43 protein-coding genes, 2 tRNA genes and 1 other RNA gene (1 of these 46 running past the window's edge) are annotated in these 57,671 nt (G+C 47.7%); 18 read left to right on the top strand and 28 right to left on the bottom strand.

Annotated elements, in window-relative coordinates:
- From L4D79_RS18810 to L4D79_RS18790, 5 genes are all read right to left on the bottom strand, one after another.
- On the bottom strand, positions 1-3,453 hold the 5' portion of the coding sequence (locus L4D79_RS18810) for a sarcosine oxidase subunit alpha family protein (RefSeq protein WP_428653126.1). 189 nt of this gene lie to the left of the window's left edge; 3,453 of the gene's 3,642 nt are visible here — the first part of the coding sequence; it begins with the start codon at positions 3,451-3,453; the stop codon falls past the left edge of the window.
- On the bottom strand, positions 3,450-3,746 hold the full coding sequence (locus L4D79_RS18805; protein WP_428653125.1) for a sarcosine oxidase subunit delta: 297 nt from the start codon (positions 3,744-3,746) through the stop codon (positions 3,450-3,452). Before L4D79_RS18805 ends, L4D79_RS18810 begins: the two co-directional genes overlap by 4 nt.
- Before the next feature lie 12 nt (positions 3,747-3,758).
- Complete coding sequence (locus L4D79_RS18800; RefSeq protein ID WP_428653124.1) at positions 3,759-5,021, bottom strand: sarcosine oxidase subunit beta family protein; 1,263 nt, start codon at positions 5,019-5,021, stop codon at positions 3,759-3,761.
- 509 nt (positions 5,022-5,530) lie between these two features.
- A complete protein-coding gene (locus tag L4D79_RS18795) occupies positions 5,531-5,806 on the bottom strand; it encodes a hypothetical protein (protein WP_428653123.1) in 276 nt (91 codons plus the stop codon).
- Positions 5,807-6,243: 437 nt separating this feature from the next.
- Positions 6,244-8,034 (bottom strand): patatin-like phospholipase family protein, encoded by a 1,791-nt coding sequence (locus tag L4D79_RS18790; protein WP_428653122.1) that lies wholly within the window; start codon positions 8,032-8,034, stop codon positions 6,244-6,246.
- 508 nt (positions 8,035-8,542) lie between these two features.
- On the opposite strand from L4D79_RS18790, the gene L4D79_RS18785 reads away from it, so the two are divergent.
- Complete coding sequence (locus L4D79_RS18785) at positions 8,543-8,737, top strand: hypothetical protein (RefSeq protein WP_428653120.1); 195 nt, start codon at positions 8,543-8,545, stop codon at positions 8,735-8,737.
- Positions 8,738-9,187: 450 nt separating this feature from the next.
- On the opposite strand, the gene L4D79_RS18780 is transcribed toward L4D79_RS18785, so the two are convergent.
- The gene (locus L4D79_RS18780) at positions 9,188-10,114 is read right to left on the bottom strand and encodes a hypothetical protein (protein WP_428653119.1); all 927 of its coding nucleotides are present in this window, start codon (positions 10,112-10,114) and stop codon (positions 9,188-9,190) included.
- 1,023 nt (positions 10,115-11,137) lie between these two features.
- Between L4D79_RS18780 and L4D79_RS18775 the strand changes: the two genes are divergently transcribed.
- A complete protein-coding gene (locus L4D79_RS18775; RefSeq protein WP_428653118.1) occupies positions 11,138-12,583 on the top strand; it encodes an OmpA family protein in 1,446 nt (481 codons plus the stop codon).
- A gap of 199 nt (positions 12,584-12,782) precedes the next feature.
- Here the strand turns inward: L4D79_RS18775 and L4D79_RS18770 are convergent, their stop codons facing one another.
- The 4 genes from L4D79_RS18770 to L4D79_RS18755 all read right to left on the bottom strand — a co-directional run bounded on the left by L4D79_RS18770 (position 12,783) and on the right by L4D79_RS18755 (position 16,817).
- On the bottom strand, positions 12,783-13,583 hold the full coding sequence (locus tag L4D79_RS18770; RefSeq protein ID WP_428653117.1) for a hypothetical protein: 801 nt from the start codon (positions 13,581-13,583) through the stop codon (positions 12,783-12,785).
- A gap of 167 nt (positions 13,584-13,750) precedes the next feature.
- Entirely contained in the window at positions 13,751-14,782 is a 1,032-nt protein-coding gene (locus L4D79_RS18765; protein WP_428653116.1) for a hypothetical protein, read from the bottom strand.
- Between the two features lie 1,056 nt (positions 14,783-15,838).
- An RNA gene (ffs, locus tag L4D79_RS18760) (signal recognition particle sRNA small type) lies at positions 15,839-15,935 on the bottom strand.
- A gap of 147 nt (positions 15,936-16,082) precedes the next feature.
- Positions 16,083-16,817: a VP0952 family biofilm-associated protein gene (locus L4D79_RS18755; protein WP_428653115.1), complete on the bottom strand. Its 735-nt coding sequence runs from the start codon at positions 16,815-16,817 to the stop codon at positions 16,083-16,085.
- A 76-nt stretch (positions 16,818-16,893) separates the two neighbouring features.
- Between L4D79_RS18755 and L4D79_RS18750 the strand changes: the two genes are divergently transcribed.
- A complete protein-coding gene (locus L4D79_RS18750; RefSeq protein WP_428653114.1) occupies positions 16,894-17,199 on the top strand; it encodes an MGMT family protein in 306 nt (101 codons plus the stop codon).
- A gap of 33 nt (positions 17,200-17,232) precedes the next feature.
- On the opposite strand, the gene L4D79_RS18745 is transcribed toward L4D79_RS18750, so the two are convergent.
- Positions 17,233-17,652 (bottom strand): YbaY family lipoprotein, encoded by a 420-nt coding sequence (locus tag L4D79_RS18745; protein WP_428653113.1) that lies wholly within the window; start codon positions 17,650-17,652, stop codon positions 17,233-17,235.
- A 141-nt stretch (positions 17,653-17,793) separates the two neighbouring features.
- Between L4D79_RS18745 and tesB the strand changes: the two genes are divergently transcribed.
- Positions 17,794-18,660 (top strand): acyl-CoA thioesterase II, encoded by an 867-nt coding sequence (gene tesB / locus L4D79_RS18740; RefSeq protein ID WP_428653112.1) that lies wholly within the window; start codon positions 17,794-17,796, stop codon positions 18,658-18,660.
- Positions 18,661-18,701: 41 nt separating this feature from the next.
- On the opposite strand, the gene L4D79_RS18735 is transcribed toward tesB, so the two are convergent.
- From L4D79_RS18735 to L4D79_RS18725, 3 genes are all read right to left on the bottom strand, one after another.
- Positions 18,702-20,522, bottom strand: coding sequence for an ABC transporter transmembrane domain-containing protein (locus tag L4D79_RS18735; RefSeq protein WP_428653111.1), 1,821 nt, complete (start codon positions 20,520-20,522; stop codon positions 18,702-18,704).
- Positions 20,522-22,261 carry an ABC transporter transmembrane domain-containing protein gene (locus tag L4D79_RS18730; protein ID WP_428653109.1) on the bottom strand — a complete coding sequence of 580 codons (1,740 nt, stop codon included), beginning with the start codon at positions 22,259-22,261 and terminating at the stop codon, positions 20,522-20,524. Before L4D79_RS18730 ends, L4D79_RS18735 begins: the two co-directional genes overlap by 1 nt.
- A gap of 182 nt (positions 22,262-22,443) precedes the next feature.
- Positions 22,444-22,905 (bottom strand): Lrp/AsnC family transcriptional regulator, encoded by a 462-nt coding sequence (locus L4D79_RS18725; RefSeq protein WP_428653107.1) that lies wholly within the window; start codon positions 22,903-22,905, stop codon positions 22,444-22,446.
- A gap of 144 nt (positions 22,906-23,049) precedes the next feature.
- Here L4D79_RS18725 and L4D79_RS18720 point away from each other — a divergent pair, with 144 nt between their 5' ends.
- The 5 genes from L4D79_RS18720 (at position 23,050) to L4D79_RS18700 (ending at position 28,959) form a co-directional block, all read left to right on the top strand.
- A complete protein-coding gene (locus tag L4D79_RS18720) occupies positions 23,050-24,117 on the top strand; it encodes a PLP-dependent cysteine synthase family protein (RefSeq protein ID WP_428653106.1) in 1,068 nt (355 codons plus the stop codon).
- A 197-nt stretch (positions 24,118-24,314) separates the two neighbouring features.
- Entirely contained in the window at positions 24,315-25,013 is a 699-nt protein-coding gene (queC, locus tag L4D79_RS18715; protein ID WP_428653105.1) for a 7-cyano-7-deazaguanine synthase QueC, read from the top strand.
- Positions 25,014-25,298: 285 nt separating this feature from the next.
- Positions 25,299-26,477: an acyltransferase family protein gene (locus L4D79_RS18710; RefSeq protein WP_428653104.1), complete on the top strand. Its 1,179-nt coding sequence runs from the start codon at positions 25,299-25,301 to the stop codon at positions 26,475-26,477.
- 155 nt (positions 26,478-26,632) lie between these two features.
- Entirely contained in the window at positions 26,633-27,928 is a 1,296-nt protein-coding gene (locus L4D79_RS18705) for a BamA/TamA family outer membrane protein (protein WP_428653103.1), read from the top strand.
- 14 nt (positions 27,929-27,942) lie between these two features.
- Positions 27,943-28,959, top strand: a complete 1,017-nt coding sequence (locus L4D79_RS18700) for a hypothetical protein (RefSeq protein ID WP_428653102.1) — start codon at positions 27,943-27,945, stop codon at positions 28,957-28,959.
- A gap of 66 nt (positions 28,960-29,025) precedes the next feature.
- Here L4D79_RS18700 and prmB read toward each other — a convergent pair whose 3' ends face one another.
- Positions 29,026-29,958 (bottom strand): 50S ribosomal protein L3 N(5)-glutamine methyltransferase, encoded by a 933-nt coding sequence (prmB, locus tag L4D79_RS18695; RefSeq protein WP_428653101.1) that lies wholly within the window; start codon positions 29,956-29,958, stop codon positions 29,026-29,028.
- A gap of 53 nt (positions 29,959-30,011) precedes the next feature.
- Here prmB and smrB point away from each other — a divergent pair, with 53 nt between their 5' ends.
- The gene (smrB, locus tag L4D79_RS18690) at positions 30,012-30,542 is read left to right on the top strand and encodes an endonuclease SmrB (protein WP_428653100.1); all 531 of its coding nucleotides are present in this window, start codon (positions 30,012-30,014) and stop codon (positions 30,540-30,542) included.
- A 97-nt stretch (positions 30,543-30,639) separates the two neighbouring features.
- Here the strand turns inward: smrB and L4D79_RS18685 are convergent, their stop codons facing one another.
- Both L4D79_RS18685 and sixA read right to left on the bottom strand, forming a co-directional pair.
- Positions 30,640-31,002, bottom strand: a complete 363-nt coding sequence (locus L4D79_RS18685) for a hypothetical protein (protein WP_428653099.1) — start codon at positions 31,000-31,002, stop codon at positions 30,640-30,642.
- A gap of 115 nt (positions 31,003-31,117) precedes the next feature.
- Complete coding sequence (gene sixA / locus L4D79_RS18680; protein ID WP_428653098.1) at positions 31,118-31,591, bottom strand: phosphohistidine phosphatase SixA; 474 nt, start codon at positions 31,589-31,591, stop codon at positions 31,118-31,120.
- Positions 31,592-31,917: 326 nt separating this feature from the next.
- On the opposite strand from sixA, the gene L4D79_RS18675 reads away from it, so the two are divergent.
- A complete protein-coding gene (locus L4D79_RS18675) occupies positions 31,918-34,683 on the top strand; it encodes an insulinase family protein (RefSeq protein ID WP_428653097.1) in 2,766 nt (921 codons plus the stop codon).
- A 666-nt stretch (positions 34,684-35,349) separates the two neighbouring features.
- Here the strand turns inward: L4D79_RS18675 and fadJ are convergent.
- Entirely contained in the window at positions 35,350-37,464 is a 2,115-nt protein-coding gene (fadJ, locus tag L4D79_RS18670) for a fatty acid oxidation complex subunit alpha FadJ (RefSeq protein WP_428653096.1), read from the bottom strand.
- Entirely contained in the window at positions 37,464-38,774 is a 1,311-nt protein-coding gene (gene fadI, locus L4D79_RS18665) for an acetyl-CoA C-acyltransferase FadI (protein WP_428653095.1), read from the bottom strand. The genes fadJ and fadI overlap by 1 nt, the downstream gene beginning before the upstream one ends.
- Positions 38,775-39,392: 618 nt before the next feature.
- Between fadI and L4D79_RS18660 the strand changes: the two genes are divergently transcribed.
- From L4D79_RS18660 to L4D79_RS18640, 5 genes are all read left to right on the top strand, one after another.
- Entirely contained in the window at positions 39,393-39,959 is a 567-nt protein-coding gene (locus tag L4D79_RS18660) for a sigma-70 family RNA polymerase sigma factor (RefSeq protein ID WP_428653094.1), read from the top strand.
- Positions 39,952-40,665, top strand: a complete 714-nt coding sequence (locus tag L4D79_RS18655) for a DUF3379 domain-containing protein (RefSeq protein ID WP_428653093.1) — start codon at positions 39,952-39,954, stop codon at positions 40,663-40,665. The genes L4D79_RS18660 and L4D79_RS18655 overlap by 8 nt, the downstream gene beginning before the upstream one ends.
- A gap of 306 nt (positions 40,666-40,971) precedes the next feature.
- On the top strand, positions 40,972-42,228 hold the full coding sequence (locus L4D79_RS18650; protein WP_428653092.1) for an outer membrane protein transport protein: 1,257 nt from the start codon (positions 40,972-40,974) through the stop codon (positions 42,226-42,228).
- 359 nt (positions 42,229-42,587) lie between these two features.
- A complete protein-coding gene (locus L4D79_RS18645; protein WP_428653091.1) occupies positions 42,588-43,868 on the top strand; it encodes an outer membrane protein transport protein in 1,281 nt (426 codons plus the stop codon).
- 262 nt (positions 43,869-44,130) lie between these two features.
- Positions 44,131-44,778, top strand: a complete 648-nt coding sequence (locus tag L4D79_RS18640) for a trimeric intracellular cation channel family protein (RefSeq protein WP_428653090.1) — start codon at positions 44,131-44,133, stop codon at positions 44,776-44,778.
- Between the two features lie 98 nt (positions 44,779-44,876).
- Here L4D79_RS18640 and aroC read toward each other — a convergent pair whose 3' ends face one another.
- The 9 genes from aroC to L4D79_RS18595 form a co-directional block, all read right to left on the bottom strand.
- A complete protein-coding gene (gene aroC / locus L4D79_RS18635) occupies positions 44,877-45,962 on the bottom strand; it encodes a chorismate synthase (RefSeq protein ID WP_428653089.1) in 1,086 nt (361 codons plus the stop codon).
- Positions 45,963-46,152: 190 nt separating this feature from the next.
- Entirely contained in the window at positions 46,153-47,331 is a 1,179-nt protein-coding gene (gene rluF / locus L4D79_RS18630; protein WP_428653088.1) for a 23S rRNA pseudouridine(2604) synthase RluF, read from the bottom strand.
- Between the two features lie 197 nt (positions 47,332-47,528).
- Entirely contained in the window at positions 47,529-48,860 is a 1,332-nt protein-coding gene (locus L4D79_RS18625) for a transglycosylase SLT domain-containing protein (protein WP_428653087.1), read from the bottom strand.
- A 76-nt stretch (positions 48,861-48,936) separates the two neighbouring features.
- Complete coding sequence (locus L4D79_RS18620; protein WP_428653086.1) at positions 48,937-49,527, bottom strand: hypothetical protein; 591 nt, start codon at positions 49,525-49,527, stop codon at positions 48,937-48,939.
- A gap of 12 nt (positions 49,528-49,539) precedes the next feature.
- Positions 49,540-50,586 (bottom strand): hypothetical protein, encoded by a 1,047-nt coding sequence (locus tag L4D79_RS18615; RefSeq protein WP_428653085.1) that lies wholly within the window; start codon positions 50,584-50,586, stop codon positions 49,540-49,542.
- 33 nt (positions 50,587-50,619) lie between these two features.
- Positions 50,620-51,600 (bottom strand): hypothetical protein, encoded by a 981-nt coding sequence (locus L4D79_RS18610; RefSeq protein WP_428653084.1) that lies wholly within the window; start codon positions 51,598-51,600, stop codon positions 50,620-50,622.
- A 14-nt stretch (positions 51,601-51,614) separates the two neighbouring features.
- Complete coding sequence (locus tag L4D79_RS18605) at positions 51,615-52,364, bottom strand: ETEC_3214 domain-containing protein (protein WP_428653083.1); 750 nt, start codon at positions 52,362-52,364, stop codon at positions 51,615-51,617.
- 457 nt (positions 52,365-52,821) lie between these two features.
- Complete coding sequence (locus tag L4D79_RS18600; RefSeq protein ID WP_428653082.1) at positions 52,822-55,959, bottom strand: multidrug efflux RND transporter permease subunit; 3,138 nt, start codon at positions 55,957-55,959, stop codon at positions 52,822-52,824.
- On the bottom strand, positions 55,959-57,062 hold the full coding sequence (locus L4D79_RS18595; RefSeq protein ID WP_428653081.1) for an efflux RND transporter periplasmic adaptor subunit: 1,104 nt from the start codon (positions 57,060-57,062) through the stop codon (positions 55,959-55,961). Before L4D79_RS18595 ends, L4D79_RS18600 begins: the two co-directional genes overlap by 1 nt.
- Before the next feature lie 236 nt (positions 57,063-57,298).
- Here L4D79_RS18595 and L4D79_RS18590 point away from each other — a divergent pair.
- Together L4D79_RS18590 and L4D79_RS18585 are read left to right on the top strand one after the other, a co-directional pair.
- Positions 57,299-57,383, top strand: a tRNA-Tyr gene (locus L4D79_RS18590).
- Positions 57,384-57,470: 87 nt separating this feature from the next.
- Positions 57,471-57,555, top strand: a tRNA-Tyr gene (locus tag L4D79_RS18585).
- Positions 57,556-57,671: the final 116 nt, after the last annotated feature.

Below are 57,671 nucleotides of genomic sequence, written 5' to 3'. Positions count from 1 at the left end.
CGTTGATTTTCTCAGCACCGCTTCTGCCTGCAGACCTGACAGTACAAGGACACACTGACCGCCGCTGACATCAACCACAGAAAAATGACCTTGCAGCTGCCGGTGCAACATCGCTTCGAGTTGCCGCTTGGGTGATGACAGAACCAACCACTCATCGGGGGCCAACCACCAAACCTGCACACCTTCCATTTGAGCTGACGAGCACGCTTTTCGGGGCAACGGCAGCCCAAGTACTGCCTCTACATCATCAAAGAACCTGTTATCCCCTCCGCCCCGAATAAGATACAGGGCCTGCTCTTTTCGCTCCTCAAGCATGACCTGCGGTGTATCTGATTTACTCGGCCTTTCAAGGGAATACCTCTGTACATGATGCAAGGGAGATTCATAGCGCAGCGCTTCTGATGGGGTATAGGAAAATTTAGCCGGCGGCATGACAACAGACTGGCGCTCGCCTTCGGGATCATAAAACGTCGCATCGCAGATCTCAGCGGCGAGTACCCGCCCGTTGCCCAAGGGAAAGTAGATTTTCTCGCCCATCCGGCTCAGACCGCCCTTGATCAGCCCCAGTGCGATGCTGTGACCTAGCGTCGCACTGTAATAGCTAGAGCTAACATGCCCGATCATCGTCATAGGAACAGGCTCATCGGGATCATTGACCGCCTGCGCCCCTTCGGGGATCACCGTGTCTGGCTCAGTGCACTTCAACCCCACCAGTTGCTTGCGATCAACACGCAGGGTATCTTTGCGCTGCCACGACCGGCGGCCGATAAAACTAAATGCCTTTTTCCTGCCAGTGATCCATGCCATGTTCATATCCTGTGGCGTCACCGAGCCGTCAGTGTCCTGCCCGGCAATGATAAACCCCTTCTCGGCCCGGAGAATATGCATCGTCTCGGTACCATAGGGGGTAATGTCAAACTCCTCTCCCGCCGCTATAAGCTGCTGCCACAGGTACAGGCCATAATTGGCATTGACGTTGATTTCATACGATAGCTCGCCGGTAAAGCTGATCCGAAATATGCGTGCAGCAATACCGGCAATCCGGTGCGGCTGCCAGCTCATGAATGGGAAAGCGGCATCAGAGAGATCAGCCTCCGGCAACATTTTCTGCAGCAGGGAGCGGCTATTAGGGCCCCCGATCGTCATGGTGGCCCAGTGATCGGTCACGCTGCTCATGTAAATTTCCAGCTCCGGCCACTCCGTCTGGTGCCACAGTTCCAGCCAGCGTAACACCGCTGCAGCCCCACCGGTCGTTGTGGTCATCAGGAAGTGGTTGTCATCAAGGCAAGAAGTCACCCCGTCATCAAATATCATCCCGTCTTCCTTGCACATCACGCCGTAGCGGCAGCGCCCCGGCGCCAGCTGGCTCCAGCCATTGGTATAGATCCGATTGAGGAAATCGCGGGCACCCGGCCCCTGAATATCTATCTTGCCCAGCGTCGAGGCATCAATGATCCCAACGCTGTTGCGGGTTGCCATGCACTCCCGATCCAGCGCCTGCTGCTGAGTTTCGTTGCCACGCGGGTAATACCAAGGCCGTTTCCACTGCCCGACATTTTCAAACTTAGCCCCCTGCTGGAGATGCCATAGGTGCATCGCGGTAAAGCGGGCCGGATCAAATAAATGCCCCGCCTCCCGGCCAGCCAGTGCACCGAAGGTCACCGGGGTGTACATCGGACGAAAAATGGTCGTGCCGGTTTCGGGAATAGTCTGCCCGAGGGCATTGGCGGCGATAGCCATCCCATTGATATTGCCGGTCTTGCCCTGATCGGTGCCAAACCCCAGTGCGGTATAGCGTTTCACATGTTCGATCGACTCAAACCCTTCCCGGATTGCCAGCTCGATACCTGCAGCCGTTACATCATTCTGGAAATCGACAAACTGCTTGGGGGCACGACTGGTCGGGAGGTGATGGGGAATATGGTAAAGCGCCATCGGTGCAGACTCTGCCGGATCATTGGCCTGCGGTAATGGTGCTGGCCGCAGTGAAACCTGCAAACGATCGGCAACCGCCTGAGCCGCTTTGCCCCCATCTTGCAGCACAGCAGACAGGGCATAGATCCCCTGAATGCCTCCCGCGTAGAGCAAATCGGGATTATTCGGTACAAAGCCGGCGATATCATCACGCCATCGCGGTCGGCTACCGGTATGGCAGGAGAGGTGCAAGGCCGGGCTCCATCCTCCAGAACTCGCTACCGTATCGCACTCCAACACGCAGGTATCATGCTGGCCCACCTGACCGCCGTTGTACTTGAGCTGGGCTACCTCAACCGCCTTGACCCGTTTTTTCCCGCGAACATTAATCACAGCATGGCCCGGAATAATGTCTATCCCAGCCGCTTTGGCCAGCTTAGCCCGCTCACCAGTAACGTGTTGACGAGTATCGACAATAGCGACCACTTCTCGCCCCGCCTCATGCCAGTCAAGTGCCGCCTGGTAACCATGGTCATTGGCCGTCATCACCACAAGCCGACTCCCGGGGATCACGCCATAACGACAGATATAAGTAGATACAGCGGACGCCAACATACAGCCGGGAACGTCGTTATTGCCAAACACCAACGGGCGCTCTATCGCCCCGGTCGCCAGAACGATCTCTCTGGCCCGTACCCGGTGCAGCCGCTGGCGAGCACCCGGTTGGTTTTCGCCAAGATGATCGCTACGGCGCTCAACAATCCCGAGAAAATTCTGGTCGTAATAGCCAAATGCACTACTGCGTGGCAACAAGATAAAATCAGGATCGGCGACAAGCAAGGCCAACGTATCAGCCAGCCACTGGTTAGCCGGTTGGCCATCAATCCACTGCTGACTACCGAGTAGACAGCCGCCGAACTCCTGTTGTTCGTCCGCCACCATTACCCGCAAACCGCTGCCAACAAGCTGCCTTGCCGTCACCAGCCCAGCAGGGCCCGCGCCAATAATCAGCACATCGCAATGATGGTGCATTTTGTCATAGCTATCCGGATCGCGAGCCTGTGGTGCTTCGCCAAGCCCTGCCGCCTTGCGGATGTACTTTTCGTAGGTCATCCACATCGATTCGGGATACATAAAGGTTTTGTAGTAAAAGCCGACCGGCATCAGGCCACTGCCGACTTTGCCCAGGGCGGATTTCAGATCCCACCCGCCCAATCCTCCAGGGGACAGGCCATCCACACTGCTGGCCACCAAACCGTCATATAGCTCGACTTGGGTTGCTCGCAGATTGGGGATCGTCGTTGCCGGCGTACTGCCGACCTGAAAAATGGCATTGGGCTCCTCGGCCCCGGCGGCAAGGGTGCCGCGCGGGCGACCATATTTGAAACTGCTGCCGACAATATCAACACCGTTGGAAATCAGGGCAGAAGCCAAGGTATCCCCCCGATAACCGGCGTAAGTTGTGCCGTTAAAAACGAAGCTCAGCGGCTGGCGGCGATCAACCCGACCGCCGAAAGATAAGCGATTGGGCTGGCTCATTCGCACTCTCCTTCCTTATTGCCGGGAACGGGATCACTGAGCTTGTATACCCGCTCAATGTCATAGCTCACTGTATGGCGGACCACGTTGAAGAATTTGCGGCAACCAGTGGCATGAAACCACATTTCCTTATGACTGCCTTTGATGTTATTGCGGTGAAACAAGTACCGCCCCCACGCTTCATCACTGATCTTGTCCGGCTCCGGCGGCCGCTCGATATGGGCCTCTCCCGCATAGGTAAATTCTTCTTCCCCACGCAGTTCCTCACAATATGGGCAGTAAATATTCAGCATCGTGTTCCCTCCCTAATGCGCCACGCCTGCCGCGCCGTGTTCATCAATCAAATGGCCGCTGACGAAGCGGTCGAGGGAAAAAGGCCTGGCCAGGGCATGCGGCCTATTGTTGGCGATAGTGTCTGCAAACACATGGCCGGAGCCCGGCGTCGCCTTGAAACCACCGGTCCCCCAGCCGCAGTTAAAATACAGCCCTTCAATCGGGGCCGTGCCAATGATTGGACAGGCATCGGGACAAATATCCACAATCCCGCCCCAATGGCGGTTGAGCCGGACCCGACTGAGAAAGGGGAACATTTCGATGATAGCGGCAACAGTGTGCTCAATAACCGGGAAAGAGCCGCGTTGCCCGTAGCCAAGGTAGCTGTCTATACCGGCCCCGATCACCATATCGCCTTTATCTGACTGGCTGATATAACCGTGTACGTGGTTAGACATCACAACGGTATCCAAGCAGGGCTTGAGCGGCTCTGACACCATGGCCTGAAGCGGGTGCGACTCTATCGGCAGGGTCATACCTACCATCTTGGCCAGCTCACCGGAATTTCCCGCCGCAACGCAGCCAACTTTACCCGCCCCGATAAAGCCGCCCTTTGTCTCAACGCCCTGTACCCTGCCAGCCTGGACCCGGATCCCTGTCACTTCATTTTGCTGGATAAGATCAACCCCCAGCCTGTCTGCGGCTCGGGCAAACCCCCATGCCACGGCGTCATGGCGCGCGGTTCCTGCCCGAGGTTGCCAGCTCGCCCCCAGTACGGGATAACGAGCATTTGGCGAGCAATCCAGCAGCGGTACTAAGGCTTGTACCGCCTCACTATCGAGCACTTCACCGTCGATACCATTGAGGCGGTTGGCATTGACCCGCCGCTCGATATCCCGCATATCCTGCAGGGTGTGCCCTAGGTTCAACACTCCGCGCTGGCTGAACATCAGGTTGTAGTTCAGATCCTGAGAGAGCCCCTCCCACAACTTCAGTGAATGTTCGTAAAGCTGGGCCGCTTCATCCCAGAGGTAGTTTGAGCGGACTATGGTGGTATTACGCGCAGTATTCCCTCCGCCCAGGTATCCCTTCTCCACGACGGCCACATTGGTAATGCCATGGTTCTTGGCCAGATAATACGCCGTCGCCAGACCATGCCCACCACCGCCGATGATCACGACATCGTAGCTTGGCTTGGGAACGGGGTTTCGCCACACCCGCTGCCAATGCTCATGAAAACTCAGCGCATGCTTGAATAGGCCGAAGCCAGAATAGTGATTGGTCTTTTCGCTCATTGCTGATGCCTTTTCAGGTAGATACAAGCCGTGTACCAGCGTGCAGACACGCTTCCCTCAGATGAAGCCTAATGCTCAACCTGTAAAAAATTTGCCCGGTTGCGGCGAAAAGCAGCGGATTTGCGACACTCGATGAAAACGAGTCTAGTCAAGAAATTACAGGAGAGTGTATATAAGCGTTTGCATCACATTATTGTGATTATTTGAAAGGGGGTAATTTGGATAGAGTAAAACATGAAAAGGCTTCAAAATTAGACGAGCAACAGAATTTGACGTTGTTCGTTTACGACACACTTTCAATTGCCTTACTGCATATTCCTAGGTGAAACGACCACATTTAACGAGTACTATCTGAAACAAGGTTTTGGACAAAAGCGTGTCAGTGGCTTTGATAATTTAGCTTATGGTGAATTATCAGAGGTATGGTAAAAAATCTAATTGAGTAGTCAATTTTTATAATCCACTACAAGTGCAGAACTACGTATTTAAGGGCACGATGTGCCCTTTTCTTATTTGAATGTTGATACAATCACGGCTAATACCATTGCTAATGTTGATGCCAAAGGTGTTAAACATGTAATAACATCTGCAGACCTACTGAGCATTGCCCAGCCTATGGGTTGATCCCCAACAAAAACAGGCTTACGAGTGGTATTCCTACCTTGGTTGAAGATGTTTCCCTTCACTTCATAGCTTCTTGTTCTAATCGTTTTCTTAGAATTTCCGTTCTTTAAGTTACGTGTAGTTTCCGTTTCTACATCAGTTTGGATCAAGATAATCTTCATCGGTGACTATTTTTATTTTTATATTTTTTGCTAGTTTTTATCCTAAGCAAAAGAAGGGTAGGGTTTTTACGGGAGTCTTTGAAGGGGGAAGATGCAGATTTACTGAATTTTTTGTGGGGAAAATTACGTATTTAGTTGTTGCCCCATAAGGGCTTGGTTTTGTCCTTATGCTTAGCTTTCATAAAGATTACTCCAGTAGCTTAATTGATCATTATGGAGGGTGTACAGACATAAAGGCTAATGCGGTAGCCGCCGCAACATAGTCAGTATGACGTTATCCCGATCCTATAGCCACGTTACTGGTATTTAGAAAAGTAAGTCAAACTTTGTATTGGTAGCTGTGTAGCTAAGAAGGAATGGGAAAAAGGCGTGTTACATCATCCGTCAACACACCGATGGACAAAAGTACTTTGGGAGCAAGAGCAATACAGATAGCTCTATTGCATAGCTATATGCTGATTGACTTTTTTGTTGTCTAAGAATCTCTTAAGTTGGTTTCCGTAGAACCTACCTAAGCTAAAGTATGCATAATATTGGGTTGGGCTAAAGTTTACATCAACGGTTGAAACATGAGGGAAAGTCTTTTCATCTCGCTCTTTTTCGAGAATCTCGATTGTCGCTTTCGGATACTGTTTTTCTTCATTTGCTATAAGCATGTATTTGTCCAAAGCTCTTAGTTTGACGTACAGTAGCTCTGACACCTTATTCCCATCATCTGTTCTTACTTCAGCATTGATAACTGGTGCTAGTTCCCAGTCTTTTACTTCTTTGCTTGGGTTGTCATTATCATAGGCAATGTTGAGGCAAGAGGTTTTGGCATCAGACAAGCAATGATTAAGTTCATCAATAGGAATGTAATTTCCATTATCTATATAATAAAATATAATTGATTTCCCTTCATTTTTTAGTTGTTTTGCGAGGCGTTTTAACCCACCAACCTGACCATTTGGATCTGCTTCTGCGTCTGAAATAATAATTCTATCAACTCCTCTCTTTATCAGAGAGTATGCTCCGAGATTATCCGAGTGCCCTCCGTCAGATAAATATGCAGGGTGGTTGAAATCATTAGGATTTATAGAATAATCACCTAACTCAAGCCCCCATACTCCCATCAAGCTCATACCTAGAGTCCCTAAACCAGAAGTATAAGGTGTAAGATCAACAGCTGCTCCAGATAAAGCAACGTAATCTGACAAGCTTCTAAGACAACTATCGTCCTCGCTCATGTAGCTACATTTCATATTCACAGCCTCTTCAGTTGAAATGTAGCCTGTAAGTCCAGAGCCTAAGGAAAAAGGAGTAATTTCATAGATAGCATCTATAAAAGGCTCATTAATATATGGGTCTGAGTACAAACGACTCATTCTAAACCTATTTGTTGGGGCGGTTGTAGTATTGATAATCCAAATTGGTGGTTTTTTTTCGTTTGTTGAAGAATATAATCTTTCTGTTAAAGATGTTATCGATAGAAATTCTGCTCTATATTTGTGTTCATTGGCACGGTGCAATGAATCATCGTTTCCTACAAACTCTCCGGACATTAATCCCTTGATGTTGCTTTCATTTGGATATAATCCATAAGTCCTTTCAATACCATCTTTATAGTAATTCCTTGCTGAGTAGACATTGTTATCTAACCCAAAAAATTCCAATGTATTACTTATTGGAGGCTCGTAAATTGAACGGAGTGTTATTGGAACAAAGTGCCCCCAATGAGTTTTATTATCGTCCCCTAACATCATTGAGTGTTTTTTTAGAATTAGAGAGTTGTTTTGTAAGTGCCTTTGGAACCTGTAACTATTATCAGCTGACACACACTCTGCATCCCCATCCTCAAGTAAGTCACTATTTGAAAAGCATAACCTGAACAAATCTTTCTCAGTATCACCACCAGAATCTTTTAGATAGTAAAGCTTAGAGTAGTACCAGTAGGCTGCATAAGAGCCACCTGAAACTGTTGATATGTAGTCAATTTGATCTAATTGATTAGTATTATTAAGGCCTGCAAGCAAGCCAATATTAAACGATGCAGACCGAGTTCCTCCCCCAGAGAGCGCCAAACCGAGTGTATTCGAACTATCTCTTAATAGCACTTTCTCCATTTCACGAACCTGCTCGAATGTTAATTTACTGTACTCTGGTGTAGAAGAACAGGCCGTGATCGTCGGTATTATTACAATTAAAATAGATAGCTTTAGAAAAGACAATTGACCTTGGTCGAAGAACATACCAATCCTCCCTGATTAAATTGTGTTGCATATAAATAATAGGTTGGATGGTTTTATTCTGTGTTATTGATAGTGCAAATTTGTGACATTAGACACAAAGTGTACCATCAATAATAAAGAGATTTATAAACTTTACCTTACACACATTCTTAAATGTAGGTGGCGTACTAATTCGATTCAAAATAAAGTTCCAAAAGTGCATTAGCCACAGCCTCGTATAGTGCTACTGACATAATGATTATGTCCGAATACCAATTAGTTAGCCCGGCAGTTCCGCAGAATTATTTACAGGTTATCTAAAGCTTTTTGGGATAAAAATCAGTCTGTATAAATCTCTCAGGTCGACAAATTCTGTTAGTAACATCACTAGATGCCAGTCGCTTTGTTTTTTTAAATAAAGGAAAGAATAGATGTCAATATATAGTGCAGAAAATGTGATTTTGCACTATATATTGATTTCATGGGTCATTTATACTGTCTGTAATTATAACATCGGAAGGAGTTGAGTATGGATATTCCTTTAAAAGAAGATGCCATGATTATTTACGATCCTGATAGTGGTTTAGAGTGTACCATGAGGCATCAACGTTTTAGGCGTAAGATTTTATCTGGTAGTAATATTCGTATGCGTACCTTCCCAATACCTGCTTATGTTCAAATACCTTATGAAGATGTGAGCGATGTAATTAAGACTATTGAATAACGCATGTAGTTTACATAGTGGCGCCTGGTAAGGTCTAAGATTCACACACACTACATTGATTAAAAATTCATGTATGGCATAAGAAATTTGGGAAGACCTGCTCTTTCATAAAAGCTAGCAAGGAATGGGGCATATGCGTTTTACGTCCATCATAAGTAACACGTCCTTGGACGAAAGGATTAAGTGTTTTACTAATTTAACAATCAATGGACTAATTTTTGTATAGAGAAATATCTTTTCTTATCAATTCAAGACACTTCAAATAAATGATGACAAAAAGATATTGAGTTGCTTTGAAGCATTTAGGATTGAGCTCGAATACTGACTAGCTGAATATATGCCCCTGTCAGAAAAACATGTCGCCTATTTAGGACGCTAGTTCATTTGCTAAACTAGCGTTTGATAACACGATTATACGACGGACTAAGAAAGCAATAGTAAACTATAGGTCTAAATGCACAAAGCTTTTAGTAAGCTTGGTGACACGCTGTGTTGAAGAGTTTTATTCACTGACAAGTAGCCAATAATACTACCTTTTTTAATTATCATCGGTGGTGTAGAGGTAAACTCATTAAATGGAGAATAGGTGCTAAATTCTGAACCAAAGTTGCCAAACTCATTCCATATTGAAGTGGAACTAAATTCACTGCCATAGTTACCAAACTCATTAAAGATTGATTCTAAGTCAAATTTATTAGTTAGCTTGCCAAGATAAGTATTTTTTGAATCCTGTGCGAGTAGTTTCGCACCATCAACCTGAGCACAAACCTGGTTAGAGGAGCCTGAACCTAGGGGTTGCGTCATACGCTTTTTCCTAGCGTCGCTCTCAGGTTGGGTCATTTTCGTACAAGCATTTCCACTCTTCTTATAACCATCATTGCAATACCAGTTGTTACCGCTAACATGAGCATTCTTCGGTGCTCTCAATGCGATACATTTACTGCCATTCTTTCTGTATCCATCATCGCAATACCAGCTGTTCCCTAAAATATGAGCATTAGCAGGAACGTTCAAGACTTTGCATTGATTACCATTCTTTTTATATCCATCATCACAGTACCAATTGTTACCTAAAACATGGGCATTAGCAGGAACGTTTAAGGCTTTGCATTGATTACCACTCTTTTTATATCCATCATCACAGTACCAGTTGTTCCCTAAAACATGGGCATTAGCAGGAACGTTTAGAGCTATACATTGATCACCACTTTTTTTATACCCTTCATTACAGTACCAGTTATTGCCCATAACACGCGCATTCTCTGGAATTGCATAACCTAATGAACTTAAAGTAAAAAGAAAAAAGCATAATGAAAATCTATACATCTTCTGCATAATATTACCCTTTGAATGGTTGGCATGTGTTTTTTCAAACACGAATAATATCTTATAGGCATATGAATGGGTACCGACTTGATATACATCAGGTAGTTAGAACGGTAAAGCCCAAGTTTTGCTGGTATGAGCAAACGTAGGCTAAATATCAAACTAAATTCTATGAAGAATAGCTATAGAACACACAATGAGGCTATTCTGAGTTAGAACAAAAAACGCAAAAACGCTCTTCTTTACAGAAATGTCATTGATTAACGTAGTTAAGTGACTATGTCAGCTTATAGTGCCATTTATGTACGCTAACAGCGGAGATATGCAAGGGTATGGTGCAAATTACTAAACGTGTAGTTTGCAACATAAGCACTACATCGATATCAATAAGTTAACGTCAAATCTGCACCATAAGCTTTACACCTTTTAGTAGTATAAAGATGCATAAACCTCACTCGTCCCAACCACACTGAAAGAAAGTTTCACTCTGGATTATTACCACTAAATATTCTGAAAGTTTGCTAAGTGTTGTTTGTGAAGGTCATATATTAAATTTACTAATATTGGCGGAAAGGCCCTCTTTAAAAAACCTTCATTTCTAAAATTGCCATTTACTTTTAGTGTAAAGTAAAGGCCAATATACTCCTTGAATATCACTTCTGTTTGAACTGCTGATTTAACACAAAATCAACACCCCAATACTTTTGTTTAAATTGGAAAGTCTCAAATAGCTTTACAGAGTTGATAACTTAAATTGTTTCAAGACCTCACTGAGTACCACTTTCAATATAAAAGCACCCAACAGGTGTACATGACCTTTGTAGGTTATTCCTTTTAGCCTTGATAATGATACCTAGTTAAAAAAGTACTGAATTTTCATACTTGTAATTAGTCATGGCTAAAGCAATCGATTTAAATCGGTGGCTTAAAGCTTTAAGTTGGCCAAAGATAACATTCTTGGTCATTTATTGCTATCTTCAATGGGTTATCATCTATATAATAACTTAAAGCTTAACTTTCTCATGAAAGTATCAACAAAATAAATCATTAAGAATGCGATAACAGGAAATTAAATTGCAAACAGAGACGCAAAAGATCTTGGATGATGAAGTTAATGGTGGTTCTGATAAAGCACTAGATAAATCAGATAAACCAATACTAGGACAAGAATCGAATAAACTGAGTGAAGATGAACATAGTCAGTCTTTAGATAAACCTGATAATAAAGACGATTTAAGTTGGGGAGTTGGAATCTTATTTGAATTAGTTTCAATTCGATTGAGTCAAGCTGTACCTTACCTCTCTGCGACTGGTGTGGTTTTAATGTTTGCTTACTGTGGTTTCTATATAAATTTCATTCCTCGTGGGCTGGTATTGGGTGATAGTCTTTTCTTAATTCTATTAACGTTATGGTTTGGTTTTATGTATACCATCGTTTTAGCCTTAGGGACATTTATTGTTATATCCATAGCATCTCCATTTCTCGAGTATCTTCGTTATGGCCGTCAACGTTTAGAGATATGGACATTCTTTTTAATATCCTCAGCACTTCTAATTTTTTATTTTTATCAATCATATAAATATCTTAGCGGTGGTGATTTTAGCGACGCTTTATTCGCTGGTTTGGCTTTTCTGATTCCAGGCTTTGGTTATCTATTGCTTATACCGAAGGGTGATTCAGCTAAAAAACCTAGAAAAAAATTGAATGAAACCCAAAAAAAAATTATACCATGGGTTGTATTCCTATTATTAGTATTCCCATTAATGCTTAAAACTTCGTTTGGTGAACGATTATTATTTGGTGCATTTAAGGCATATGGTATCCGCAATGAGGGAGTTTCTCTACTCTTGAGCAAGGAGAATTACAGCAAAGTTTTAACTAGTTCCAAGGCATACAAAATTCCTCTTTTTGGGTGTAATGAAAAAAGTAAAGACGAATATATAGTGCATAACATGGATGTTCTCTGGCACGGTACAGGTAATGTTTCGCTTGTTGCTTTCAATGAATTAGGACTCGAACCAAAAGACAAATCTAAACCAATAACTTTGGAGCTCGATAGTGCAGGGGTAAGTGTTTTGTCTACAAAACGATTACTTCCTATAACACGCTGCATAAAATTGAGTGCAAATGCTATATTTGATTCGTATTCAGCAACGTTAACGTCGGAAGGGAAAGAAATATTGAATGACGTTAGTCGTGATATAAACACTAATATTGAAAAAAACAATCTAACTATCACTTCAGCTAAAATAACTGGCTATAGCGATAGAATGCCAGTACTAAAAGCTGATGATAGTAATTTAGACTTATCACTCCGACGAGCCGAAAGTGTATACAAGGAACTAGATCCTGTTTTATCTCATGTTGCAAATGATTATCTCAGTGTTACTGGTAAAGGGGTATTAAACCCTGTATCTAAATGTAGTATTCAGCTTAGCCAAAGCGATTTGAAACAGTGTATGTCTGTTGATAGGCGTGTTGAGATCCAACTTACATTCAACAGAAAAAATAACGAATAGAAAACAAGGTTGAGGCATTCAAAGGAATGCCCTCAACAAAAACTGAACATCAAACGACGTGATAGACCTCTTTAGTCGGTCAAACCAGTAAAATAATTTAACGCCTAAAACCAAGCTCTGAAATTCACTGAAGACAAAAAACAGAGAAATAGTGGAGTTGCTTTTGCCCCCCATGTGCGTTGATTTATTATAGCAATAACTACTTACAACCTTGAACTGCTTCAATACCACCTACTTTAATCAACATCGATTCAGCTAAAAACTCAATTTCAGCATTAGACAATGGCCACTTATGCTGTTTAGATGAATATGGAAATACTACATACAATATCTCACCTTTAGGAGATCCTGTTCCTGTTCTTGGATTTGGTGAAGAGCCGCCAAGTTTTTCGGCCAAGTAAATTGACATCTCACCTAATTGAGCATTTGATGGTCCCACATCGGCCACAACAAAGGCAGATTTATCTCCCGTTCTCAGATTCATTGAATAACCTAAGTCTCCCATTAGGCCTGTTCCAGAGCGTTTATAAAAATTTCGAGGAAAAACAATATAGGGGATAGTTGTAGCATCAACATATCTAGAAGGATTTTTCTTATCTGAGATATTAGTATTTATCAAAGAAGTTTTGGATACAAAATATCCCTCAAAAGGTCCACGAGGCTGAACAAAGGCCTCTTTTGGGTTCTTAGGGCTTGGGACCAAAACAGAAGACCACCAGTCTTCGTTCGGATAACCAGCGTTAGCAGGGCAATCTAACCCTTTAAACCCGACTCCCCGGGTACAATGCAATCCGACATCATCAGGATGGTATGCATTTGGAGCACCATCAGCATCTAACCTTACATGAGAAGACTTAAAAGCGTATGTAACCCTGTCACTACTACGAAAGAGGTTTGATCCATTATAATCACCCCATTGTAAGAAGTCACATTTCTGACTAGCTATTGCATAGTTTTCTACTGATAAATATAAAATCAGCATATAGATAACCTTTTTCATCCGCTACACTCCTCAGTTCAAATTTTCCTCTACTATCTAGCACATCTTGAAATCGCATTAACTAAAGATGAAAGGTGGAACTGATTACTCTTCACAAACGAACTAGTTTATACAAGTCAAATTTTTGAACATAGTTTTTATTGAGAACCACCAAACTAATCAATTATTTATTCACTATCGCTTGTAGGCACACTTTGAAATACAGAGAATATAAACTCAGTACCGGCATCATTAGTAAAATCTCGATGTACAGCTAGTTGAAATCTCGTACCAATCGGTAAATTCGCAAATAAAGAAAACTTCCCTGTAAAACCTTCTTCTTTAAACCTACTCATACTTTCATCTTCTTGTTTAAGGCTATCAAAGAACTCTTCATCATCTACAAAATATTTATCAGCACTGATTTCTAGTGAAAATCCCCCATATGTAGGTTTTCCACTATCATCACTAATAATCTTGCTGATATCACTTACGAATGGAGCAGTCAATGTAGTACCAAATGTGATACTTGTAGTAATTAGCTCCTCTTTATCTCCATCTTTATTATATATATATTTTGCATTCACCCGAGGAATAAAACCATATGTGAAACCTCCGGAAAATAATTTTTTGCCATTAGAGTCACTATAATCGAAAACTCCACCAACTTTATAAACCTGCCATTCAAATGGAAACTCTATTGATATACCGTTGTCACGGTCAAGAAAAGTACTTGCTGGGTTGGAGACTAACTTCCCTTCATCAGAGGTACTATAGCCACCTGATATATTAACTGGCTGATAATAATTTCCACCGAACCATAAATTGTATCGCACAAGATCTGCTACGAGAGTTTGAGAGTTATTACCAACGTTGTAGCCAACCCCACCAAAAACTGACGTACCATCCGCAAAAATTAACCTTTCATTTTGCCAACCGGACTTTTTATCTTCGGTTTTAGTTTCTATGCTGGCCTTTAGTTCCGTTATCTGATTGGACAGAACTTTATACTCTTCCGGGTTTAAACTAAACGATATGTCTGCTCTCTGGTTCATCAACTTGTTTAGATCAATTTGAAGGTCTGCTACTTCTTGGTTTGATGAGACATCTTGCTCTGATGAGATGCCTTGTTTACTACCACTTGTCAAAAACCGAGATGCATCACTAGTAAAAGATAATGGAAGTATTGATAATAACGCTATAAAAGTCTTGATATCCATATGTATGCCCCACTCATGCTGTCAATTTTTTGGCAAGTATTTGCATCTTACCAATGTGCCATTGCACACATATAAATCTAGTATTAATGCAATAACTAAATACTGATTCATTGATAAACATGCTTAGTTCATCACACAATTATTTCTGGCGAATAGATTTTATGCTTAACTTCGTTAAATGCCCATTAAGTTAAATAACAAATTTAACTACCAAAATAATCATTTGACTCATATGTAGAACCTTACTGCTGATTCTGACACTCAAAAACCTTTTTATTCGTGGACTATCTTGGAGTTAATTTAGTTTCGGTTCGTAAGTTACAATTGCTGAACACAGAGGACTTTGAACTAACGCCACAATCACCTTAAAGTGCTCAAAAGCACGTTAATGCCGTCCCCAACAACTCTATTTCATTAAACTTCAGGCGTAGAAACACCCCAGCGATTGCTGGGGTGCTTCAATGCAATACTGCCTCTTCGGCAGGTCTAGCTTTGCTTGTTGCGGATGATTTCTTCCTGGCCTTATCTCAACTGCCTCATCGGCAGGTCACATCATTGAAAGACCAGCTTGATATCAACGTCTTTTCTCAGCTGCCTATGCGGCAGGTCACTATAAAGTTTTGACGATATACCTTGAGCTTACAGTAGGTTAAAAGCAAACTTGATGGCTTGACTTCAATCCACTTAAGGTTTTGATTTTCAATAACTTGAAAGTCAGGTGTGTATGGGAGTTCCTGATCTTCAAAGCGATAAGTAAAACCTTCAGGTTGAGCAATAAACGAGGTTATGGATGGCGAGTATTCCAAGTGGAAGCAGGTATCAAACTCAAGATATGATTCGACCGTTAGTACTTGGTTCATCTTGGCACTGACGAACTTAAAGAGGTTCTTAACGCGTGAATGTTTGAGGTGACGACGGTACATGATGAGCCCGCCCGTTTTGTTGTTAAACTACAACAAAAATAGCTTATGCTCGCTTATCATGCCATTTATGTATGGTATTAAGGAAGATATGCAAGGATATGGTGCAGATTACCAAACGCTAGATGGGTGGAAGCCCCACCAGCCACATCTCGGCACACACGTCGCTCGCTGCGGCTGCTCCCTTCCAGGCCTGACCGGGTTCACGAGGTAGTGTTGCGAGAGGACCAGCAGGGCCTCCATAGATTCTTTGTCTCTGTACGAGAACGGGATGGATTATCCGCTATGGCCGAGGAGATTGCAATAGCACAACTACAGATCCCCGACCGACTGCCGATTTATTACCCAAACCTTACCATTTTCACACAGTTAGCCTAGTCCTAGAGCTCTTCCTCCGGGTCTTCCAGCAAATATTCCCCCAGTAATGCACCACCCAGTACCAGCAGCCAGGCAACCAATATCGGATTGGGCACGTCGAACCACGGCACCAACACCAAGGTGGCAAAACCGACAGCGGGGAGGATCCACATCATCCGGGGTACCCATTCGCTGAGTTTGCTTTTTGCCATCCCCTGCAGGGAAGCAATCAAACCGGTGACACAAAGGGCAACCAAAGCAGCATGGGCCAAACCACCGACCCACAGCGGAACCACCAGAAACAGCGGCCACCAGGTATTACCTTCTACCGGCCGCCAACTGCGTGCAGCAATCCAAATCACGCCGACAGCAAGGATCTGAATGATGGTATAGATAGGGCTCCCATCGAGCTTGCCTTCAGCTTGCAGGGCCATCAGACCAACATCCATAGCAAGGACGATGGAAATCAACAATGCAGCCAGCTGCCATGAACTTTTTGCCGAGAAACTCACAGCAAAAACCGGCAACATCATAAAGACACTCACTGCTAAGGCAATGGGTTGTTCAGGGAGAACAAAACCGAAAGTACCTAGGCCAATCAACAATAGCCAGGCAGACACGCCACCTTGTGGTAATAACCACAAGGCAGGGATGGCAAGGGCCAGTGCAGGCAGCTCTCCTTGGCTTTGCCCCAATCCACTGACTCCGACAATGGTCAACGCTATGCTGACCATAACAAGTAACGCGGCATACAACATGGCAGCACCTCCTTGCGTTATCTGATAACCGTAATACCATACTCACCCATCAGGTTTGTTTGGTATAGGTATAAATATGGATGATTTTGCGGCGCAAATCTACACCCAAGTTCACCAAATTCCACATGGAAAAGTCACTACTTATGGTGATATTGCCAAATTTGCAGGTTTTCCGGGTTATGCACGCCAAGTTGGCCGCCTGATGGCAACGTTACCGGAAGGCTCAACCCTTCCCTGGCACCGGGTCGTGAATGCAAAAGGGGAAATTTCCCTGACGGGACACGATTTACAGCGCCAGCGCCGTAAATTAATCAATGAAGGAATTGAGGTAAGCGAAACCGGACGGCTAAAATTGAGGCTATACCGGTGGGATGGTCTCTAATGCCGCCACGGGCGGCGGCATCGAGAGGCCATATTACTTCACCTTAATCAACACCAAGTCTTTGTAAGTAGACTCAGCCTGATCGGTCAGCACATGGTTGGCCGTATCGGTGATAAACAGCAGTTTGCCATCCACTTCGATACGCGCACTGACGGCATAGGTATGGTTAGGAATGATTTCCTGGCGAGAAAAATTCAGCTGGTATTCAAAAGGCACCTGCTTGCCATCGGCCAGAAAAGCTTGGCTACTCAGTACCTCTGCAGCCACATCCATTTTCGAAACATCCGCCAGCGTCACGGTAATACGGGCATTATCGGGTAATGCTATACGCTCTTTGTAGGTTAAGGTTCCCTTGACCATTTCCAAGTCTGCATCTTGTTCGATCAAACTGGTACACGCCGATACGACCAGCGCTACAGCCAATGCCGATATCAGTGCAAAAACCCTTTTCATTGTCTCTCCTAAAGCAAAACTGTCATTTTCTTGTGTGACAAGCACTTGAACTCACGTTTAAACTGAATAATCATCCATGCATTAGGAATGATTGTTCCACTCCTCACAGCGCTTAATAATATCATTATTTATGGAGTTCCAATGAGCAAAGAACTGAATGAACTTCTCACTCTGCTAAATTTAGAGCAGCTTGAACAAGGATTGTTCCGTGGACAAAGTGAGCATTTGGGCTTACCGCAAGTCTATGGTGGCCAAGTTCTTGGTCAAGCCCTGTCTGCGGCGAAGGAAACCGTCGATGAAGATCGTCAGGTTCACTCGTTTCATAGCTACTTCCTGCGACCGGGCGATCCCCACAAGCCGATCATCTATGATGTCGAAAACCTGCGAGACGGCAAAAGCTTCAGTACCCGCCGGGTAAAAGCTATCCAGTATGGCCGCCCTATTTTCTATCTTACCGCCTCATACCAAGCAGAAGAAAAAGGCTTCGAGCACCAGTCACCGATGCCGCAGGCTCCCTCGCATGAAGGTCTGATGTCGGAGCAAGAGCTGGTGATGTCGATCGCCGACAAACTCCCTAAAAGCGCCGTGAAGCATTTTGGCTGTGATCGCCCAATTGAAGTTCGCCCTGTCAATGTCATCAACCCTCTCGCCCCAAAGCCAACCGACGCCAAACAGTACCTGTGGATCAAGGCTAATGGCGAGATGCCGGACGACCCACGCATCCACCAGTACCTGTTGGCCTATGCCTCTGACTGGGGATTCTTGGTCACGGCACTGCAGCCCCATGGCGTTAGTTTGTTCAATCCCCAGATGAAGGTGGCAACCATTGACCACTCAATGTGGTTCCACCGCCCGTTCCGCATGGATGAGTGGCTGCTCTACGCGATTGATAGCCCGTCGGCAAGCAATGCCAGAGGCTTGGTACGCGGTGAGATCTACAACCAAAAAGGCGAACTGGTCGCTTCTGCGGTACAGGAAGGCTTGATGCGCCATACCGAGAGCAAATAACCTCCCCCGCCGGCAGTGAATAAGAACATTGAAGAGGCGGCCTATCCCGCCTCTTGCTCTTGTGCACTTGTGGCTTGGATATCACCGCTTTCACTTTCCATCTGCTTGAGGTGCTCACCGACTTGCTGTAGCTGGTACATCTGCCGGTAATAGCCATTTTTCCCCAACAGCTCATGGTGGGTTCCGCGCTCTACCGCTTCACCATGGTGCAACACCAATATTTCATCGGCTTCCATCACCGTCGACAAACGGTGGGCAATCACGATCACACTCATATCCCGGCGCAACTTGTTCAGTGCTCGCTGGATATCACGCTCGGTACCGGAGTCAATATTGGCTGTTGCTTCATCGAGGATCAGGATTTTCGGCTTGCTGTACCATACTCTTGCCAATGCCAGTAATTGTTTTTGCCCAGCCGATAGATTAGCTGCACCACTGCCCAGTAGGGTATCCAAGCCATTTTCATAACTGCGGATTTGCGCTGCAAGCCCGACGGCTTCCAGTGCCTGCCAAGCGGCATCGTCTTCAGTTCCATCAGCCGAAGAGTTGCTCAGGGTGATATTCTCCCGCACTGACGCACTGAGAATATGCGGATCCTGCTGAACCATCGCTATCCCGGAGCGCAACGCGTTATGAGACAGGCTCGTCAGCGGCCGGCCATCAAGGAGTATTTGCCCTTCCGCTACCGGGTAGAACCCCATCATCAGCGAGGCCAAGGTGCTCTTGCCACTGCCGGTGTGGCCGACCAAGGCAAGGAATCCACGGTGCGGTATCGCCACATTGATTCCCTTCAGAATGGGCTGCTTACCATCATAGCTAAAATCAACCTGACGACATTCGAGCTTTCCAGTGGACAACGGCGCAGCATCATTGCCATACCCCTGCTGCTCGGCATCGATAAAGCCAAATATACGCTCACTGGCCACCAGCGCCTGTTGCAGTAATGACAGTTGCTGGGTCAGCTCAATCAACGGCTCGGTCACCCGCCCCAGATAACTGATGAAGGCGTACAAAACCCCGACACCAATCAGCTCCACGCCACTGACACCGAACAAGGCGACCAACGAGAGCAACGCCACACCGGAGAGAAAATCGATCAAAGGCCGCAACATAAAGCCGTTTAGCTTGATGACGCTGCGCTGCGCGTCAAGGTGGCAGGCTGTCAGTTCAGAAAATTGGTTGTAGAAGGTCTTTTCTTGCCGCATCAGCTGGATCAAACTCATGCCCTGGATCGATTCACTCATCGAGGCATTGATATCAGCCAGCAGGTCACGCATTTTGCGGTAGGCATCCGAACTACGGCGCTGATACAACACCATGATCCCAACAACCACAGGAAGCAGCACCAATACCACCAAAGTCAGCCGCCAACTCAACAGCGCCATTGCCAACAGCATCACAAGGATCAAGGTAATATTCTTAAGTGCCGTCCCAATGACATGAACATAAAAGTCCTTGAGCGACTCGGTGTCGTTGGTGATGCGTGAGATCAGCTTGCCTGATGGCATATAGTCAAACGCCGACAGCGGTTGGTTGAGGATCCGCGTAAACAGCTGTTTACGCACCGTCTGCACGACACCAACCGCCAACTCATTAAATCGTAATGCCTGCAAATACCGCAGCCACGCCGTGGCGATCATCAAACCGATATAGCCCGCTGCTAGCGTAACCAACTCGGCGGTTGGGAAGCTGTCCTTGGCAATGTTGTTATCGATAAAATGCTGGATCAGCCAAGGCCCCGACACATCGGCTATAGAGGCCAAAAACAGTAAACCAAGCGCTGCTGTCAGCTGCCTTTTGTCTGCCAGTGCATAGTTCAACAAGCGTGTAAACGTTGACCGTTTTATGGTGTCTTTTTCCATTATGCGTCCTCCATCGCCTGCTCTAATTTCTGGTAGCGGTACATTTCTGCATACCAGTTATCCTGGGCCAGCAAGCTTTGGTGATCCCCTTGCTCACTGATCCGGCCCTGCTGAAGAACCAATGTCATATCGGCCTCTTCCATTGCCGTTAAGCGGTGGGCAATCACAATCACGGTCCGCTTTTGCTGGCCGCGCAAATTGGCGAGGATATGGTGTTCAGTCTTGCCATCCACCGCCGACAAGGCATCGTCCAGTATCAGGATTTCTGCCTCCAGCAGTAAGGCGCGCGCAATGGCGATCCGCTGTTTCTGGCCACCCGATAAGGTGATCCCTTTTTCACCGACCAAGGTCTGGTAGCCTTCGGGGAACTGCATGATATCTTCGTCAATACAGGCGGCTTCCGCCGCGGCACGGATCGCCGCCATACTGGCCTGCGGCTTGCCTAGCGCAATATTGTCAGCAATGGAGCGGGAGAATAAGAACGGTGACTGGCTCACGACCGCAAAACGGCTACGCCACTGCGAGAGATCAGCTTGCTTGAGTTCAACATCGCCATACTTGATCTGTCCATGCTCAAGCTCTTGCTGTCGCAGTAGCAACGCCAACAACGTCGACTTACCGCTACCGATCGGCCCGGCAATTCCCAGCATCTTGCCACTTGCCAAGGAAAAGTGAACATCAATGAGTGCCGGCTGGGCCTGCCCAGGCCAAGCAAAACGATCAACTGCAACGGTCACCGCCTGCTCGCTTTGCGTCAATGGTTGTTCGCCGCTGACAATATCCGGAGCGTCGTCAAAGATATCCGCCAACCTTTTCCACGCCGCCGAGCCACGTTCAAGGATATTGAACAGCCATGCCATGGCCAGCATCGGCCAGATCATCAAACCTTGGTATAGCGTGAACGCCGTCAGATCACCCAACGTGAGCCGCTGCTGGCTGATCAAATAGGCGCCGCCAGAGATACTGAGGAAAAACGACAGCCCAATGGCAATTTGAATCACCGGATCAAATTTGGCATCCACCCGCGCCACCGCCAGATTTTTATCACCGACATCATCGACAACACCGGAAAAATCTTGTTGTTGACGCTTTTCCAACCCAAACACGCGGATCATCCGCACCCCATTAAGGCTCTCCTGGGTTTTGTTCGTCAGGTTAGAAAATGCGGCTTGTGACAGAGAGAAGCGGCTATGTAGCTGGCGACCGAGGAAGAAAACCACAACGGCCATCAACGGCATTGGCAACAAGGCCAATATCGTCAGCTCCCAGCTGATGAAAGTGGTCATGACAAACAATACGGCAATGCCCGTGATAAGCGAGTCAGCAGCCGTCAACACTCCCTCCCCAGCCGTCATCACCACCGCATTGACATCATTGGTCGAGCGGGCCATCAAATCGCCGGTTTTATAGCGCTCAAAAAAAGAAGGGGAATGGGATGAGAAATGGCGATACAAACGGTTACGCAGCACGGTACCCAGTTCATACGCCGCGCCGAACAACCAGCAACGCCAAATAATCCGCAGAAAATAAACAACCAGCCAAACTATTACCAAGCCCATCAGCCAGCCGAGCATGACAGTCGGTGTCATACTGCCGCTAACGACACCATCGACAACCCAGCCGATCGCTTTGGGTGGCAACAGCTCAAACAGGGAAACAAGGACTAAGATACCGATGGCACCACCATAGCGCCGCCACTCCTGGCGGAAATACCACCTTAACTGCCAAAATATTTGCATCTGCCCCCTCCCTGCCATGTTAAGCCATTGTTGCAGGTAATATTATGCTGCCACTCCCTCTTTAATTTCAATAACTTATAACGTTAACAATGCGATTTGGAATTTCATCCTGATTTTTATCCCTTCACATTCCAAAGCACTGACATATCGCGAGCCAGCCCCTTGATACGGAGGCAAATACCCTATACCGGCAATGCGGTGGTGTACTTCAGTGGCTCCATGGCAAACGTAGAAGTGACATTGGTCAGCCCCTCAATACTATTGACCAGTTTCTTGTAAAACAGATCAAACGCAGACATATCGGCGACTTGCACCTTCATCATGTAGTCATACTCACCGGCCATGCGGTAGAACTCCATCACCTCGGGGAAATCGGATACGGTGTCGACAAACTTGTGGTACCACTCCTTGGAGTGATTACTGGTTTTGATTTGCACAAAAGCCGTAAACGATAAGCCGAGTTTTACCGGATCGAGCAAGGCAACCCGCTTGCGTAAAATACCACTCTCTTCAAGTCGCTTAAGTCGCTTCCAGCACGGCGTAGTCGTAAGATTTACCGCTTCAGCCAACTCAGCTAAAGCCAAGGTGCCATCTTGTTGCAATAACCGAAGAAGTGTTCTATCTGTTTTGTCTAGATCAGCCAATTTGTTTTACCTGAAAATTAAGTTTTAGAATAATTTTCTCTATTTTAAGTGAACAGGAGTAAATTTGATAAAGTTTTTTTCTGCTCTTCGTCATACATTATCACCATAATATAAACAGTCAGACACAGCGTAAAAGGACCCCCTATGAGCCACGACCCACAATGGATCCACACCGCGATCCGCAAAATTGAAGCCGACTTCCAACGCTCTGCCGATACTCACCTGATCAAGTTGGATATTCCTTCTCTGGAGGGGATTGATATCTACCTAAAGGATGAAAGCACCCATCCAACCGGTAGCCTCAAACACCGCCTGGCTCGTTCTCTGTTCCTGTTTGCCCTGTGTAATGGTTGGATAGGCAAAGATACCCCGGTCATTGAATCCTCTTCAGGCAGTACCGCGGTGTCAGAGGCCTATTTTGCCCGTCTGCTTGGCTTGCCATTTATTGCCGTCGTACCACGCAAAACGGCACGTAAGAAAATCGAGCAAATCGAGTTTTACGGCGGTCGTGCGCATTTTGTCGACAGCCCAAGCGAAATCTATGAAGAATCACGCCGCTTGGCAAAAGAGCTCAACGGTCACTACATGGATCAGTTCACCTACGCTGAACGGGCTACCGACTGGCGGGGCAATAACAACATTGCCAACAGCATATTCGACCAAATGAAACTCGAAGAGCACCCTATCCCTAGTTGGGTGGTCATGAGCCCGGGTACCGGCGGCACCTCAGCGACCATTGGCCGTTATATCCGTTACCAAATGCATACCACCAAGCTGTGTGTGGTTGACCCGGAAAACTCAGTGTTCCACCAGTACTACAAGACCCGTGATACTTCGCTGACCGGTGACTGTGGAAGCCGTATCGAAGGGATTGGCCGCCCACGGGTAGAGCCAAGCTTCATCCCCGATGTGGTCGATGAAATGCGCACTATTCCTGATGCTGCCAGTATTGCCACGGTGCATTGGCTGGAAAAACTGCTTGGCCGCAAGGCCGGTGCATCAACGGGAACTAACTTGTACGGTGTGTTGCAGTTGGCGAGCGAAATGAAAGCCCGCGGCGAGACCGGCTCGATTGTCACCTTGCTATGTGACAGTGGTGAACGTTACCTCGATACCTATTTCAACAATGAATGGGTTGAAAGTAACATTGGTGATATCAGCAATTATCTCGACCAGCTCGAACAATTTGAGCAAACCGGTAAACTGAGCTAACTCCCTCGTTTTCATCTAGCCGCAGCAATGACCTCGACAAGAGCTGCGGCTTTTCATCACAGAGCTTTTTTCTTTGCCACTGCTGCGGTAGCATGAGCCTGCCAATAGAGAACCTGCTGTTGGCCTATCCTTATTTCAATAACGGATAGTCCCTACCGACTGTTTTTCGGTACGACAACAACATAGGATAACTTTTCATGCGCAAAGCCGTAGTAGTATTTAGTGGCGGCCAAGACTCCACAACCTGCCTGATCCAAGCCATGGTCCATTATGATGAAGTGCACTGCATTACATTCGATTATGGCCAGCGTCATAAGCTGGAAATCGAAGTGGCTGAATCTGTCTGTAAAGAATTGGGCGTTAAAGCGCACAAAGTCATGGATGTGGGCCTGCTCAATGAACTCGCGATCAGCTCTCTGACCCGTGACAATATCCCTGTGACTCACGAGTTGCAGGAAAATGGCCTGCCAAACTCGTTTGTTCCTGGCCGTAATATTCTGTTCCTGACCCTTGCCGGCATTTATGCCTACCAGATCGGTGCAGAAGCGGTGATCACCGGTGTTTGTGAAACCGATTTTTCCGGCTACCCGGATTGCCGTGACGAATTCGTCAAATCGCTTAACCAGTCGCTGGTATTGGGGATGGACCGTGCACTGAAGATTGAAACCCCGTTGATGTGGCTCAACAAGGCTGAAACCTGGGCGCTGGCCGACCAGTACGGCAAACTCAACTTCGTCCGCGAGAAAACCCTGACCTGCTACAACGGTATCATTGGTGATGGCTGCGGTGACTGCCCGTCATGCGACCTGCGCAAAGCCGGACTTGATGATTACCAAGCTAACCAAAGCAACATCATGGCAGAGCTTAAATCCAAGCAGCAGGCTGGTGCAGCTTAATAACTGTCATTCGCTGTGTCGAACAAATTAATATTACCGGGAGTGGGGTTTACCTCGCTCCCCTATTATTTAAACCCAGCCACTATAAGAAATAGAACTATCAACACTGTTTCGAGGCATTTAACACTTTTGGCTAAAACAGAATATATTTCTCAGCCGTTTTGGATGACACTTCATTTTTCCTTTCAATAATTAGTTCACATATTCAATAGTTCAACCTAACTCAATGTTTGTTATTTTTTAATGCTCAAAATAAAGACAATTTATTATTGTTCTAGGTGCATTATGAATAACACTTCCATTCCCATCCTGACCCCGCTTCGCGGTATCGCAGCCACCTGCGTCGTGCTTTTTCATGCTCGCTTAATCCTATTCCCGCAATGGATGACACCACTCGCTGAATATACCCATTTAATTGAGAACGGCTATCTATGGGTTGATCTCTTTTTTATCCTAAGTGGTTTTGTGATGATGCATGTATATAAGTCGACATTTTCCCTGTCGGTTACACCTGCTGGCTGGGGGAAATTTATGTGGTTACGGTTTTCCCGGATCTACCCATTATTCATCATCACGCTGCTGGTATTAATTGCCTGGGAGAGCTTTAAAGCGAGTAATGGAATTGGCTTTTACGGTGGTGCACTATTCGATAAATGGGGAATGACTGGAATACCCGCCTTTGAGGGACCGTTCAACCGCTCGGAAGCCTTACTTCCCAATATATTGATGCTACAAGGTGTTCTCGTCAAAGATTTGTCTTGGAACATTTCGTCATGGTCATTGAGTGTCGAATGGCTGAGCTATATGGTCTTTCCTTTCCTAGTGCCTATTTTGCTACGAAAAAGACTCTCATACCTTATCCCAGTAATATTTGTCATTGGCTTACTGTACATCAACCACGCAAAAGGCTCCCTTGATGTTACAGGTGGCATGTTGGCCTTTATCAGGGCAATAACCAGTTTTGCAATGGGCGCCTGGCTGTATACCTTCCGCCTTTCAGCCCCAAAGCAAGCCTTTCTGAACAATGACTTACCCCTGCTGGCTATTTTTGCCGCCTGCATCGGTATACTTCATTTTCCTAAAGGGGGCTACCACAATGTCATGGCTGTCTCAGCCTTCGCCTTGTTGGTCTTCGTGTCGGCACTGCAAACCGACAGAACCACAGCGGTATTCAAACTACTGGATAACCGATTTACCCGTTTTCTAGGCGATATCTCCTATTCGCTTTACCTGTGGCACGCTGTTTTATTGCTTGCCGGTATTGAAATCGTGCATTGGGTCTTTCCCGATCAACTCGCAGCATGGTACAGCCAAACCAGTTGGCTGGCTGCCACTCTTGGCGGGGTAAGCTTCATGACTCTTGCCATCGGCATTTCAACACTGAGTTATTACTATTTAGAAAAACCTGCCATGCGAGCACTAAGGGCACGTGTGCATCGAAACACTACGGCTAGTTCGGTCTAGCCGCCTAACACCTCACACACCGCAAACAAGTAGCTTACTGATTTTAAAGGGTGGGTGTTTTCACCCTTTTTTTACCTTTCCCACTTTACAGTACATTAAACCATAAAATAATGCCGTGCTTTCCCTGCGGCTGCCATGTACGACGAGTGATCCCCATGCAGGTTCGACCCGCTTTCCTATTACCACTGGCTATAACCGGTCTAGCCATTCCTTGTTCTGTCAATGCGGCCGCCGACGGGCAAAGTCCAGTAGAAACAGATCCCCCTTTCTACCCTGACCGCCAGCAGGCCGAGCAGGGGCTAGCTGAATACGATAAAGCGATTGAAACACTAGAGGCCCAGCCAAGTAGCGACAGTAACGATGAAGCCATTACCGATCTCGGCTACGCCAAGCGCCAATATATTGAGGTCAACGGCCTGCCCATGTTCACTTTCCTCGGTGGCCCGGCCTACACCCCGGAGCAGGGGATCCTGCTTGCCGCCGGCGGACTGTACTCATTCAAGACCGAGCGCCAGCAGCAAAGCCTTCAGCGTTCGAACGTTTCGCTTTTTGTGGTCGGGAACTATGTCGATAACCAAATTGGCTACGGCTTGCGAGCCAAGCACAACCTGTTTTGGGATCACAACAACATCCAGTTCATCGGAGAATGGAATGCTGGGGTCCAAAGTAAACATTACTGGGGGATCGGCTATGACAAAGGCCAGCAATTTACCCTTGGGGATGAAACAAAACAAACAGTACTGAGCAATAACTACCATGGTGATCTGGCCTTTCGGATCCATGGTAACTGGTTTGCCGGCCCGTCATTGGCGCTGGATTACTACTCGCCACAAGACGATACCGATCCCGCCTCTGCCATTGACGATCCCAATTATGCAAAATTCAAAGACAGGCCATTTATTCTCGGCTTAGGTGCCACGCTGGCCTATGACTCGCGCGATGTGGCCGTTAACGCTTGGCAAGGACAATATGCCAAGGCTACTTATCTCGTGTTTAACGAAGCTATCGGTAGCCAAGCTAACTTCGAGCAGCTGCAACTTGAGCACCGCTATTATTACAGCCTCAGCCCCGGTCAAATCTTAGCCAGTTTTGCCCAGTTCCAACAAAGTTACGGCGACACCCCATACTATGCGATGCCAACCCTCGGCGGGCCGAACTCACTGCGCGGCTACTACATGGGCCAGTACCGTGATAATACCGTCGCCGAACTGACTGGCGAATACCGCCACACGTTCCGCCGTCAAAATGGTGGGCTATCCAACCACGGAATGACCCTGTGGAGCGGGGTCGGCTTTGTTGCTGACAAGGTATCGTCGCTGAGTACAAACCCGTTGTTCAGCTATGGGATCGGCTATCGCTACCAAGTCCAACCAAGAATGAACGTTCGCCTCGATCTCGGCTTCAGCGAGCATGGCGCCGCGTTCTACTTTAATTTCACTGAAGCATTTTGATCTGAGGCACCACTGTGAAACACTCCCTGTACTATTACCCTCTTTTGGCCCTTCTTTCAGCGAGCTCAGCGCTGGCAAAAAGCGAATTCACAGCCGCTCAGGCGCAAGCACAGCAGAATGTCGACGATCTACATTGGAGTGGGCTCCCCATCTTCGGCGACAAGGCCCGTGAGCTAGGTTATGAATTACCGATCCCGGTTGGTTTCGGGATCTACATGAATACTCAGGAAGTCGACTACATCGCCGAAAATGACTTCAATATCTTGGCCCACGGCGGTACTTTGGGGCGCCTTTGCGGTTTTGGTGGCGGCCGAGGAGCCAGCACCCAGCGGGGAAAACCCGCGCCCCAGCCACCGCAAAGTAGCAGCTGTGCAATGAGTATCCCGGCTGAGAACGTCAGTATTACCGGCAAGGATGAAAGTATTCAGCTCCGTCTGGACGCTTGGGTTTTCCCATTCATGAACATCTATGGGCTGGCAGGCTATACCCGTGGCTCGAAGAACATTCTGGCAGATCTATCTGATGTGACCATCAATGGCCGAGAAACCAACGGGATCAATGCAACGCTACCACTTAACTTGGAATACGAAGCCTACAACCTCGGCTTGGGTACCGTATTGGCGACCCAGTTCCAGCCCATTGACAGTATCCAACCCATCATCGTTACCGCCGTTGGGGCAATGACCAATTCCTGGACTACGACGACCGACAGCACCATCAAAACCTATATCGGCGCCCTGAAAGTGGGTCAACGATACGATCTGCCACATGGTAAGCTGACCCTGATGGGAGGCTACACCTACCAGATGATCCAGCAGAATGTCAGTGGCTCACTGGATCTCGGTGGTACCGAGCTTGATGGCCTCGCTGATACCATTGACTTCGATGTTGATCTAAAGAGCAAGGAAAGCAATAACATGGCTGTCACCGCCGTGTACGACTTCGGTGATAATAACGAGTGGATGATCTTTGCCGAATACGGCTTCCTTAACTGGAACCAGCTAACCTTCTCAGTAGGACGCCGGTTTTAGTCGCGCTCGCCCCATAAAAAAACCGAAGCCTTGGCTTCGGTTTTTACTCTCTAAGTACCGCTTTGATCAATCGCGGTAGAGCGAAAACTCATCAGCACACTCAAGCAGCTGCTCACGGGTCATCATGAACACGCCATGGCCGCCGTTTTCAAACTCAATCCAGGTAAATGGAAGATGCGGGTATTGCTCTTCCATATGGATCATCGAGTTGCCCACTTCGCAGATCAGTACACCGTCTTCTTTCAGGTAATCCGGCGCGTTGGCCAAGATACGGCGAACCAGCTTCAGACCATCGGTACCCGCAGCAAGGCCCAGCTCAGGCTCATGGCGGAACTCATCCGGTAGGCTGTCCATATCTTCCTGATCAACATACGGTGGGTTAGTCACGATCAGGTCGTATTGGTCTTTTGGTACATCACGTAGCAAATCAGAGCGCAGTGGGATCACCTGCTGCTCCAGACCGTGGTCCTGGATATTCTGCTCGGCAACCGCCAGCGCATCAGTCGAGATATCAACGACATCGACTTCGGCTTCCGGGAAAGCATGGGCAGTGGCAATACCGATACAGCCAGAACCCGTGCACAGATCCATGATGCGGGTCGGGCGTTCTTTGAGGAAAGGTTCGAAGAAGTTTTCGATCAACTCACCGATTGGCGAACGTGGCACAAGCACACGCTCGTCGACAAAGAATTCCATGCCACAGAAGTACGCTTTGTTGGTCAAGTAAGAAACTGGGGTACGTTCATTGATACGGCGGATCACTCGCTCAACAATACGGTGACGCTCGCTGCTGGTCAGGCGTGAATGACGGACTTCTGAAGGGACGTCAAGAGGTAGATATACCGTTGGCAGAACAAGCTGAACGGCTTCGTCCCACGCATTGTCTGTACCGTGACCATAAAATAGACCGGCAGCATTGAAACGGCTAACCGTCCAACGTAGCATGTCCTGCAATGTATGAAGTTCGTTGACAGCTTCGTCGACAAAAATCTTATCCAAAATAGACTCCGAATGGCGCTACAATACCGCTATAAAGTTGTTGGAATTTCACTATGAGCAAAAAAGATACTAACCTGGACGATGATCTGATGCTCTTCCAGGAAGCGGTTAAGGGCGTAAAAAAGATCACCAATGATACCATAATCACGCCTCGCCGACAGGGTCCAAAGAGTGATAAGCCGAAAGTCTCGGCAAAAGAGACGCAAAATCACGAATTTTACTTCTCTGACGAGTTTGAACCTCATCTCAACGAGAATGGCCCGACCCACTATGCCCGTACTGGTGTCTCCAAGTATGAGGTCAAGAAATTACGCCGTGGGGTGTATGTGCCGGACATGTACCTAGACATGCACGGGATGACCCAAAAAGAAGCCAAACGCGAGTTGGCGGCGATGATTGCGGCCTGCATCAAGGAAAAGGTCGCCTGTTGCTGTGTCATGCATGGCATCGGCAAGCATATCCTCAAACAAAAAGCCCCTATGTGGCTGGCACAGCACCCTGACGTGATGGCTTTCCACCAAGCTCCGCTGGAATTTGGTGGTGACGGGGCCCTATTGGTGCTGTTGGATATTCCGGAAAGATAGTCGCTTAGTCGCTGGGTTATGGATATCGGGGGAGAGCCCTACCGCCACTCTCTGGCGACTCTCTCCCCTTTCACTGTACCAATCAAATGAACTCAGCTTATCCGTAGTTGAATTTCGCCAATGAGCCCACGTTGATCACCTGGCCTTCAACAATCAAGGTCACTTCCCCACTGCCACAGATATTCAACCGTGTTTTAACAGCCTGCTCACTGTAATAGTGTTCGCAGCTACCGTTACGGGCACTATCGATTCGCGAGAAAATAGTGATCCCACCAGGGTTAAACAGGCTTTGCGGTGAAGCAAACGTCAGGGTACTCCCTGACTGTGAAATGTGCATATCTTCGGTGACGCCATTGGCCCATTTGATGGCTCCGTTGGCATTGATACTCGGGGCTGGCGGCATTTGCACACATCCAGCAAGCAGTGCGACACCCATCGCAAGGGATAACTTGGCTTTCATCAGAACGTCTATGAACTCAAGAGGGTTAGAGAATATGGCTTTCTCTTGTATCGGCGCCGCCCGGAAAAACCTTAGGAGCTTTCCGCAAAGAATTCCGGGGGCGTATCAGACAACTTTACCCTTCAGGGTTGGTATGCCACAGCAGCTCACCGCTACCGCTGTCAGGCTGGTAATCGATGGCAGCAATGGAAGAGGTAATAAACATTGGAGGCTGCAAACCGGGGACCATTTCCGAAGTCAGGTATCCCACCAAAGGAAGGTGTGAAACGACTAATAGATTCTCCGGCCGCTCAATGCTGACCACGGCTTTAATGTAGGACGCGACATCTTCAGCATCACCATATGGGGTGATCTCGTCAACGGTCATGACCCGCTTTGGCGTCGGTAAATGTGAGGCCATTGACTGCCATGTCTGCTGTGCACGCAAATAAGGACTCACCCAGACCATATCCAGATCATTGTCGAACTGGCCTGCCAGTTGGGTCGCCATTTGCTCGGACAGGGCGGCGCCCCGGTCCGTCAGCGGACGTTCTGCATCACTGGCTGCAAAGTGCTGGGCTTCCCCGTGACGCATAATATAAATTCGCATAATTTTTCCAATATCACAGTCTGATACCCGATCACACACCTAATTATTATTACTATTAATGGCTAAGGATCGATCAAACTCAAGGCTTACTTATCCGGCTAATTGGCAACCTATCAGCAACCAAATAGACGTACGTCGGGCTATGCTAGCAAGTAACGCATAGGGAAAACAGCGATCCCGCTCACCCTGTGAACGTTCCGTGGCTAGCATTGAAAATCAGCCAGCTAACCTTTTGTTTATTGGCAAATAAAGATGGGTTAAATTTGCCACCCTTATTAATGAGCGTCATAATTAATCTACTTTCCTTTGAAAAATAGGCTTTTCCTGTGCATACAAGTCCTAATGACCTAAAGCAGTACCGCTACCTCAATCTTGCCAATGGATTGAGAGTATTGCTGGTCCATGATGCTGAAGCCCCACGCTCAGCGGCTGCATTGTCGGTAAAGGTCGGCCACTTTGACGACCCGATAGAGCGTCAGGGTATGGCGCATTTCCTTGAGCACATGTTGTTCCTCGGTACCGAAAAATATCCACGCGTGGGCGAGTTCCAAACGTTCATCAACCAAAGCGGTGGCAGCAACAATGCTTGGACAGGCACCGAAAATACCACCTATTTTTTCGAAGTGAGCCCCCACACCTTCAGCGAAGGACTTGACCGCTTCGGCCAATTTTTTACGGCTCCGTTATTCAATGAGGAAGCCGTCGACAAAGAGCGCAATGCTGTAGATTCAGAGTATAAGCTTAAGCTGAAAGACGATGTACGCCGCCTATATCAGGTTCACAAGGAAACCATCAACCCTGATCACCCGTTTGCCAAATTTTCAGTCGGCGATCTGACTACGCTGGCAGACCGCAACGACAAACCGGTCCGCGACGAGCTCATTGCCTTCTACCAAACCCATTACTGTGCCAGCCTAATGGGCTTGGTATTACTGGGGCCGCAATCACTGGATGAACTGGATGCCTATGCCCAGACCTTCTTCCGTGACGTTCCCAATACCGGCATAGCCAAAGCAGACATTGCCGTGCCCTTGGTATCCGACCACGAGAAAGCCAAGTTCATCACTATTGACCCGATCAAGGAAGTACGGAAACTCACCCTGTCGTTTACCCTGCCTCCGGTCGACCAGTACTACCGTGAGAAGCCGCTATCCTACATCGCCCACCTTCTGGGCAATGAAGGCAGCGGCAGCTTGATGTCATTGTTAAAGTCACGGGGGCTTATCAATACACTCGCGGCTGGCGGTGGTGTCAGTGGCAGTAATTTCCGTGAATTTACCATCGGCCTCAACCTCACGCCGAAAGGGCTCGATAACGTTGACGAGGTTGTTAAAACCGTTTTCCAGTACATTGAATTGATCCGCCAGCAAGGGCTCGATGAATGGCGCTTCGCCGAGAAAAAAACCGTGCTGGATATGGCATTCCGCTATCAGGAAAAAAACCGCCCGCTCGACACCGTCAGCTATTTGGTCATGAACCTGCTGCATTACTCACCAGACGATATTATCTATGGTGACTATATGATGCCGACTTATGACGAGGCGCTGATTGCGTCCTTCCTCGACCAACTTACGCCGCAGAATATGCGTCTGGTACTGGTCGCCCAAGGTCAAGACAACGACAAAGTCGCCCAGTGGTACCACACGCCATACAGCGTCAAGCCGTTCACCGAAGAACAACTGGCCAACTGGCTGACGCCCGGCAGTGAACCGGCGTTACAGCTGCCGGAGCAAAACCCTTACCTGTGTGACAAACCGGATCCGCTTCCACTCGCTGATGGCGCCGCCGAGCCTCCTCAGTTGATTCAGGATCTCCCAGGATTCCGCCTGTGGCACAAGCAAGAACATGAATTCCGAGTGCCGAAAGGCATCGTCTACGTGGCCATTGATAGCCCACATGCGGTCAATTCACCGCGCAATATCGTCAAGACACGGCTGTGTGTCGAAATGCTGCTCGATGCCATCAATGAATCGGCCTACCCGGCGGAAATTGCCGGCATGTCCTACAACCTCTATGCCCACCAGGGCGGGGTGACCCTTCAGCTATCCGGTTTCAGTGAAAAGCAACCACTGCTGCTTAAACTGCTATTGGACCGCTTTGCCAACCGTGACTTCGATCCCGAGCGGTTCAAAAACATCAAAGCCCAGATGCTGCGCAACTGGCGCAATGCGGCGCAGGATAAGCCAATTTCTCAGCTGTTCAATGCCTTAACAGGAGTGTTGCAACCCAATAATCCGCCCTATCCCGTATTGCTCGAAGCCCTTGAAAGTATTGAGGTCGACGAACTACCGGCCTTTGTCGAGGCGATGTTTGCCGAGCTTCACATCGATACCTTTGTCTATGGCAACTGGCTCAAAGAGGACGCGATGGCGTTGGCCGAAACCCTCAAGGATGCCTTCAGGGTTACCGACCAACTCTACGGTGAATCCCAGCGACCATTGGTCAGGCTGGGCAATTCTGGCACCCTCAGCCATGAAGTCAGCTGCGATCACGCCGACTCCGCCTTGCTGATGTATTACCAGTCACGTGAAACCACGCCAAGAAAGATTGCGATCTACACCTTGGCCAATCACCTGATGTCGACGACGTTTTTCCATGAGCTACGTACTCGCCAGCAGCTAGGCTACATGGTGGGCACCGCCAATTTGCCGCTCAACCGCCACCCGGGATTGATCCTGTATATCCAGTCTCCGGTCGCTGCGCCGACCCAGTTGCTTGAAGCCATAGATGAGTTTACCAATGCCTTTGCACTGGTCCTGCTCGAGCTGAATGAAGCCCAGTGGCAAGCCAGCAAGCAAGGGTTAATTGCGCAAATATCAGAGCCGGATACCAATCTGCGTTCCCGCGCCCAGCGTTTCTGGGTCAGCATCGGCAATAAGGATGCCGAGTTCAACCAGCGTCAAAAGGTGATCGAGGCCTTGGCCGACATCAGCCGTGCCGACATGGTGAAGTTTATCGTCGATGTGGTTAAGCCCCGTACTTCAAACCGCATTGTTATGCACAGCCAAGGGCAGGCACACAGTAATTTGGAGTCACTGGATATCGGTAATCCTATTGGTTCAATCGATGAGTTCCAGCAAGGCGCTTACTGATTGCTCAGTATGCTCTAAACAAAAACTCAAAACCCGGCTATGCCGGGTTTTTTCTTACTTTCAGCAGCTTAGCCCCCACTCTTTATACAAATTTTATCTTTTTATAACTTTTCACTGCTAAAAAAACATTCCGCAACGATTTCTCAGAACTATTCATTAGCCGGATCCTGAACCTTTCCACATCATTGGTCGTCCTATATTTACACCTATTGTCCGTATTCGGTCTAGACAAGCTGGGGAATATCAATCTCCCTAGCGATCAGCAACAGATAAGTGAAGGAGTTGCACCACCATGAGCCAGCACTGCCCACATTGCCAGCAGTCAATAATCGTACCTTCGTTATATAAATATGATGACTACTTTACATGTCCTAGCTGTTATAGTGCTCTAGCTCATCATGAAGCAGATATCATGTTGTTCGCTTTATTATTTGTTGTTTTAACAACTACAACGATAGTGCTTTTTATTGGCTTAAACATGTTTATGACAATGTTATCCACCATGCTTGTCTACCATTTCCTGCGTCCCAAGTTTTTCGAGCCCCGCTTCCGGTTGCGGATTGTAAAATTCGTTCCCGTACAAGATCGCTGACAACGAAAAAGCCAGCTGCGAATGCAACTGGCTTTAATGACGGTATTACCCTATTTTATCGGCTAGCGATCGCTTCAGGCAGGGTAATAGCTCTGCCCTGCTTCAGCCATATCAACCAGCGCCTGGCACGGCTTAAAACGCTCGCCATATTTATCCGCGTGGTCTGTCAACAGATCGACGACCTGCTTAATACCAAGCTGATCCATATAGCGGAACGGGCCCCCTAAGAACGGCGGGAAACCAATGCCAAAAATCGCCCCGATATCGCCATCGCGCGCTGAACGAACAACACCTTCATCCAAACAGCGTGCCGCTTCATTAAGCATCATCAGAGTACAGCGCAAGGCAATCGCCTCGGCATCCGCTTTCTTCTCAGGATCAAGCCCCAGCAACTTATAGACGCTCTTATCGACTGCTTTCTTCTTGCTATCATACAAGTAGAAACCTTTACCGGTCTTGCGCCCTTTACGGCCATCACTGAGCAGCTTGTCAAACACATCCGGTCCCTGGAAGCGCTCGCCCAGCTCACCGACCAGTACCGGCATTATTTTCGCGCCGATATCAACACCCACTTCATCAAGCAAGGTGATCGGCCCCACAGGGAAGCCAAAATCAAGCAGCGCTGTGTCTAGGTGCTCAATCGGCTCGCCAGCCAACAGTACCTGTGCGGCTTCATTCATGTACGGCGCCAAGATCCGGTTGACGTAGAAACCGGCTTTGTCACCGACGACTATCGGTGTCTTACCTTGTTTCTTCGCCAGAGCAACCACCGTAGCCACGGTTTGCTCTGATGTTCCGTCATGCGGGATCACTTCAACCAACGGCATTTTTTCTACTGGACTGAAGTAATGGAGACCGACCACGTTTTCAGGACGCTCTGCCGCCTCGGCGATCTGGTGGATAGGAAGCGATGAGGTATTAGTCGCAAAGATTGTCTCGGACTTGGTATTGGCTTCAATTTCCTTGACCATCTGGTGCTTGAGACCAAGATCTTCAAACACCGCCTCAATGATCACATCCATACGATCGAACGCGGTATAATCAATCCCACCTGCAATGCTTAGCATCTGCTTTTGCAGCTCAGCCTTGCTGATGATCCGACGCTTGCGCTTTTTATCCAGTAATTTGTAGTTATACGACAGCGCATTAAGGATACCGTCGTTGTTGATGTCTTTGATCCGAACCGGATAACCCGCTTTAGATGCCGTGACATGGCTGATCCCGCCGCCCATCAGCCCACCACCCAGCACACCGACATGCCCGATCGAACGTGGTTCGGCATCCGAACCTGATTCTTTCTTCATCGCTGTGGTAGCAAAGAAGATGCTGCGTAATGCGGCCGATTCTGATGTCATCACCAGATCACCGAACAGTTTCGCCTCGCGGGCCAAGCCTTTGGTCATGCCATTTTGCAGGCCATATTTGATGACATCCAAAATCGCGTCAGCAGCCGGGTAATTACCACGGGTTTTCTCATAGGTTTTCTTTGTCGCTTGATCAAAGACCAGCGAACGCCCCAAAGCGTTACCGCCCATTGCGCGGTCTTGCAGTGATAGGTGGCGCTTGGGCTTGGGTTTCAAGGCTTGCTTCTCGGCAATATCCAGCAAAATACTTTGCGGAACCGCCTCATCCACCACTCCCAGCTTCTTGGCTTTTTTGGCACGAAGTTGCTTGCCGGTCAGAATCATATCCAGCGCCCCCGCAACGCCAATCAAGCGAGGTAATCGCTGGGTACCGCCAGAGCCCGGAAGCAAGCCTAACTGGACTTCAGGCAAACCAAGTCGGGTCTTGTCATCATCCGAGCAAACACGGCTATGACAGGCCAGCGCAAGTTCTAACCCACCGCCCAAACAAGGGCCGTGAATTGCCGCCACGGTATGGAAAGGTAAGCTCTCAAGTTCGGCAAACAACTTTTGCCCCTGCTCGGCTAACGATGCAGCCTCTTCGGCAGTGGTGCAGGCCGCCAGCATGCGGATATCCGCCCCGGCAACAAAGTTATCGGGTTTGCCCGAATAGACCACCATCCCCTTAAGATCATTTTTGCCTTTGAGCTCTTCGAGTACCTTACTGACCTGCTCGCCAAACTGCGCTTGCAGAGTGTTCATTTTCTCATTGGGCACATCAATTTTGAGCCAAGCAATACCATTATCGGCATAAGACAAAGTGAATGCAGATTGTTGTTCAGTCATTATTCGGCCTCCAAAATCATTGCGGCACCAAGGCCACCAGCAGCACAGGCAGTATTCAAAGCTAAACCACCACCACGGCGCTGAAGCTCTCTCAAGGTCTGGGTGATCATCCGCGCCCCCGTTGCGGCAAACGGGTGACCGTAGGCAATTGAGCCACCGAGGACATTGAATTTATCCATATCGATTTCACCGATAGCTTCGCTACGGCCCAACTTCTCTTTGGCAAACTGCGTCGAGCCGAACATCTTGACGTTGGCCAACGCTTGGGCAGCAAAGGCTTCATGCATATCGATCAGGGTAAGATCACGCAAGGTCACCCCAGCGCGTTCCAATGCCATCGGCGTGGCATAAGATGGCCCCATCAGCATGTCTTGCTCAACACCAATCGCCGAAAATGCATAAGAGCGGATATAGCCAAGCGGCTTCAGGCCAAGCTCTTTCGCCCTGCCCTCTCGCATCAGCAATAACGCGGCGGCACCGTCGGTCAACGGCGTTGCATTAGCGGCAGTGACCGAACCGAATTTGCGATCAAAAGCCGGACGTAATTTGGCATACGACTCAAGGCTGGAGTCTTCGCGGATATTGTTGTCCTTATTGATCCACTGACGATAAGGTTCAGGGAAAGCAGTGATCACCTCGTCTTGGATCAAACCGTCGCGCCAAGCTTGTGCAGCAAGGGTATGTGAGCGATGCGCAAGGGCATCTTGCTCTTGGCGGGTAATGCCATGGCTCTTTGCCATCTGCTCGGCGGTTTGCCCCATGCTCAAGCCCGTTGAGTATTCGGCTACCGCAGGCGGTACTGGCATCAAGTCTTTAACGCTGAGCTTGCTGAGTAGTTTTAAACGCTTGCTCATGGTTTTGGCTTTGCTCAGCGCCAATAATGTTGCAGCCAAATGCTTAGACACACCGATAGGCAGTACCGACGATGAATCAGCGCCGCCAGCGATACCAATATCGATGGTGCCCGACAAGATACTTTCAGTCACATTAGCTGCAGCTTGGAAGCTGGTTGCACAGGCTCGGGTCACACTGTAGGCATCGGTACCGATGTCCATGCCAGTTCCCAGCACAATCTCACGGGCAATGTTCGGGGCTGCAGGCATCTGGATCACTTGGCCAAATACCACCTGCTCAATCAGCTTGGGATCAATATCCACCTGCTGGAGCATTTCACTAACAACCATTTTACCCATGTCCAATGCCGATACCCCGTCAAACGCGGTCGACTGGCGGGCAAAGGGGGTACGTAATCCACTTACAACGGCGATGCGCTCACCCTGTGAGGTTGTGAGCTTTTGGAGACGTGTCATCGCTACTCCTTATTAATATGTCGGGTACGGGGAATCTAGCCCCAGAATCTACTTTAGAGGTCTGACCACAACAATTGTAATGCAGTTGTTACCAGAATCAAACAAATGTTTAAAAAGTGAGATCTCTATGGCAACTGATGCAGTATAGGTATTCTGCTATACGGAAAATGCGAGAATATGAAAAAATTTGACGATAAGTGAAAAACTTAGCTATCAATTAAGACATAAAGGAAGTCGGTGGGATTCATTTTGCTAAGATAAAAAAAAACCATACCGAAACGGTATGGTTGTAATTCACACGGAAAGCAATCCATGTAAGATATAAGTCAATTAACATAAAGCCAATTGCAAATCAGGCAAGCCTGATAGGAGAAAGTAAAGTCAGCCTTCAAAAGGAAGTTGTCATCTTGCTCAACAGATATTGAACCCTGTTATCGTACAAAATCCACTGTACGAGTCACAACGCTCAGTATCAGATGACGTGACTACTATAACTTTCTCACCAAGACACAATTTGAACCAGATCAATTTTAATGCGGATTATTGGATGAATCAGCGGAACATTGACGTTTTTCTCGCAAAATTAGCGGCAAGGTTCGGCATGAAACGGACACATTTATGATTAAGTCATTTTTTCGTAAGAAAAAGCCCGATGCCTCGGTCTCTGTGGATATGAATAAGCAAAGACGATACGAAGCCCTTGTAAGGGCCTGGCATCGGGATCTCTACCGCTACGCTTACTGGCTGTGCCATGACCCCCATATTGCGGAGGACTTGGTTCAAGAAACCTGTTTGCGAGCATGGCGCTCCCTCGATAGCCTCCAAGATGATAAAGCCGCCAAATCATGGTTGATTACAATCCTGCGCCGGGAGAATGCCCGACGCTTTGAGCGCAAGCAGCTCGATTTGGTTGATATCGATGACTATGCCATTGCTGATACCCAGCAAAATGGCAGTGAAAGTGATTTGGAGCAACAAATGCTACGCAAGCAGATAATGAAACTGGCTCCGGAATACAGGGAGCCGTTAGTATTGCAGGTGATGGCGGGCTTTAGTGGGGATGAGATTGCCGATATCCTTGACCTGAACCGCAATACCGTGATGACGCGCTTGTTCCGCGCCAGAAACCAACTCAAAGAGCAACTCGAAAAACACACCGAACGGAGGGGGCAGCAAAATGGATGATCTAGAATTCCGACGCCGACTCTTGGCGGACCCATTTGATAACAGCCAAGATTTGGCTGAGGCACGTAACGAATCTATCGCCAACCGGAAACTATCTGACGAACTACAACTACTCGACACCAAACTGGAACAGGCGATGAAAGTCGATGTACCGGACGATCTCGCTGATCGTATCTTGTTCCACCAATCTGGCCAGCCTAGTTCGAAAAGCTTCAAGCCACGAACACTCGTCGCTTTGGCCGCTTCTGTAGCGTTTGTATTTGGCCTGTTTATCGGTCAGTACAATCAAGCCATCGGTACCAGTAATCCTCAGCTGGAAATAGCCCAGATAGCGATGGAGCATGTTCGTGCAGAAGCCCCATTCATTGACGGTATCGATGAGTCAGTCACCCTGAGCCAGGTTAATGCCAAGTTAACACCATTTGGTTCAACCTTTAACGACATCCCTGGCCATGTTTACTACGTAAATCATTGTGGGTTTGGTGATAAAAATGCACTGCATATGGTGATGGAGACTTCCCACGGTAAAGTGACTGTTTTTGTTGTTCCCGAGAAATCTCCCGACATGACACCGTTTAACGACCAATCAATGCAAGGCGTGGTGGTTCCAGTGCGAAATGCCAGCCTGATTGTCGTGGGGGAGAAAGGGCAAGACGTTTCCCCCGTCGCCAAAAACCTTCGCGATGAGCTAAACTGGGAAATTTAACACTTACTTACAATTTACATTTCAAAGCCGCAAAAGCATAACCTCACACAATGCTTTTGCGGCTTTTTATTAGATATAAGCATACCCATTGGAAAGTGTTAGCTTCGTTGCATATTTTAACTTTTTTGCTCCCTCCTCTTACCAGTTTTACCTTACACTCGTTAGCTGATTGTTAACCCCGCACTAACAATCAATAGGTTGCTAACTGGTCTGATTTGATCAAATCCCAACCAACCATACAATCTTGCGCAATCTGCACAAAGAAGCAGATAAAAAAATGCTATATAATTAGGAATAACTATAAATATGAACAAGAAGCGTCTGTTTACTAAGTCACTGGTTGCGGTTGCAATCACGATGGCTTCACAACAAGCAATGGCGGCTGGTTTCCAGCTAAACGCACAATCTGCAACGGGTCTTGGCCGTGCATTTGCCGGTGATGCTGTTATCGCCGATAACGCATCTGCAATGTCTCGTAATGCTGCTGCCATGTCACTATTTGATGCGCCTGCTATTTCTTTGGGTATCAATGCCGTTGATACGGATATCGAAGTTAAAAACGCAACATACTCGTCAGCTTTTAACCCAGCAGGTCCACAAGATTTAAACAACCAATCAATTGGTGATGTTTCATACGTCCCTAACATCTACTACATCCACCCAATCAACGATCAGTGGACTCTCGGTGCGGGTATCTACTCAAACTTCGGTACCAAAACTGAGTTCAGCGATGACTTTGCAGCCAACGAATACGGTGGCCTGACCGATGTTAAGAGTGTCAACTTTGCCTTAAGTGCTTCATACCGTATCAATGAGCAGTGGAGCGTTGGTGGTGGCCTGGATATCATCTACGGCTCAGGTGAACTAAAACGCTCTAACAAAACTCTTGAAACAGTAATTGGTAGCCAGACTGGCATTGAAGGCCCTTTGCTTGATGTTGATGCTGATGGTGTTGGCTTCGGCTTTAACCTTGGTACGGTTTATGAGTTGAATGAGAACAACCGCTTCGGCCTTTCTTACCGCTACAGTCCTGAGTTAGAAGTAGACGGTGATATGCACTTCCAGACTGGCGGTGGCGATATCAGCAACCAGAAGCTGAACATTCCTCTACCGGATATGGCTGAGTTCTCTGGCTACCACCGTTTGAACCAGCAATTTGCGGTTCACTATAGTGTGCAGTGGATCGGTTGGAGTGCGTTTGACAAGCTAGAAACTTCTGGCGGCCAAGTACTTAACGAATACGAGTGGCAAGATGGCTGGCACTACGCGATCGGTGGTACTTACTACCTGAACAATGACTGGACCCTACGTGCCGGTTACATGCACGACACCAGCGCACAGGACAAGAGAACATCTATCTCTGTTCCCGACTCAGATCGTAACTGGTTCTCAGGCGGTTTCACTTACCACCTAGACAGCAAATCTAACATCGACTTTGGTGTAACTTACCTAGTCGGTGAAGACGTTGATGTTGTTGAAAACAGCACAGGTGCTACTCAGATCACGGCAACAACCCGCGCCAATGCATGGCTATACGGTGTTCAGTACAGCCGTTCGTTCTAATTCAGCGAACATAAGCGCTACAGCATAATAAATAAAGGGAGCCTGATGGCTCCTTTTTTGTGTCTTCTATAAGTCCCTGCTCTGCTTCTTCATTCGCCAAACTCTTCATCTATTTCTCATCAGTATTTCTTAATTGAGCGCACACCCCGTCGCTGAAATAGGCTTTTTAAGATACATCTGTACGCTGAAAAGTCATCCGACCAGAATATATTGAACAAGCATTACCAGATCTAATTCTGGTTTACTGCGAAATGACGATACTTTCATCCTATTGAATGATTGAGCTCAAGAATAACTTAAAGCTTTTACTCTAAGGCGTATGATTCGCTCCATTGAATTTCAGCGAACATATTAGACTGATGAACAAAAATAAAATTACTCTTTCGCTAGCAGCAGCGTTAACACTAGGCATTAGCACCAACACCATGGCAGCGGGCTTCCAACTTGCCGAATATTCTGCAACCGGCCTTGGCCGCGCGTTTGCCGGTGAAGCCGCGATGGCTGACAACGCCAGCGCCCAGTTCCGCAACCCAGCAATGATGACCTACCTTGAAGGTACTCAGATCTCAACGGGTGCGATCTATGTTGATCCAAACATTGATGTTAAAGGTGATCTAACTAGTTCTGCAGCACCAGACATGACTATTCCTACTCAAGCGAATGACATTGCCCACTCTGCAGTGATCCCCAACTTCTATATTTCACACCGAGTGAATGAACAATGGGCGGTTGGCCTTGCCCTTGCGACCAACTACGGTATGGAAACGGAACTCGGTGGCGATTTCCTCGGCACGATCTTTGGTAACCAAGCCAACATCATGTCGGTAGAAATCAACCCGAATGTTGCCTACAAGATTAACGATCAATTCAGCATTGGTGCGGGTGTTCGCTATGTGATGGGCGAAGGTCACTTCGGTGCCGCTCTACCTATGGGCGGACCTGATCTTAAATATATGGAAGGTGACGATACCGCTTGGGGTTGGCAGCTAGGTGGTGCTTGGCAAATAAACGAAGCCAACCGCATTGGCTTTAACTACCGTTCTGCGGTTGACCTGAAGCTGAAAGGTGAAGCATCAGGTATTGGTTATGATCTTGTTGCAGCAGCACAAGGCCAAACCCCAGCGAAAAGTTATGCCGGCAGTATGGCGCTAACCCTACCAGCTACGGCAGAGATTGCCAGCTACCACCAGCTGACCGATAAACTTGCGATGCACGCCAGCTTCAACTGGACCGACTGGAGCAGCTTCGACAAACTTGAAGCAAACATCCCATCAATTGGTTTGAATCCTGATCTGATCAAAGAAGAAAACTGGGAAGACAACTACCGTATTGCACTAGGTGCGACATACCAGTACACCAACAAGCTGGCAGTGCGTACAGGTGTGGCTTACGACACCTCTGCTGTCAATGACAAGCACCGTACTCAGACCATTCCTGAAACCGACCGTCTATGGCTGAGTCTAGGTGCGGGTTACCAGTGGTCTAACGCCCTGAGCTTTGATGCTGGCTTTACTTACATCTTTGCCAAAGATGCATCTATGGCTGAATCCGAAGAGATCATGGGTGAGTCATTCACATTCAAAGGCGAAACCACCGGTAACGTCTGGCTGGTAGGTGTTCAGGCTAACTACCGCTTCTAATATTGGCTATTGGCTATTGGCTATTGGCTATTGGCTATTGGCTATTGGCTATTGGCTAAATTATCAAAGAGTGCCCATGTGGCACTCTTTTTTGTTATCCCCTCATCTAGGAACTAGGATCGCCCCACCTCCTGCTCTACCCCGCCCTTTTATACATGAATCACATTCATGTATCACAAAAATCATTTCATTCGACGCCAGTAAAAACGCGGCCTAAAATCCTATCTTCTTTCAGATACTCTTATTTTCATCGATTATTCTCATGCTATTAACAACTCTCTACATCATCGGGATCACTGCTGAAGCCATGACTGGAGCATTGGCTGCTGGTAAACGTCACATGGACTGGTTTGGTGTCATGCTCGTTGCTAGTGCTACGGCTATCGGTGGCGGTACGGTGCGTGATGTATTACTGGGCCATTACCCGCTGGGCTGGGTGGCTAACCCGCAATACCTGGCGATCACTTGTCTTGCCGGACTACTCACGACAATGGTTGCGCCGCAGGTGGTTCGCTTCCATAAAGTGTTTGTCTTGCTTGATTCGCTAGGCTTGATTGTCTTTAGCATTATTGGTTGTCGTGTGGCGATGGACATGGGCTTGTCGCCATTGATCTGCCTCGTTGCTGCTGTCGTCACCGGCGTATTTGGTGGCCTGCTGAGAGATATGATCACCCGCCGCCCACCACTGGTACTGCAAAAAGAGTTTTACGCCTCAGTGGCCTTCATCGCAGGTGGCATGTACTACGGTTTGCTTTACTTGGGTGTGGAAGAGACGATTGTCACTATCAGTACGTTAGTGGTGGGTTTCAGTATTCGAGTTGCCGCAGTACAGTTTGGTTGGAGCTTACCCGTCTTTCGATTGGAAGAGCTCGAACCCGTCGCAGAGAAACTGGAAGCGCCAAAAAGTTAGTTAGTTCAAACTAACAACGAACGGAACGAACGGAACACAAAAAAGCGAGGACATGTCCTCGCTTTTTTGCATCTGGATATACCCAAGCTAGCGACGAATTAAATCTTTGGTGTTTCCGTTAGCACATCAGCATTCTGGCCACGGTGACGCAACAGGTGATCCATCAGGGTGATAGCCAGCATCGCCTCGGCAATCGGCACTGCACGGATCCCCACACATGGATCATGGCGACCTTTGGTGATCACCTCAGCCGTTTCACCCTGGCTTGTAATCGTCTCACCCGGAACCGTAATACTTGAGGTTGGCTTCAATGCAATGTGAGCCACAATGTCTTGACCTGAAGAAATTCCCCCGAGAATACCGCCAGCATGGTTAGACTTAAAGCCTTCAGGCGTCATGGCATCACGGTGCTCGCTGCCACGCTGCTCGACAACATCAAAGCCATCACCAATTTCTACGCCTTTTACTGCGTTGATGCTCATCAGTGAGTGGGCAATATCAGCATCAAGACGGTCAAAGACCGGCTCGCCAAGGCCAACAGGCACGTTGTTCGCAACGACTGTCAGCTTAGCACCGATGGAGTCACCGTCTTTCTTCAACTTGCGGATCAGCTCATCGAACGCATCGACTTTATCCGCGTCCGGGCAGAAAAAGGCATTCTGCTCCACCTGCTCCCAATCGACTTTGTCAATTTTGACATCACCCATTTGCGATAAGTAAGCACGCACTTCAATACCATGAACCTGCTTGAGGTATTTCTTGGCAACGGCACCGGCAGCAACACGCATTGCAGTTTCACGAGCTGACGAGCGGCCACCGCCACGGTAATCACGGATCCCGTATTTCTGGTGGTAGGTGTAATCGGCATGGCCCGGGCGGAACAAGTCTTTAATGTTCGAGTAGTCCTTTGAGCGCTGATCGGTGTTTTCAATCAGTAGGCCGATAGACGTACCTGTCGTCTGGCCTTCAAATACGCCAGAGAGAATTTTGACTTCATCAGGCTCACGGCGCTGAGTGGTATATTTAGAGGTACCCGGACGACGACGGTCCAAGTCATGCTGCATATCCGCTTCAGTCAGCTCCAGCCCCGGAGGACAGCCGTCAATAATGCAGCCCAGTGCCAGACCATGACTCTCACCAAAGGTGGTGACGCGAAATTGTTGTCCAATAGTATTGCCTGCCATTACTTCCTCTGTGTATTCGTACCGCTTTTCGCCTCGCAGGGCGTGGCGTTTTCGTCAATGAGTACAATATTGCAAATTCGTTGACGGGATTGCAAGCGCGAATATGACAGAAATGATCCCTTCGCTGAAACACAAAAAAAGCGGACACCCTGTGTCCGCTTTTTTGATACCAATTCAGACTCGTAAAGTCTTACTCACCCTTTGGCGATTTCCACTTCTGGATTTTGCTTGAACCGCCATTACTGTTGCGAGAGCCTGAGCTGTTACGAGAGCCTGAGGCTTCGTCATCACGCTGGTTGCGGCGGTGGCCTGGCTGTACGCCACGTCCCGGACGTGGGCTTCTGCGCTCATCCTGACGGCCCTGACCTTGTCCCTGATCACGGCTCTGACCTTGACCGCGACCCTGACCACCACGGCGATCATCACGGCGGTCACCACGATCACTGCGCTCACCACTATGGCGACGGCGATTCGGCTCACCCTTACCTTGGTAAGTCTTGTACTTGATCTTGCCTTCACCATCTTGCTTATCTTGCTGGCGGCTATCAAACAGCTTAGCGTCTGTTGCTTTCTTGATGTTCTTGCCTTCGCCATCCACTTTGGACGCTTCTTCCGTTTTGCTTGAGTCGGCAATCAGGCTGTTGATCTCACCAATTTCCGCCTCTGTCAGATATCGCCACTTACCGTTTGGCAGGCCATCAATACTGATGTTCATGATGCGCACACGACGCAGCTTGAATACATCGTAACCCAATGCTTCACACATACGACGGATCTGACGGTTCAGACCCTGAGTCAGCACAATACGGAATGAGTAGTTAGTTTCCTTTGTCACCTTACACGGCAAGGTCACTGTGTCGAGAATTTCGACCCCAGAAGCCATTTTTTCAATGAACTCTTGGGTAATTAGCTTATCGACACGTACGACATATTCTTTCTCATGCGAGTTACCGGCACGTAGAATTTTGTTCACGATATCGCCGTCATTAGTCAGGAAGATCAAACCATCAGAAGGCTTGTCCAAACGACCAATTGGGAAAATACGCTTACGGTGACCGATGAAGTCAACAATGTTATCCGGGATATGGCGCTCAGTGGTACAGGTGATACCTGCCGGTTTGTTCAACGCGATATAAATCGGTGCTTCCTTCGCGCGCAGCGGCTTGTCATCAACCAGTACATCATCGCCAGGCATGACTTTAACGCCCATCTCTGGCTCTTGACCGTTAACAGTCACCCTTCCTTGATCTATAAGCTTGTCCGCCTCCCGGCGTGAGCAATAGCCTGTATCACTGATAAATTTGTTAAGTCGCACTGCTTGGCTCTGTTCACCGTTTGCAGCACCCTTGTTAGGCTGATTTTGAGACATAGTTTTCTTCTATACTGTGCGTTTCACAACGCGATCAAGGTTGCGCCAAATACTATTTGGCCATCATTACCTTAATTCTACCAATACCGATGAAAAGAGGGAAAGAAAACCTGTGAGAGGATGCTGTAGGACTCGAGATCAAAAATATTAAGGCGAAATAAAGAAAATGCCACCCGGTGGTGGCATTTCCCATCAATTTACACGCTATGCTGCTCGTAAAGTGCAATGCGACTCGTCACCTTTTTAAGGTAGTTTTTCGTCTCATCATAAGGCAAGTCTTGCAACAACCTCTGGTATACCTCGTCGGGGCTAAGTGCGTTGATCACTTTGGCCGCTTTACGAATATTGCGTGAGCCGTCGGCATTGAATGCTTTGGCTACATTCCCAGCCCCAGTATTGTATGCAGCAATAGTGCAATACAAACGGCTCTGCGGATCAGTAATGGATTTCAGATAACTTTTATCCAAAATATTCAGGTATGCAGTACCTGTCTCAACGTTCACATCAGCGATATAGAGTTCATCAGGCTGCATTGGTGCATTGATTTTACGCACTCGGGCATTGACATCATGCCCCGCGGTTGTCGGTACAATTTGCATCAAGCCATAGGCCGGGACCGGCGATTTAGCCTTCGGGTTAAAGCTCGATTCCGAGTGCATAATAGCCATGACCAATGCCGCAGAGATCTCAAAGCGCTCGCTTTCTTTTTCTGCGAAATCAACATATTTCGCCGCCCGCTTCCCTAAACCATTAGCGGGTAGCTGGATACGGTATTCAACCACTTTTTTCTTGGTCAGTACCGATGCCTTAGCTCTCGCCTCGTCATAGGTTTTTTCCAGACCAACCAAACGTTCCCGTGTTTGGGCTATTAGCTGCTCTTTTTTCTTGACCGTGATGCTTTCAACCAGATCGGCGCTGATCGCTTTGCTCTTGTTGAGCAAAGCTTCCGACTCTTTATCAATCTCTTGAAGTTGCGCCCGTGACTGCTCAACAATTACCTTTTTGGCGGCGACTTCAACATCCTTGGCAAAGCTAACCGACGCTTCAACCACCTCACCGACTGGTCGCTCTTTCGCAGCACCAACCGCTTCTGTGAACAAGGTTTCTCCCTGAGAAAGCGCCTTTTCAGCCGCTTGCTCCAACTGCTGTTTTACCTGCTCTGGGCTAGTATCACTGTCAACCAACAGAGCAACCTTTGCTTCATTTTTTTCAAAATCGATAATGGTTCGAGCTTCTTTGTCTTCGCTGTATTCAACGTTGACATGGCTTTTCGACACAATACCGTCACCCCACTTGGCGATAACCTGGGCACGGTATTCATCAAACTCTTTGAGGTACTCACTACGCCATACTTGGTACTCGGCCAAGTAGTCGACCACAAATGCCTCAAATTCCGCATCTCTGTCAGATTGCGGCTTATTTGCTTCGGCAACAGCAGCATCCAGTTCAGCAAATGGATCGCTGCTAGCATGGCCAAGCGGGACAGATAGCAACAACGTGCAATAGCACGCTAGTCGGGTTAACTTCATTTCAGTTCCTTTTGTTATCCTAATAAAGCCATAAAAAAAGGCTACCTAGGTAGCCTTTTAGCCGTATTAGCGATGCTTACTGAATCATTGAATCCAGTGCTTGCTGCAGGCTTTCTTCCGCTTTCTTGTTGTTGAACTTATTCCACAAGCCAGATTCTTTATTGCTTGCCGCTTCAACAACCTGGGCAACATTGCTGTCGTACGTCGCCTGATCCATACCGACTAACGTAAACAAGCCACCAGCAGGGCTGCGCTGAGTAACAATCACGCGGCTATTCGATAGTGAGCGTGATGTCATGGTTTTAGTCACCGACTCAAACTGCTCGTTCACATCTTCAGTCACGGCTTCACCTGTCGATTGTACTGTTGCAGACATGGCTTGCTTGAACATGGTATTCACATTTGATTCGAACTGCTCAGCTAGACCACGACGCGCATCATTCACCGCGATAGTACGCATCACGCTCATGCCTGCAGCGCTTTTCTTGGCATAACCAACACTGCCGATAGCCACGCTATCCGGCATCACATCACACACCCACTTTGGCGCTTCATGCTGAACAGAGTCAGGGTAATAGCAGGTCAGATCCTGAACATTGTTGCTGCCAGTAGACTGACAGCCCGCCAAGCCAATAACCAAGGCGCTAGATAGAAGTAACTTTTTCATTTGCTATTAACCTTAACTTTGAACTGATTCGTAAATTACCCAACATGCTTGCTGAAGTACCTCAGGCATATCATTACAGCCGCTGTCATAGCGCGCTTCAACTAAATCACCTCGCTGAATTTTCAGGGCATTTTTCTCATCAATACCCACCCAAGAATAACGCGGCTTCAAACCCTGGCGGTTTCCTTCCTCAGCGACTTTACCTTCACCTAATGGATAAAATTCAATTTCTGTCTTGCCGTCAGGTGCAGTGACTTGCTCAACCGAAGAAATTTCAACCACCTGTTCTGGACGAATCCCCAAGGTCGTTCCCATGTTAACGCGCACCATGGTGCCGTACTCATCACACTGGCGCAGCTCTTCAATCACACCACTTGGTGCTAGCTGATTTTTCAGATCGTCATTACGGTTCACGGCGTTCTTTGCCGCTTCTTGCATAATGCGCTTATATTGCCCCTTTGAAATGGGACAATCAGAATCTGGGCGATCTTGCTCGAAAGAACTGACTTCCGATGATTTCAGCTCAATACGCTTTACCACTTCCATGCTTGGCAGTTCAACGACCTTCACAAGACCTTCTACTTTACCCGTGAAGGTACACTCGGCTGGGTAGTACTTGGTCTCACCATCATCGTTAGTCTTGTACTCTTCATCATCGAATGAATACTTCAAGCTTGTTGAGGTGATTTCAGCCAATACTGCGTAATCCGCAATTGCTACGCCTGATGTGTTGAAGCGGCCACTTTCTTCTGCCAACTGAATTTCTTGCTTTAGTTTGCCGGCCAGTGAACGGTCAACCAATTTAGCACCAGACTCATCGACCTGGCTCTCTAAGCGATGCTGGAATGCCGTAGCCATAACAGACCGGTAATCAACACCCGCCGCAACGTCAACCGGTAATACGATGGCTTTTTTGCCCTGAGAGGTTTTTACCTTGACGTCACTTTGCGGAATATTAACCGCTGTGCTCGAGTGGCACACACCTTCCGGTGCGGACGTGCTCATACAACCGGTTAGAACGGTAGTGATACTCGCGGCTAATAGTAGTTTTTTAGACATGAACCTAATTATCCATTTATTGTAGTATTAGAGTTAAATTGCACCTAAGAAGTGCCATATTCCTTGGTCACTTATTTGGGCAGAAAAGTGGCGGGATGCACTCTCTTTTGAGCGGGTAAAGCTCGTAATTGAGTTCCCGGTTGCAATCACTTCGCGACTTGCGATGGTTTTACCATTTTTATTTTTTAACGCGATATTCGCGATAACCGTCGTTATATAAGCATCACCGACCTTGCTCTGGCGCCAGTCTGTCGTCAGTAAAATTTGGTGGCTTGCACCATTGCTCTTTATCGAGTTATTCGCTACCGCAACCTTTTTCTCAGACAAATGGTTTTTAATAAAATCACTCATCCATACGTCACTCTTTTTCGCTTTAACACTGAATAGCAAATGACTCTTTGTTTTATTTACCTGACGCTCCAGCTTAATAACACTATCCATTGCGTGGCCATTGTCAGTGCCATTAGTCGCTGCTAACAACATCGCTTTACGAGTCAACATATTTTGTTTTATATCTTGCGTATCACGATTTCCCAACCACCAAATAAGTGGATCGGTATGCTTTAGGCTAAGCAGCTCTGTTTTCGCATTTTCATCAATATTTACCAACTCTTGATTAAGCTGGTGAATGATATTCGCGCGAGAGATATTCGCTTCCACATAATAAACGCCATCACTGTTTTCAGTACGGCTATATTGAATTCCAGCCAAAACAATCGGTGCTGTTTTAACATTTACGTTAGTATCACTTTGGGTAAGATAATCTTCACTGCCATTCACATCACGTACAACCTGACGTAATGAACCGGATGATTCGACCTGAGTCCAAAGCTTTTGGTTAATATTATCCATCGCCAAATTTTTGGCGCTTCGAAGTGTTCCACCATGACCAACAGCATAATATGACATGTTGGTATCCGGTGTTTGACTCAGCACCCACTCGGGTGTTTGAGTTGATTGACAACCAGCGAGTAGCAAACCACCCACTAATGCCAACAAAGTTTTCATCTTCATTTTTTTAATGCTCATCAGTTAAAAAATGCAGTAAATTCAAACCGTGTGAGCATGGATTCAACCATCAGTTCGGCAGGAAGCTCAGAGATCGCATAGAAGTTTGGCGAAGCGGTACGCAGCACAGCAAGTTCATCGAACGCTAGGTCTGCTCCACTGTTTAACTTGTGGTTAATCGCCTGAAGTTGACGTGAGGTGTTAGCATCCATCAAGCCATAATCCACAACACCAAGCCCTAAGTTATAAAACATTGCATTTCGGCCAAGTGAATAGGATTCGGCGTAATAATCAAGATTACCATTGTCAGTAAAATAGTTTTCAAGCTCATTGTTCAGCGCTGATATTGGCGTATCAAGCAATGATAATTCGGTAAACGGTACAGCCATAGTAAAATGGTCTTTAAGCGCTGTGACACTATAGCCAGCAACCCTTTTCTGCTTGATTGCGATGGTCAATAAATACTTGTCTTCACCATAATAGTAATAAGTCACATCAGGGCTTAATTTTGAATTTTTTGACGCTTGGGCAACACCTATTAATTCATCAATATAGTTTTCAGTTTGACCCACTTTGATTTTTGAAAGTTGGTCATATTCGATCTCATTTGTCCAATTAGTAATAATGGACTCATAAATCATTTCAACAGCATCTTTAGTGTCATTCCATTGCCCTAATGAGAGTACAATGGCGACAACAGCCAAAGCAATACTATGCATTTTTATCCAAAAATTAGATTTGTAATTTGAAACAGATTCTTCGTTTTGCATGATTTTTTATTTTACTGATGAATAAAGGTTCACTGCTGACAATTTTCAGCAGAATTAAATTCAACAAAACATACTATTAATCAAGCCAATACCATTCAATACATAAAGCGATTAACCGCTCGCAAAACACACAAATAAACCTTAGGCGATCACTAATCGATCAAGTTAATAAAATTAATATTAAAAAAATAATCAAGATTAAGTAATATTAACCTCAATAGTTCATTGACCCCATTATAATAAAACATCCTTTTTTATTTATTATTATCCCTTTAGGGGATTACAAATGATTAAAAACGGCCACTTTATATTCCCTACAAGCAAAAAAAATACATCACTAACGTTAAGCTCAACGACACACATACGAATATCTATTCATAAAAAGTACAACAAACAAAAAAGCCGCCCAATATTGGGCGGCTCTCAGTAAGGATAATGTTGATTACGGCATCAGCTGTTATTTCGCTTCTGTTGCCGGAACATCTCCGTATCCTGCTTGCTCTGCGTGATCATGCTGAAGCGCCTTGTCCAGTTGCTCAGCCACATAGCCCGGCGACTTGGTATTGGCTGCCATCAAGCGATACATCGCCGGAATGACAATCAGGGTAACAAAGGTCGCAAATGCCATACCGAAGAACACCACAACACCTACCGCTATACGTCCTTCCGAGCCAGCACCAGTAGACAGAATCAATGGTACCGAACCAAACAGAGTGGTAAATGCCGTCATCAGAATTGGGCGCAAGCGACGCTCAGAGGCATCGATGATCGCCTTCTCGAACGGTACGCCTTTATCGCGCAGCTGATTGGCAAACTCGACAATCAAAATACCGTTCTTGGTCACCATACCTATCAGCATGATCATACCGATCTGGCTAAAGATATTGAGGCTCTGATCCATGATCAGCAACCCGGCTAAGCCCCCGAAGATCCCCATAGGTACGGTTAGCATGACCACCATCGGGTTAATGAAGCTCTCAAACTGGGCTGCCAGCACCAAGTAAGCAACCAACAATGCCAAACCAAATACCATCAGGATACTGCTCTGGTTCTCGCGGAAATCTTTCGACTCACCGGCGTAATCAATCACGATATCACTCGGTAGCATCGATAACGCTTGCTCATCCAAGAAATCCAACGCCTGGCCCAAGGTGTAGCCCGGTACCAAGTTAGCTTTCAAAGTGATCGATTTCTGCTTCTGGTTGTGGCTCAGACGCTGTGCCGATGCCACCTCTTCCACTTCCGCCAATGATTCCAGCGTGATCAGCTGACCGGTACGAGTACGCACGTAGATCTGGCTCAAGTCCGAGGCATTATTGAAGCTATTTTCATCACCGCGCAAATACACATCGTATTCTTCACCACGGTCAATAAACGTGGTTTCACTGCGGCCACCCAGCATGATTTCCAAGGTTTCGGCAATATCATTAACCGGAATACCCAGTTCCGCTGCACGCTCGCGGTTAACCGAGACAACCAGCTCTGGCGTCGTTTCAGCGTAATCGAGATCCGCACCTTCCATCATCGGGTTGTCATCAGCAAGATCTTTTAGCTTACTGGCCCATTGGAACAGCTCAGTATAATCCGCCCCGTTAAGCACAAACTGGATCGGTTCAGACGAGCCACCGCGGAAACCTGGCATAAACGGCCAAACACGTACATCCGGGATCCCCTGTAGCGATTTACGCACGGTATCCAGGGCATCAGCCGCCGAGACATCACGATCTTCCCAGTTCTCAAGCTGCATGATCACAAAACCAGTCTGATCCCCAGCACGACCGCCAAAGGCAGGGGTCTGGATAGAGACAGATTTAATGACGCCCTGGCCGACCATCGGCAGCAAGCGGGCTTCCACCTCTTCGATATTACCGACCATACGGTTGTAGCTGGTCCCTTCAGCCCCTTTCACAAAGGCAAAGATAACACCCCGGTCTTCCTGCGGCGCCAATTGAGAAGGGACGGTTTTCATCAGCACAACACTCAGGCCAACGAATGCCAATACAATGAACGGCGCGCCGTAGCGATAACGTACCGAAGCGGTAACGACCTTACGGTAGCCTGCTTCCAACCGGCCAAACATACGATCAACCCAAAGGTTGAATTTGCTCGGTTTCACATTGGCTTTAAGTAGCTTACTACCCAGTACCGGACTCAGGGTCAATGCAACAATCGACGAGAAAATGACCGCCATAGCCAGCAAGACCGCGAACTCGGTAAACAAAGGCCCAACCATACCGTCCATAAAGGAGATAGGCAGGAATACCATGACCAGTACCACCGTGGTTGCAACAACCGCAAAACCGACCTCGCGAGTCCCTTTATAGGCAGCCAACAATGGCGGCTCACCGCGTTCAATGTGGTGATAGATGTTTTCCACCACCACGATGGCGTCATCCACCACCAGACCGATAGCCAAGATCAATGCCATCAAGGTCAGCAGGTTGATTGAGAAACCCAGGAAGTACGCCACCATAAAGGCAGAGATCAGCGATACCGGAACCGTGACCGCCGGGATCAGGGTTGCACGTGCCTGACCGATAAAGATGTAAAGCACCAACACCACCAGCAAGCCGGTAACAAACAGGGTGCTATACACTTCCTGAATCGAGCGGTCGATAAAGATCGTCGAGTCATAGTCAACATACAGCTCAGTGCCTTCAGGCAAGAAGCGCTGCATTCGCTCAACTTCTTCGTATACCGCTTTAGATACATTGAGTGGGTTGGCATCGGTCATGGTCACCATGCCCAAGCTCAGGTTTGAGATCCCGTTGTTTTTAAAAGTGGCATTTTCGTTCTGTGCACCAATACCGACTTGGGCGACATCTTTGAGGTAAATCGGCGAGCCATCTTCGGCAGTGCGCACAACGAGATAATCGAAGTCTGATGCATCTTGGTACAAGCGCGCGGTACGCACCGACATCGTGGTGGTGTCGTTACGCACTTCACCGCCGGGCAACTCAACGTTTTCCAACTTCAGAGCACTAACGATGTCACTGGTGGTCACGCCACGGCCAGCCATTTGATCAGGCATCAACTTGACGTACATGACACGATACAAGGCACCGCTGAGGTTGACGGAGCTAACCCCGTTGATCAGGCTGAATCGGTCCATCAGAACACGCTCGGCATAATCGGTCAGCTGCGTACGATCCATCACACTCGAGGTAAGATTGATATACACCGCAGGCTCACCCGAGCCGTTATCTTTCGATACCACAGGGTCATCGGCTTCATCTGGCAGACGGCGCTGGGCACGCGATACCGCATCCCGCACATCACTGACCCCTTCGGTGAGGTTCCAGCCTAGTTCAAATTCAATCGTGATCCGCGACGAACCATTACGGGTGGTCGAGGTAATACTCTCGATACCACTGATCCCCGAAAGCTGATCTTCGAGCACCGTGGTGATCCGGCTTTCCATAATCGTGGCTGACGCCCCCGAGTAACTGGTTGACACCGTTACCACTGGGTTTTCAACATCCGGCATTTCTCGTACCGATAGCTTGGTAAAGGACACCAAGCCAAATACCACCAACAGCAAGCTGAGAACGATAGCGACAACCGGACGCTTTACCGATACATCAGATAACCACATTAAGCATCATCTCCAGTTGGACTTTGTTGAACCGGCGCGCCATTGGCTTTCTGTGCCATGATGGCATTCACCTGCACACCGTCACGCATATTGACCAGTCCCTGAACCACAATGCGATCACCAATACCGATCCCTGACTCGATAACCACTTCATTTTCTACCCGAACCCCAAGCTGTACTTCAGTACGGTGGGCTTTACCGGCTTCATCAACCAAGTAAACAAAACGCTTGGTGCCGGAGTACTCCAAGGCCTGTACTGGGATCACCGCAGCATCTTGCGGGGCAAAACCAATATTGGCTGCCATCAGCATCCCCGGCTTGAGCAAGCCGTCCTGATTATCGAACACCACGCGCACGCGGATATTCAGAGAGTCAGCCTGTACGCGGGAATCAATCGCTTTTATTTCACCGCTAAATGTCTTACCCAACCACGCCTGACTGGTCGCTTCGACGATCATCCCTTCACGCAGGAAAGACAGGTATTGTTCTGGTACCTGGATATCCAAGCGCATAAGCGATAAATCATCTAACGAAAACAACTCGCTGCCGACCGTCAGCATGTGGCCTTCGCTGAAATCAACCAAGCCAACAGTGCCGCTAAATGGCGCACGGATAGCATGGTCATCCAAATCCGCTTTTGCCGCTTGTAATCGGGCATCGGCGATACTGACGCTGGCAAGCTGGGCATCCAGTTCGGTTTGGGTGATAGCACCACGGCTCACCAGCTTCTGGTATTCGTTGTACTTTCTCTTTTCATCATTTAAGTACGCTTGGGCTTCGGCGTAAGCCGCTTTCGGCTTGGCATCATCAAGTTGCACCAGTAGATCGCCTTTCTCGGCCTTGCTATTTACTCCAATCACAATGTGTTCGATACGGGCTGCAACCTGGGTGGCAACATTCACCGAACGTTGCGCTTCAAGCTTGCCGACCAATGACAGAGATTGTGCAACAGGGTGGGCACTCACTTCACCAAGCGTCACAGGGATCTCTCGTGCCGAGCGCGCCGCAGGCTGCTCTGCTGCCATAGATTGGCTCTGAAAGTAAAAATATCCGCTACCTGTTAACGCGGCAGTCACCAATGCCGCAACAAGGACCTTTTTCATTATGGAATCCATTATTTTTAAACTGCAGGCATGATATCTGAACGTAGGCTTTAGGGGGGTAAAGAAGTGTAAAGAAAAGCAATGTCACATTTACCTATGCGTTTACTTTGTTGCGAAAAACATCGATAACGCCATCACAATCAACAATATGATGAAAATAGCAGCAAGCAGACAAAAATAGTGAGGAAAAGGGTTTACAGTTCATCTCGGTTTGCTAATATGCGCTCCGCACTTGTGGAGGGGTTCCCGAGTGGCCAAAGGGAGCAGACTGTAAATCTGCCGGCTCCGCCTTCGATGGTTCGAATCCATCTCCCTCCACCATTATTCTTGAAAGGTGTTCCTGACTTGTGTAAGGTACGTCTTTCCAAATTGGACTGTTTGGCTAGTTCAATTAAAGCAACACCCCGTGGAGGGGTTCCCGAGTGGCCAAAGGGATCAGACTGTAAATCTGACGGCTCTGCCTTCGATGGTTCGAATCCATCTCCCTCCACCATCATTTCGAAAATTGTTTTACTCGTAAGAGTGGCCAACAGTTTTCTGGCTTAGTAATAAAGCCAACAATTAGCAACACCCCGTGGAGGGGTTCCCGAGTGGCCAAAGGGATCAGAC

This window comes from Photobacterium satsumensis (assembly GCF_050336935.1).
Taxonomy (GTDB): domain Bacteria; phylum Pseudomonadota; class Gammaproteobacteria; order Enterobacterales; family Vibrionaceae; genus Photobacterium; species Photobacterium satsumensis.
This window is presented reverse-complemented; position numbering and strand designations above follow the sequence as displayed.

Excerpts from the sequence above, each read along its gene's own strand:
- L4D79_RS18805 (WP_428653125.1), bottom strand. The coding sequence starts at position 3,746 with ATGCTGAATATTTACTGCCCATATTGTGAGGAACTGCGTGGGGAAGAA.
- L4D79_RS18800 (WP_428653124.1), bottom strand. The coding sequence starts at position 5,021 with ATGAGCGAAAAGACCAATCACTATTCTGGCTTCGGCCTATTCAAGCAT.
- L4D79_RS18795 (WP_428653123.1), bottom strand. The coding sequence starts at position 5,806 with ATGAAGATTATCTTGATCCAAACTGATGTAGAAACGGAAACTACACGT.
- L4D79_RS18790 (WP_428653122.1), bottom strand. The coding sequence starts at position 8,034 with ATGTTCTTCGACCAAGGTCAATTGTCTTTTCTAAAGCTATCTATTTTA.
- L4D79_RS18785 (WP_428653120.1), top strand. The coding sequence starts at position 8,543 with ATGGATATTCCTTTAAAAGAAGATGCCATGATTATTTACGATCCTGAT.
- L4D79_RS18770 (WP_428653117.1), bottom strand. The coding sequence starts at position 13,583 with ATGAAAAAGGTTATCTATATGCTGATTTTATATTTATCAGTAGAAAAC.
- L4D79_RS18765 (WP_428653116.1), bottom strand. The coding sequence starts at position 14,782 with ATGGATATCAAGACTTTTATAGCGTTATTATCAATACTTCCATTATCT.
- L4D79_RS18755 (WP_428653115.1), bottom strand. The coding sequence starts at position 16,817 with ATGTTGTATGCCGCGTTACTTGTTATGGTCAGCATAGCGTTGACCATT.
- L4D79_RS18750 (WP_428653114.1), top strand. The coding sequence starts at position 16,894 with ATGGATGATTTTGCGGCGCAAATCTACACCCAAGTTCACCAAATTCCA.
- L4D79_RS18745 (WP_428653113.1), bottom strand. The coding sequence starts at position 17,652 with ATGAAAAGGGTTTTTGCACTGATATCGGCATTGGCTGTAGCGCTGGTC.
- tesB (WP_428653112.1), top strand. The coding sequence starts at position 17,794 with ATGAGCAAAGAACTGAATGAACTTCTCACTCTGCTAAATTTAGAGCAG.
- L4D79_RS18735 (WP_428653111.1), bottom strand. The coding sequence starts at position 20,522 with ATGGAAAAAGACACCATAAAACGGTCAACGTTTACACGCTTGTTGAAC.
- L4D79_RS18730 (WP_428653109.1), bottom strand. The coding sequence starts at position 22,261 with ATGCAAATATTTTGGCAGTTAAGGTGGTATTTCCGCCAGGAGTGGCGG.
- L4D79_RS18720 (WP_428653106.1), top strand. The coding sequence starts at position 23,050 with ATGAGCCACGACCCACAATGGATCCACACCGCGATCCGCAAAATTGAA.
- queC (WP_428653105.1), top strand. The coding sequence starts at position 24,315 with ATGCGCAAAGCCGTAGTAGTATTTAGTGGCGGCCAAGACTCCACAACC.
- L4D79_RS18710 (WP_428653104.1), top strand. The coding sequence starts at position 25,299 with ATGAATAACACTTCCATTCCCATCCTGACCCCGCTTCGCGGTATCGCA.
- L4D79_RS18705 (WP_428653103.1), top strand. The coding sequence starts at position 26,633 with ATGCAGGTTCGACCCGCTTTCCTATTACCACTGGCTATAACCGGTCTA.
- smrB (WP_428653100.1), top strand. The coding sequence starts at position 30,012 with ATGAGCAAAAAAGATACTAACCTGGACGATGATCTGATGCTCTTCCAG.
- L4D79_RS18685 (WP_428653099.1), bottom strand. The coding sequence starts at position 31,002 with ATGAAAGCCAAGTTATCCCTTGCGATGGGTGTCGCACTGCTTGCTGGA.
- sixA (WP_428653098.1), bottom strand. The coding sequence starts at position 31,591 with ATGCGAATTTATATTATGCGTCACGGGGAAGCCCAGCACTTTGCAGCC.
- fadJ (WP_428653096.1), bottom strand. The coding sequence starts at position 37,464 with ATGACTGAACAACAATCTGCATTCACTTTGTCTTATGCCGATAATGGT.
- fadI (WP_428653095.1), bottom strand. The coding sequence starts at position 38,774 with ATGACACGTCTCCAAAAGCTCACAACCTCACAGGGTGAGCGCATCGCC.
- L4D79_RS18660 (WP_428653094.1), top strand. The coding sequence starts at position 39,393 with ATGATTAAGTCATTTTTTCGTAAGAAAAAGCCCGATGCCTCGGTCTCT.
- L4D79_RS18655 (WP_428653093.1), top strand. The coding sequence starts at position 39,952 with ATGGATGATCTAGAATTCCGACGCCGACTCTTGGCGGACCCATTTGAT.
- L4D79_RS18650 (WP_428653092.1), top strand. The coding sequence starts at position 40,972 with ATGAACAAGAAGCGTCTGTTTACTAAGTCACTGGTTGCGGTTGCAATC.
- L4D79_RS18645 (WP_428653091.1), top strand. The coding sequence starts at position 42,588 with ATGAACAAAAATAAAATTACTCTTTCGCTAGCAGCAGCGTTAACACTA.
- L4D79_RS18640 (WP_428653090.1), top strand. The coding sequence starts at position 44,131 with ATGCTATTAACAACTCTCTACATCATCGGGATCACTGCTGAAGCCATG.
- aroC (WP_428653089.1), bottom strand. The coding sequence starts at position 45,962 with ATGGCAGGCAATACTATTGGACAACAATTTCGCGTCACCACCTTTGGT.
- rluF (WP_428653088.1), bottom strand. The coding sequence starts at position 47,331 with ATGTCTCAAAATCAGCCTAACAAGGGTGCTGCAAACGGTGAACAGAGC.
- L4D79_RS18625 (WP_428653087.1), bottom strand. The coding sequence starts at position 48,860 with ATGAAGTTAACCCGACTAGCGTGCTATTGCACGTTGTTGCTATCTGTC.
- L4D79_RS18620 (WP_428653086.1), bottom strand. The coding sequence starts at position 49,527 with ATGAAAAAGTTACTTCTATCTAGCGCCTTGGTTATTGGCTTGGCGGGC.
- L4D79_RS18615 (WP_428653085.1), bottom strand. The coding sequence starts at position 50,586 with ATGTCTAAAAAACTACTATTAGCCGCGAGTATCACTACCGTTCTAACC.
- L4D79_RS18610 (WP_428653084.1), bottom strand. The coding sequence starts at position 51,600 with ATGAAGATGAAAACTTTGTTGGCATTAGTGGGTGGTTTGCTACTCGCT.
- L4D79_RS18605 (WP_428653083.1), bottom strand. The coding sequence starts at position 52,364 with ATGCAAAACGAAGAATCTGTTTCAAATTACAAATCTAATTTTTGGATA.
- L4D79_RS18600 (WP_428653082.1), bottom strand. The coding sequence starts at position 55,959 with ATGTGGTTATCTGATGTATCGGTAAAGCGTCCGGTTGTCGCTATCGTT.
- L4D79_RS18595 (WP_428653081.1), bottom strand. The coding sequence starts at position 57,062 with ATGAAAAAGGTCCTTGTTGCGGCATTGGTGACTGCCGCGTTAACAGGT.